The organism is Streptomyces sp. MspMP-M5, from assembly GCF_000373585.1.
In the GTDB taxonomy this organism is placed as follows: Bacteria; Actinomycetota; Actinomycetes; order Streptomycetales; family Streptomycetaceae; genus Streptomyces.
Window position 1 is genome coordinate 1 of record NZ_KB891901.1, and the last position, 57178, is coordinate 57178.

The window sequence follows — 57178 nt, forward strand, 5'->3', positions numbered from 1 at the left end:
CCATCGGTCTGGGGCTGCGGGTCACCCATCAGTCCGGGGCCTGTACTGGCCCACCGGGCATAAGCCCCAACCGGCCTGTAATCCGACCCTCAACGGGAGGGGACGGGGCTGGGGGGCTGGGGGTGTGTCCGGACGTAAAGCGAAGCAGTCCGGACACACCCCCAGCCCCCCAGNCCCGGCACCGCACCCGACAGCCCCGCGCAGCGGACCGGCAATGCCCCCGCGCAGCGGACCCGCCCCGCGCAGCGGACAACGCCCGCCGCCAGGCGCCACGGCGGGGAACCCGACAACGTACGACGAGGCCCGCGCCGCCAGGCGCAAGAAGGCGAACCCCTACGGCGGGGAAGCCGACAACGTGGGGGGAGCCCCAAAGAAGCGGGGCACGCACCCATACGGCATCGTGTGCATGACCGGTCGGCAGGAGGCGTAGGACAGGAGGAGTGGGGACACGTGTCGTCGGATCCATCCCGCGGAAGCGGAAACGGTCTCGCCGAGGAACGCAAACCGTCGGACGAGGCGCACAGCGCCTTCACGCCCCCGCTGGGCGTGCCCTTGCCCCCGCCTCCTGAGGAGGAGCACCCCACCTCCGAGTTCGCGCTGCCGGACGGGCTGCAGGCGGAGGCGCCGGCGGAGCCCGAGGGGTCGGCGTTCGCCCCGCCGGGGGGCACCACCGGGCAGACACCGCTGCCGGCGTTCACGCCGCCGCACGGCATACCCGTGCTCAGCCTGACCAAGGAAGCGCCGTGGCAGGACCGGATGCGCACCATGCTGCGGATGCCGATCCACGAGCGGCCGGTGCCCGAACGCGCGGAGCGCGCCGAGGAGGAGGGCGGCGGCCCCGCCGTGCCCCGCGTCCTGGACCTGACGCTGCGTATCGGCGAGATCCTGCTGGCCGGCGGTGAGGGCGCCGAGGACGTCGAGGCGGCGATGTTCGGCGTCGCGCACGCCTACGGGCTGGAGCGGGTCGAGCCGACCGTCACCTTCACCCTGCTGTCGATCTCGTACCAGCCGTCGCTGGTGGACGACCCGCTCACCGCCAGCCGGACGGTCCGGCGGCGCGGTGTGGACTACAACCGGCTGTCCGCGGTCTTCCGGCTGGTGGACGAGATCACGTCGGAGGGCATCAGTCTCGAGGAGGCGTACCGCGGGCTGGCGGAGATCCGCCGCAACCGGCACCCGTACCCCAGCTGGGCGCTGACGGTGGCCTCCGGGCTGCTCTCCGGCGCGGCGAGCATGCTCGTCGGCGGCGGGACGCTGGTGTTCATCGCGGCGGCCCTCGGCTCGATGCTGGGCGACCGGATCGCCTGGCTGGCGTCGGCGCGCGGACTGCCGGAGTTCTACCAGTTCGTGGTCGCGGCGATGCCGCCCGCCGCGATAGGAGTCGTCTTCGCCCTGGCGCACTCCAACGTGCAGTCCTCCGCGGTGATCACCGGTGGACTGTTCGCCCTGATCCCCGGGCGGGCACTGGTCGCCGCCGTGCAGGACGGGCTGACCGGCTACTACATCACCGCCTCCGCGCGGCTGCTGGAGGTCGGCTACCTCATCGTCGGCATCGTCGTCGGCGTGCTGTCCGTGCTCTACATCGGACTCCAGGCCGACCCCGGCCTCCAGCGGCTCAACCCGGAGCAGGCGCTGCGGCTCTACAACGAGCCGCTGGTGCAGACCGTGGCCTCGATGCTGCTGGCGCTGGCGTTCTGCGTCCTGCTCCAACAGGAGCGCCACACCGTGGCGTTCGCGACCATAAACGGCGGCGTCGCATGGGTGGTGTACGGGGCGCTGACCGCCACCGCCCACTTCAACGCGGTGCCCTCCACGGCCATCGCCGCCGGCCTCGTCGGCCTCTTCGGCCAGCTGCTCTCCCGGTACCGCTACGCTTCCGCGCTGCCCTACGTGACGGCGGCCATCGGCCCGCTGCTCCCCGGTAGCGCGACCTACTTCGGGCTGCTCAACTTCGCCCAGGGGAACCTGCTGGAGGGCTTCTCGTCGCTGATCAAGGCCGCCTCGCTGGCGCTGGCGATCGCCGTCGGGGTCAACCTCGGAGGCGAGGTGGCGCGGCTGTTCCTGCGGGCGCCCGGGCTCACCGAGGCCGGTGCCGGGCGCCGCGCGGCCAAGCGGACCCGCGGCTTCTGAGGACCCCGGGCACCGCACCCGCGACACGGACGACGGGCGGCCCCCAGATGGGTGCCGCCCGTTCGCGTACGAAAATCAGAGCGCGCCGGCGGGCGTGCGGAGCCCCGGAGAACCCCGTCGCCGCCGGACCCGCTCCGTCGGTCGGGTCAGTGCCCGCCCTGCGCCTCGTAGCGCTTGTAGGAGCGCTCGATCTCGGCCTCGGCGTCGGCGCGGCCGACCCAGTCGGCGCCCTCGACGGACTTGCCCGGCTCCAGGTCCTTGTAGACCTCGAAGAAGTGCTGGATCTCCAGGCGGTCGAACTCCGAGACGTGGTGGATGTCGCGGAGGTGCTCCACGCGCGGGTCGGAGGCCGGGACGCACAGCAGCTTGTCGTCGCCGCCGGCCTCGTCGGTCATCCGGAACATGCCGATGGCGCGGCACGTGATCAGGCAGCCGGGGAAGGTCGGCTCGTCCAGGATGACCAGCGCGTCCAGCGGGTCGCCGTCCTCGCCGAGGGTGTTCTCGACGAAGCCGTAGTCGGCCGGGTAGCTGGTCGAGGTGAAGAGTCGACGGTCCAGGCGGATCCGACCGGTCTCGTGGTCCACCTCGTACTTGTTCCGCGAACCCTTCGGGATCTCGATGGTGACGTCGAACTCCACGGGTGGCTCCTCCATGATCAACACATACGTCTGGTGATTAAGTGTCCCCCACGCAGGTGTGTGGTGGCGAAAGGGGCTGGTCCGAGGTGCCCGAGACCCGAATGTGGCAGGTCAGATGGCAGTCGGCGCAGCGTTCCGCGCGGGTGGCGGCACGCCGGGCCGGGCGTTCCGCACGCACCGCGGCACGGGCCGCACGGCGCGCTGCGCATTCGGCATCGGGTGCCGCACAGCAGACGTGGCAGGCCGCACCGCGGCAGACGCGGCAGACCTGGCAGCTGACGGCGGTGTCCGCTGCCACCGGTCTGGCGGTCGCGGTCGCCGCGGTGACGGCGGCCGGGCCGTGGGACTCCGGTCAGCGTACGGCCGAGCGGGCGGCGGCGGTCCCCGCTCCGGCGACAGGTGGCGAGCATCACGATGACGGCCGGGAGCCCGGCCCGGCGCCCAGCGCACCGGCCGTGCTGACCGCGCTCGGCGGGCCCGTACGGGGCGCGGTGGGCCGCGGCGGGGCCGCCCCCGCGCCCACCGACGCCGGACTGGCCGACGCGCTCGCCCCGCTCCTGGCGGACCCGGCGCTGGGCCCGCTGCGGACCGCGTCCGTCGTGGACGTCGCGGCCGGCCGGCAGGTCTTCGGCGAGCAGCCCGACCAGGTGGCCACCCCCGCCTCCACCGTCAAGCTGGCCACCGCCGTGGCCGCGCTCTCCCGGCTCGGCGCCGACCACCGCATCGACACCCGGGTGGTGCTGGCCGGCAAGGACCGGATCGTCCTGGTCGGCGGCGGCGACCCGACCCTGACCGCCCACCCGGCCGCCCCGGGGCCCGGCGAACAGCCGGCCAGTCTGCGCGCCCTCGCCGACGCCACCGCCCGCGCCCTCCACCAGCGCAAGCTCACCACCGTGAGCCTCGGTTACGACGCCTCCGCCTTCACCGGCCCCGCCGAGCACCCCATCGGCCCCAACGAGAACATCGCCCCGGTCAGCGCCCTGATGACCGACGAGGGCCGCCTCGACGACAGCGACCACGGCACCGCACCGCGCTCCACCGACCCCGCGGGCGACACCGCCCGCACCTTCGCGGGTCTCCTCAAGGAACGCGACATCACCGTCACCGGCGACCCCGACGAGGCCCGCGCCCCCGCCGCCCCGGAGCGGATCGCCGTCGTCCACTCCCTGCCGCTCTCCGCCCTCGTCGAGCGGATGCTGACCTACAGCGACAACGACATCGCCGAGGCACTGGCTCGCCAGACCGCCCTCGCCGCCCATCAGCCCGCCGGCTTCGAGGGCGCCGCCAAGGCCGTGCGGGACGCGCTGGCCGCCCAGCACCTCCCGCTGGCCGGTGCCGTCTTCGAGGACGGCAGCGGTCTGGACCGGGACGACAAGGTCTCCGCGAACCTCCTCTCCCACCTCCTGCTGGCCGCCGCCGCACCCGGAAATCCGGAACTCCGCCCGGTCGTCACCGGGCTCCCGGTCGCCGCCTTCACCGGCACCCTCAGCGGCCGCTACGTCGGCGACACCGCCGGCGCCGGCACCGTACGCGCCAAGACCGGCACCCTCACCGGCATCAACACCCTCGCCGGCACCGTCGTCGACGCCGACGGCCGCCTCCTGGCCTTCGCCTTCATGACCACCGGCACCACCGACCCCCAAGCCGCCCAGAAGGCCCTGGACCGCATGGCCTCCACAGTCGCCAACTGCGGCTGCCGCTAACCCAACCACTCACACCAGCCCCCACCTACCGGATCTCCACCCACCCACGGGAGGTGACGGGTCGGAGGGGCAGGGGGTGTCCGGACGTAAAGCGAAGCAGTCCGGACACCCCCTGCCCCGGAGGCCCGGCACCGCGGCCGATAAGCCCCGCGCAGCGGCCCGGCGCCGCCAGGCGCAAAAAGGCGAACCCCTACGGCGGGAAAGCCGACAACGTGGGAAGCCAGCCGAGCGCAGCGCCCCCTTCGGCTACCCCATAGCGGAGCGACCCCCGTACCGTGAACCCATGACGAGCATCGGTGGTGTCGAGATGGTCGACTGGAAGCTCGCGGTCGCGACCGCGACCCGGTTCGTACGGCCCGGTCCGGAGGTGAGCCGGGACGAGGCGCGGGCGATCGTCGCCGAGCTGCGCCGGCACGCCAAGTCCTCAGAGGAGCACGTCCGGGCGTTCACCCGGATGGCGCCGCCCGGCGTGACGGGCGAGGCAGCGCCGCACGACACGCCGGTCCTGGTGGTGGACCGGCCCGGCTGGATCCGGGCCAACGTCGCCGGGTTCCGGGCGGTGCTGAAGCCGCTGCTCGCCAAGATGGAGGACCGGCGGTCGGCGACGCCCGGCGGCGCGGTGCTGGGCGCGGTCGGCGGCAAGGTGACCGGCGTGGAGCTGGGCATGCTGCTGTCGTTCCTGGCCTCGCGGGTGCTGGGCCAGTACGAGACGTTCGCCCCGGCCTCGCGCGACCTGCCGGCCGGGTCGCAGGGCGGCCGCCTGCTGCTGGTGGCGCCGAACATCGTCCACGTGGAGCGCGAACTCGACGTGGCGCCGCACGACTTCCGGCTGTGGGTGTGCCTGCACGAGGAGACCCACCGGACCCAGTTCAGCGCCGTGCCCTGGCTGCGGGACCACATCAAGGGGGAGGTCCAGTCCTTCCTCGCGGAGACCGACATCGACCCGGGGACGCTGCTGGAGCGGCTGCGGGAGGCCGCCCAGTCGCTGGCCGGCGCCAAGCCGGAGGGCGAGGAGGGCGAGGAGAGCCGGTCGCTGGTGGACCTGGTGCAGACGCCGGTGCAGCGGGAGATCCTCGGCCGGCTGACCGCGGTGATGTCGCTGCTGGAGGGGCATGCCGACTTCGTCATGGACGGAGTGGGACCCGAGGTCGTGCCCTCGGTGGCGGAGATCCGGGAGAAGTTCCAGAAGCGGCGGGCCAGCGGCGCGGGCCGGCTGGACCAGGCGCTGCGGAAGCTGCTGGGGCTGGACGCCAAGCTGCGGCAGTACCGTGACGGTGAGCGGTTCGTGCGGTCCGTCGTCGAGGAGGTCGGCATGGACGGTTTCAACCGCGTCTGGACGTCGCCGAACACGCTCCCGACCAAGCAGGAGATCGCCAAACCGGCGGACTGGGTCGCGCGGGTGCACCGGAAGGCCGACGGGGCACCGTAAGCACAAGACGCGAGCCGGGCACGTCACGCGGCAGAAGAGCGCCCCTTCAATCACCCGTCTGAGGGACCGTGACCGGTGGATAGGCGTGCAATGCTCGGGGAACTGCTCGCCTCTGTCACCATCTAGGCACTCTGTGTGACGAAGTGCCGACCTCGGCCCGAGGCTCGTCCCCCAGCTGAACGATTGGAAACGGACATGGGTCCCCATCCAGCGGTCGCCGCGATACGCCTGGCGGTCCGCCGCGTACTCCACGACGTGCTCACCCACCACAGCGCGCAGGACCGGCCCGAGCCACCCCTCGTGCTCGTCGCCTGCTCCGGCGGCGCCGACTCGATGGCGCTCGCCTCCGCCCTCGCCTTCGAAGCCCCCAAACTGGGCGTCCGTGCCGGGGGCGTGACCATCGACCACGGCCTCCAGGAGGGCTCCGACCTGCGCGCCGCCGAGGTGGCCCTGCGGCTGCGGGCCCTCAAGCTCGACCCCGTCGAGATCGTCGGCGTCGAGGTGGGCCGGACCGGCGGCCCCGAGGCGGCCGCACGGGACGCCCGCTACGCCGCTCTGGACGCCACCGCCGACCGCCACGGCGCCAGCGCGGTCCTCCTCGGCCACACCCGCGACGACCAGGCGGAGACCGTCCTCCTGGGGCTGGCCCGCGGCTCCGGGATCCGCTCGCTCTCCGGCATGGCCGCCGCCACCGGGACCAACGGCCGCTACCGCCGCCCCTTCCTGGACCTGGACCGGCAGACCGCCCGTACGGCATGCCTCATCCAGGCGCTGCCCGTCTGGGACGATCCGCACAACACCGATCCCGCCTACACCCGTTCACGACTGCGGCACGAGGGGCTGCCGGCCCTGGAGAAGTGCCTGGGCAAGGGCGTCGTCGAGGCCCTGGCCCGGACCGCCCAGCTCTCCCGCGACGACGCCGACGCACTGGACGCCTGGGCCGCCGACGCCGAGACGGCGATCGTCGACGAGGCCGGCACGCTGGACGTCGCCGGGCTCTTCGCGCTGCCGCCCGCGGTGCGCCGCCGGGTGCTGCGCCGGGCCGTCATCGCGGCCGGTTCGCCGGCCGGTTCGCTCTTCGCCCGCCACATCGAGGAAGTGGACCGGCTGATCACGGCCTGGAGGGGGCAGGGGGCCATCAACCTCCCCGGGCGCGTGGGTGTGCGACGGCAGGGTGGCAGACTGGTCATTCGGCAGGGCTGAGCCGCAGGAGATCACGCCCTGTCTCGTGATCTCACGGCCGGTTCCCGCTTCGTGAGCTCCACGACCGATCTGCACACCGAACCGAACGAGAGTGGCACGGGTGGACGACAAGGACATGGGCGCCGACCTTCAGTCGGTGCTCATCACGAAGGAAGAGATCGACGCCAAGCTGGCCGAGCTGGCTGCGAAGATCGACGCGGAGTACGCGGGCAAGGACCTGCTCATCGTCGGTGTCCTCAAGGGCGCGGTGATGGTGATGGCGGACCTGGCGCGTGCCCTGTCCACTCCCGTCACGATGGACTGGATGGCCGTGTCCTCCTACGGCGCGGGCACCCAGTCCTCCGGTGTGGTCCGCATCCTCAAGGACCTGGACACCGACATCAAGGGCAAGCACGTCCTGATCGTCGAGGACATCATCGACTCGGGTCTGACGCTGTCGTGGCTGCTGTCGAACCTCGGTTCGCGCGAGCCCGCCTCGCTGGAGGTGTGCACGCTGCTGCGCAAGCCGGACGCGGCCAAGGTCGCCATCGACGTGAAGTGGATCGGCTTCGACATTCCCAACGAGTTCGTCGTGGGTTATGGCCTGGACTTTGCGGAGAAGTACCGCAATCTGCCGTTCGTCGGTACCCTCTCGCCCCACGTCTACGGCGGCTGAGAGCCCACCCCGCGCTCGTCCGGCCGCGGCCGGGCGAGTACGGCAGACTCGACGGCCCGTGTCGCAGGCGGGAACCCTACGGGGTTTCCCGCCGTTGGAGCAGGGAGAAGGGGAATCCCGGGCTTCATTGTTCCCCGCCGGCACGGGCGCCGGGTGACAATGCTGGGGTACCGTCCGAAGGCAGTCAGTTTTCGGGCCAGTAATACACACCGTACGCACGACCAGCCCTCCCGGGGGCGTTGTGCCTCACTGTGGCAGGAGGGACGGGGCCTTAGGCGGCTCCGTGTGGATGGACGTGAAGCGATACTTCCGTGGGCCAGTCATGTGGATCGTGCTGGCCGTCCTCGCCGTGGTCGTGTTGATGCAGGTCGTCGGCTCGTCCGGCGGCTATAAGACGGTGGACACCGGTCAGGTCGTCAAGGCGATCGCTGACAACAAGGTGAAGTCCGCCGAGCTCACCACCGGCGACGAGAACAAGATCAAGATCGAGCTGTCCGGCGACAACAAGATCTCCGGCTCCAACAAGATCCAGGCCAGCTACATCGGTGACCAGGGCGTCGACCTGGCGAAGAACCTGCAGGCCAAGTACCAGACCGGCGAGATCAAGGACGGCTACACCGTCTCGCCCTCGAAGCAGAACCCGTTCGTCGGCGTGCTGCTCTCGCTGCTGCCGTTCGTCCTCATCGTGGTCGTCTTCCTGTTTCTGATGAACCAGATGCAGGGCGGCGGCTCCCGGGTGATGAACTTCGGCAAGTCGAAGGCGAAGCTGATCACCAAGGACACCCCCAAGACGACCTTCTCGGACGTCGCCGGCGCCGACGAGGCCGTCGAGGAGCTCCACGAGATCAAGGAGTTCCTGCAGGAGCCGGCGAAGTTCCAGGCCGTCGGCGCCAAGATCCCCAAGGGTGTGCTGCTCTACGGCCCGCCCGGTACGGGCAAGACGCTGCTCGCCCGCGCGGTCGCGGGTGAGGCGGGCGTCCCGTTCTACTCGATCTCCGGCTCCGACTTCGTCGAGATGTTCGTCGGTGTCGGTGCCTCCCGGGTACGCGACCTCTTCGAGCAGGCCAAGGCGAACGCCCCGGCGATCGTCTTCGTCGACGAGATCGACGCCGTCGGCCGGCACCGCGGTGCGGGTCTCGGCGGCGGCCACGACGAGCGCGAGCAGACCCTCAACCAGCTGCTCGTCGAGATGGACGGCTTCGACGTGAAGGGCGGCGTGATCCTGATCGCCGCCACCAACCGCCCGGACATCCTCGACCCGGCGCTGCTGCGCCCCGGCCGCTTCGACCGGCAGATCGCCGTCGACCGCCCGGACCTGCAGGGCCGGCTGGAGATCCTCAAGGTCCACCAGAAGGGCAAGCCGGTCGCGCCGGACGTCGACCTTTCGGCCGTCGCCAAGCGCACCCCCGGCTTCACCGGTGCCGATCTGTCCAACGTCCTGAACGAGGCCGCCCTGCTGACGGCCCGCAGCGACGAGAAGCTGATCGACAACCACTTCCTGGACGAGGCGATCGACCGCGTGGTGGCGGGCCCGCAGAAGCGGACCCGGATCATGTCCGAGAAGGAGAAGAAGATCACCGCGTACCACGAGGGCGGGCACGCCCTGGTCGCGGCGGCTTCGCCGAACTCCGACCCGGTCCACAAGATCACGATCCTGTCCCGCGGCCGGGCCCTGGGCTACACCATGGTCCTGCCCGACGAGGACAAGTACTCCACCACCCGCAACGAGATGCTCGACCAGCTGGCGTACATGCTGGGCGGCCGCGCGGCGGAGGAGCTGGTCTTCCACGACCCGACCACCGGCGCCGCCAACGACATCGAGAAGGCGACCGCCACCGCCCGCGCGATGGTCACGCAGTACGGCATGACCGAGCGGCTCGGCGCGATCAAGTTCGGCACGGACAACTCCGAGCCGTTCCTGGGCCGTGAGATGGCCCACCAGCGCGACTACTCCGAAGAGGTCGCCGCGCTGGTGGACGAGGAGGTCAAGAAGCTCATCGAGACCGCGCACAACGAAGCGTGGGAGATCCTCGTCGAGAACCGCGACGTCCTCGACAACCTCGTGCTGGAGCTTCTGGAGAAGGAGACGCTCAACAAGGAGCAGATCGCCGAGATCTTCAAGCACGTGGTCAAGCGCCCGGCCCGCCCGGCGTGGACCGGCTCCTCGCGCCGTACGCCCTCGACCCGCCCGCCGGTGCTGTCGCCCAAGGAGCTGGCCCCGGCCAACGGCTCCGCGGCGCAGCCGGTCTCCATGGAGAAGGCGGACGCGCCCGAGGAACCGCGTTCGGAGAGCTGAGCCGACGCCCCGCCAGGGCACCCGGAATACCCGCCGCGCCTCCCGAGGTTCTAGCCTTGGGGGCGCGGCTTTCCGCGTTTCGAGCGGGCCCAGGAGGAACGAGGCACCAATGACGGACCCTGTGACGCTGGACGTCGAGGGCGTGATCGGCACGTTTGACGAGAAGCGTGCCGAGAACGCCGTGCGCGAGCTGCTCATCGCGGTGGGCGAGGACCCGGACCGCGAGGGCCTGCTGCAGACGCCGGCGCGGGTGGCCCGCGCGTACAGGGAGCTGTTCGCCGGGCTCTGGCAGAAGCCGGAGGACGTGCTCACCACCACCTTCGACCTCGGTCACGACGAGATGGTGCTGGTCAAGGACATCGAGGTGGTCTCGAACTGCGAGCACCACCTGGTGCCGTTCGTCGGCGTGGCCCACGTCGGCTACATCCCTTCCACCGACGGCAAGATCACCGGGCTGTCCAAGCTGGCCCGGCTGGTCGACGTGTTCGCCCGGCGCCCGCAGGTCCAGGAGCGGCTGACCACCCAGATCGCCGACTCGCTGATGAAGATCCTGGAGCCGCGCGGCGTGATCGTGGTCGTCGAATGCGAGCACATGTGCATGACCATGCGCGGGGTCCGCAAGCCGGGGGCGAAGACGACGACGTCCGCGGTGCGCGGGCAGCTGCGCGATCCCGCGACGCGGGCCGAGGCGATGAGCCTGATACTGGCCCGCTGAGGCCGGGGAGAGACGGAGAGCGGCCCGGGGCCCGCGGCGGAGACCGCCGGGGCCCCGGGCCGCTGCGCCGGGTCGTGCGGGGGGTCACGCCTTGAGGCGGCCGCCCATCCACTCCAGGGCGGCCGGGATCTCCCGGCGCCAGGTGTTGAAGTTGTGGCCGCCGCTGTCGAGGATGATCGACGCGACCTTCGACGGCGACTTGGTGTTCTCGATGAACTTCAGGGTGGGCTTGTAGTTGCCCTCGCCGTGCTTGCTGCTGGTGACCAGCAGGTTCACCGGGGGAGCGGGCAGGTGCTCCTGCCGCCAGTGCAGGTCGTGCTCCCGCTGCAGCTGCTTGTCGCCGCCGAAGAGGGGGCCGGTGGTGGCGTCGATCGGCGCCTTGTAGTCACCGGAGAGGGACACGGCCGTGGAGTAGGCGTGCGGGTTGCGCATGGTCATCATCAGCGCGCAGTAGCCGCCGGTGGAGTCGCCCATGATGCCCCAGCTCTTGGCGTCCTTGCCGACGCGGTACTCGCCGCTGATGTCATGGCGCAGATCGTGGGTGAAGAACGTCTGGGTCTGGGGGCCGTTGGGTATGTCCACGCACTCCGTGTCGCGCGGCGGGGCCACGGTCGGGCGCATCATCACCAGGACGGTCGGCTGGACCCGGTTGGCCTTGAGCAGGTCGTACTGGGTCTGCGGGTAGTGCAGCTTCTTGTAGAGCGCCTCGGCGGTGCCCGGGTAGCCGGTGAGGATCACCGCGGCCGGGAACTTCTTGTGCGCGTACTTCTTCTGGAAGTACTGCGGCGGCAGGTAGACGTACGCCGGGCTGGCGATCTTGGACTTCTGGCCGCGGATCAGGACCTTGTCCAGGCGGCCGGCGGTCGCCGGGACCGAGGCGCCCTGGATGCTCAGGCGCTCGGTGCCCAGCATCTTGAGGCTGGTGCCGTTCGGGCCGGACTTGTAGTTGGTGACCACCCCCGGCTCCTGCTCCTGGCCGAAGAGGTCGGCCCAGGAGGCGTAGAAGCCGAAGGTGTTGTTCGCGAACAGGCCGATGGCCGCGAAGAGCGAGAGCTGCGTGGCGAAGAGCAGGCCGATACGGCCGAGCACCGCGCGCCAGTTGCCCTTCGACAGCCGCGGCCAGAGCCAGATCGTGAGAACGAACAGCGCCACCGCTACGAGTACGGCGAGAAGCAGCACTTTCTTGCTGGTGAGACCCATGTCGTGCTTTCTTCCGGGCGGCCGGGCCATCCGGACCGCAAGTGGAACCCCGAGCCCTGCGACGCCGTCATACAGGGCGCAAAAGTCCAGATGCTGCGACCAAGGCTCGCACGTTCTCTCGACCGGGGCGACGGGAAAGTGATGTCTGACAGGCTAGATGGCGAAAAGTCGGAGAAGGTTGCGTGGTCTGCGCCACGCTGGCTCCGCGGCCCGCGGCCCGCGGCGGTCCCCGGCCTGGTGGGCTCGGCCGGCGTCGTGGTCGGTCTGCTGAATCTGTTCTCCGGAATCTTCCCGCGTTTCCGGCACAGCCGGGTGCACGCGGTGGCCGAGGTGCTGCCGGGCGCGGTGAGCCCGCTGGCGGCCTCCGCCTCGCTCGTCGTCGGCATCCTGCTGCTGCTCCTGGCCCACGGGCTCAAGCGGCGCAAGCGGCGGGCCTGGGTGGCGGCGGTGGCGCTGCTGCCGGTGGGGATCGCCGCCCAGCTGGTCCACCGGCACTCGGTCTTCGGGGCCACGCTGTCGCTGGTGCTGCTGGGGTTCCTGGTGTGGCACCGGAGAGAGTTCGCGGCGCTGCCCGATCCGCGCAGCCGTTGGCGGGCGGTGGCCAACTTCGTCGTCCTCGGAGGGGTGAGTTTCGGCCTCGGGATGGTGATCGTCAGCTCCCATCCGCACAAGACCGTCGGCTCGCCGTCGTTCGGGGCGCGCGCCGAGCACGTCCTGTGGGGGCTCTTCGGCTTCGAGGGACCGGTCGCCTACACCAACGGCGTCGACTACACCGTGGGCTACTCGCTCGGGGCGCTGGGTCTGCTGACCGTGGCCACCACCGCGTACCTCGCCTTCCGCCCGGAGCACCCGGCGGCCCGGCTGACGGACGAGGACGAGCAGCGGCTGCGGGAGCTGCTGGCCCGGCACGGCGCCCGGGACTCGCTGGGCTACTTCGCGCTGCGCCGGGACAAGGGCGCGGTGTTCTCGCCGTCCGGCAAGGCCGCGGTCTGCTACCGCGTGATCTCCGGTGTGATGCTCGCCAGCGGCGACCCGATCGGGGACGTCGAGGCGTGGCCGGGCGCCATCGAGCGCTTCATGGAGGAGGCGCGGGCGCACTCCTGGACCCCGGCGGTGCACGGCTGCAGCGAGACCGGTGGCCAGGTGTGGACGCGGGAGACCGGCATGGACGCGCTGGAGCTGGGTGACGAGGCGATCGTCGACGTCGCCGACTTCTCGCTGTCCGGCCGGGCCATGCGCAACGTACGGCAGATGGTCAAGCGCATCGAGCGCAACGGCTACACCACCCAGGTGCGCCGGGTGCGGGACCTGGAGCCGGCGGAGCTGGAGCGGGTCCAGAAGGCCGTGGACGCCTGGCGCGACACCGACGACGAGCGCGGCTTCTCCATGGCGCTGGGCCGGATCGACGCCGCGGCCGACGGCGACGCGGTGATCGCCACCGCGCATCTGCCGGTCGCCGAGGGGACGGAGCCGGGCCCGTTCGGCGACCTGAAGGCGATGCAGTACTTCGTCCCGTGGGGCCGCGACGGGGTGTCCCTGGACGTGATGCGGCGGGACCGCAGCGCCGACCCGGGGATGAACGAGCTGCTGATCGTCGCCGCGCTGCAGGCCGCGCCGGACCTGAAGATCAAGCAGCTCTCGCTGAACTTCGCGGTCTTCCGCTCCTATCTGCAGCGCGGCGAGCGGCTGGGCGCCGGGCCGGTGATGCGGGTGACGCGCGGAACGCTGCTGTTCCTGTCCCGCTGGTACCAGATCGAGTCGCTGTACAAGTTCAACGACAAGTTCCGGCCACGCTGGGAGCCGCGGTTCGTGGTGTTCCGCACCAGCCGGGACATCCCGCGGATCGGCCTGGCCACGCTCCAGGCCGAGGGGTACCTGGAACTGCCCCGGATGCTGCGCCGCCGCAAGGCCGCCGAACCGCGGCCCTGCGAGCACCAGGAGGAGTCGGTGCTGGCGGCCGGGTCGCTGGAGCGGGTCGCCTAGGGCGGCTGTCCGCGGGTCGGTCCGGTGCCCTTCAACGGGGGTGCGGGCGGCCCGTCGGGAGGTGGGTCCGCGCAGTCGGCGGGGGCAATCCGGCCGGTCGGCACACGGCCTACGCTGGTGCCATGAGTACCTTGCGCGGCCGGGTGGCCGGACTGCCGGACTGGGACCGCTGCGCGGTGATGGGCGTCGTGAACGTGACGCCCGATTCGTTCTCCGACGGCGGCGAGTGGTTCGACACCGAGCTCGCTGTCAAACACGGTCTGGACCTGGTGGCCCAGGGCGCCGACATGGTCGACGTCGGCGGGGAGTCGACGCGGCCCGGTGCGCCCCGGGTGGACGAGGCCGAGGAGCTGCGCCGGGTCGTCCCGGTGGTGCGCGAGCTGGCCTCGGCGGGGGTGGTGGTCTCCGTCGACACCATGCGCGCCGCGGTGGCGGCGCGGGCCGTGGAGGCCGGCGCCCGGCTGGTCAACGACGTCAGCGGGGGTCTGGCCGACCCGGCGATGGTGCCCACCGTCGCCGCCCACCACGTGCCGTTCGTGGTGATGCACTGGCGCGGCCAGTCGATCGACATGAACAACCGGGCGGTCTACGCCGATGTCGTCGGCGAGGTGGTCGACGAGCTGACGGTGAGCCTGGAGCGCGCGGTCGCCGGCGGGGTGGACCCGGAGCGGATCATCGTCGACCCGGGACTGGGCTTCGCCAAGGAGGCACCGCACGACCTGGCACTGATCGCCCAGCTGAACCGGCTGCGGGCGCTTGGCCGACCGCTGCTGGTCGCCGCTTCGAGGAAACGGTTCCTGGGCAGGGTGCTGGCAGGCGGCGAGGGTGCCGCTCCACCGCCGGCCCGGGAGCGGGATGCCGCGACGGCGGCGGTGTCGGCGATCGTGGCGCGAGAGGGGGCCTGGGCGGTGCGGGTGCACGAGGTCAGGGCGAGCGCGGACGCGGTGCGGGTGGCCCGTGCCGTCGAGGACGCGGCGGGGGCGGCCGGGGACGCCGGGACGTTCGGCGTGGACCGGGTGGGCGGTACGGCGACGACGACGGGGACGAAGTGAGCGGCTTGGGCCCACGGACGGACATCGAGCTGGTCGAGCAGGCGAACACCACGCTGTACGAGACCATCGAGCGCGGCGACCACGAGGCGCTGTCCGAGCTGTGGTTGGACGGTCAGGTGAGTGTGGTCCATCCCGGGTGGCCGGTGCTGCGCGGGCGCGGCGAGGTGCTGCGCTCGTACGCCCTGATCATGGCGAACACCGAGTACATCCAGTTCTTCCTGACCGATGTGGAGATCGACGTCATCGGCGACACCGCCCTGGTGACGTGCACCGAGAACATCCTCAGCGGCGGTCCGGCCGAGGACGACGGCTCGGTGGGGCCGCTGATCGGCCAGCTGGTCGTGGCCACCAACGTCTTCAAGCGGACCGAGGACGGCTGGCGGGTCTGGTCGCACCACGGCTCGCCGGTGCTCGCGGACCGTGAGGACGAGGACGGGGACGACGCCGACGAGGACGAGGAGAACGGGCCCGCCGGGCGGCTGTGAGTGCCGGCCCGGCGGGGCGTCCCATTCCGCGGACATGTGAGTGGCTTCACAAGCATCACCCGCCGGGGGTGTGCGCCGGCGCGCCGGGCGTCAGCGCCCTGGGCGGGGCGCACCCGTTCGAGCCAAGTGCGGCATGGGTAGGGGTGGGACGGGTGGACGCGGGTAAGAGGCCGCGCGGATGATCTCCCGCGCTCTGCCCGGCTGCCCGTGCGCCCCGGCCTAGCAGCAGAACGGGGCCTTGTCCATAGCCCCCATGGGCGAGCGCTGTCGGTGCTCGCAGGTAGATTCGAGTGGGGCAGCGTCGCCGGACGGCTCTGGCTGCTGCCCGAATCCGACGAACAGTGGCGCCAGAGGTGCCGCCGGACCAGTGGGAGTGATTCGCGTGGATCGTGTCGCGCTGCGTGGGCTGAAGGCCAGAGGACACCACGGGGTGTTCCCCCGGGAACGCGAGGAAGGCCAGACCTTCATCGTCGACCTGGTCCTCGGCCTGGACACCCGCCCGGCGGCGGCCTCCGACGACCTCGCGAAGACCGTCCACTACGGCGTCGTCGCCGAGGAGGTGGTGGCCGTCGTCGAGGGCGAGCCCGTCGACCTCATCGAGACCCTGGCGGAGCGCATCGCCGATCAGTGCCTGAAGCACGAGGGGGTGCAGGAGGTGGAAGTGGTGGTCCACAAGCCGGACGCACCGATCACCGTCCCCTTCGATGACGTGACCATCACCATCACTCGGAGCCGAGTATGAAAACCACCCACCAGCCGGCCCCCGCCACCTCCCGCGCCTCCCACACCGACCCCGTCAACGACCCGACCGTCCAGCCCGTGCCCGCCTCGGTGGTGGAGCAGGTGGACGCCGCGGACGTCACGCTCTCCAACCCCAAGCGCGCGGTGATCTCGCTGGGCAGCAACCTCGGCAACCGCCTGGAGACCCTCCAGGGCGCGGTCGACGCGCTGGAGGACACCCCGGGCGTCCGCGTCAAGGCGGTCTCCCCGGTGTACGAGACCGAGCCGTGGGGCGTCGACCCCGGCTCCCAGCCCTCGTACTTCAACGCCGTGGTGCTGATCAAGACGACGCTGCCGCCGGAGTCCCTCCTGGAGCGCGGGCACGCCATCGAGGAAGCCTTCGAGCGGGTGCGGGACGAGCGCTGGGGCCCGCGCACCATCGACGTCGACATCCTCGCCTATCAGGACGTGCGGTCCGACGATCCGCGGCTGACGCTGCCGCACCCGCGCGCCCACGAGCGGGCGTTCGTCCTGGTGCCGTGGCACGACATCGACCCGGAGGCGGAGGTTCCGGGCCGTGGTGCGGTGGCCGCGCTGCTGGCCGCGGTCGGCAGCGAGGGTGTGAACCTCCGGGCGGACCTGGAACTGCGGCTGCCGGAGTAGTCGTTAGGGTTGCGGGCCGGCTGCGTACGGCGGCGATGCGTCCGGGACGCCGGAAGCGCTGATGTACTGGCGCGAGGACGTCGGCGGCGGCGCGGGCACGCGTGCGCGGGCGGCCGGACGGACACGACGGATACGGCGGCCGCACCGGTGCGTGCGGCCATGAGAGCAGACTCGGTCATCGCGGCACGGATGACCGGGACGGTGCGAGGGGCGATCGCTCGGTGAAGCAACTACGGATCAAGATCCTGGTCGGGCTGTTCGTGGTGGCCGGGATCCTGGCCTGGGCGGGCGCCCGGTTGTGGGACTCCTTCGGGACGCTGCCCGGCGTGCCGGTGGCGGCGCCCATCGTGCTGGCGCTGATCGCCGCGGTGCTGGCCGCCACCGCCCTGTCGCTGCGGGGCCGGCTGCGGGCGCAGCGCGAGCGGCGGCCCGGTGCGAAGGGCGTCGATCCGCTGGTGGCCGCCCGGGCGGTGGTCTTCGGCCAGGCGAGCGCCCTGGTGGCCGCGCTGGTCGCGGGCCTGTACGGCGGCGTCGGGGTCTTCCTGGTGACGTCGGGGGTGGACGGCGCGCGGCGCACCCAGGCGGTGTACGCCGGCTTCTCGGTGCTGGCCGGGGCGGCCGTGGTCGCCGCGGCGATCTTCCTGGAGCGGGTCTGCAAGCTGCCGGAGGGCGACGACGACGGCGAGGGCCCCGGGGCGGCGCGGACGTGACGGGTGCCCCGGCCGGGCCGTGCGGGCCCGGCCGGGGCCCGGGCGCGGTTCTTCAGGTCCGCTTTCAGGTTCGCGGGACGGTGTCCAGGGCGACCTCGTCGCGGGCGAGGTCGGCGGCGTCCGCGGTGGTGGCGCGGCGCAGCGCGCCGTGCAGTGCGGCCGGCGTGAGGACGCCGCGGTAGCGGTCGCCGTCGAGGACCGCGAGCCAGCCCGCGTCGTGCTGGAGCAGCGTGCTCAGCGCCTGCCGGAGCGGGGTGCCGAGCTGCACCGCCTCGGCCATCGGGCGGGCCCGGCCGCGGACGGTGGCGGGGCCGTTCCCGGCTTCGGTGAGCGCCTCGGCCGCCACCCAGCCGTAGGGCGTTCCGTCGGCGTCCAGGACGACGGCCCAGGGGGCGCCGGCGGCGGCGAGCGCCTCGGCGGCCCGCGCGGCCGGGTCGTCCAGGCGGACCACCGGCGGCTCTTCGAGGTCGGCGGCCTCGACGGGGGTGACCGCGAGCCGCTTCAGACCGCGGTCGGCGCCCACGAACTCCGCGGTGTACGGGGTCGCCGGGGCGCCCAGGACCGTCGCCGGGGTGTCCAACTGCTCGATCCGGCCGGAGCCGTAGACGGCGATGCGGTCGCCGAGCCGGACCGCCTCCTCGATGTCGTGGGTGACGAAGAGCACCGTCTTGTGGAGCGTGGACTGCAGGCGCAGGAACTCGTTCTGGAGGTGCTCGCGGACGACCGGGTCGACCGCGCCGAACGGCTCGTCCATCAGCAGCACGGGCGGGTCGGCGGCCAGTGCGCGGGCGACGCCGACGCGCTGCCGCTGGCCACCGGAGAGCTGGTCGGGGTAGCGGTCGCCGTAGACGGACGGGTCCAGGCCGACCAGGTCGAGGAGTTCGGCGGCGCGGGCCCGGGCGGCCTTGCGCGGGCGGCCGAGGAGGTGCGGGACGGTGGCGGTGTTGTCCAGCACGGTCTTGTGGGGGAATAGGCCGACCTGCTGGATGACATAGCCGATGCGGCGGCGGAGTTCGACGGGGTCGGCGTCGGCGACGGCCTCGCCGTCGAGGAGGATCCGGCCTTCGGTGGGCTCGATGAGCCGGTTCACCATCTTCATCGTGGTCGTCTTGCCGCAGCCCGACGGGCCGACGAGGGTGATGAGTTCGCCCTTGGCGACCTCGAAGGAGAGGTCGTCGACGGCGGTGGTGCCGTCGGCGTAGCGCTTGGTGACGTGCTCGAAGCGGATCATGCTTTCCCCCTGTGTGGACGGGCCCATTGTGTACGTGTCGTGCGCACGTGCCGTGAACGCGGTGTTGCGAGTGGAGACCGGGCCGCGGCGATTGTCAGTGGTGGGGGTTAGGGTCGCAGACAGTCACCACGGTATCGGCGAGCGGGGGAGGTGACGGCGGTGGAGGCACCGGTGCGTGCGGCCGAAGTGCTGACGGGCCATCAGGTCTTGGCGCAGGGCGGTCCGGGCTGCCTGGAGCGGAACGACTGGATCTGCGGCGACTATCTCCGTACCCGGAGCCAGGAATTGATCGACGCCACCCTTCAGCACGTCGGCATCACGGTGGTGTCGGTGCTGCTCGGGCTGCTGGTCGCCTTTCCGCTGGCACTGCTGGCGCGGCACCGGCGGGGCGTCGCGGGGCCGGTCCTGGGGCTGACGACGGTGCTGTACACCGTGCCGTCGCTGGCGATGTTCGCGCTGCTGACGCCCGTCTTCGGGGTGTCACCGTCGGTCGTCGTCACGGGCCTGGTGCTGTATTCGCTGACGATCCTGGTACGCAACGTCCTCGCCGGCCTGGACGCGGTCCCCACCGAGGTGCGGGAGGCCGCCCGCGGGATGGGATACGGGCCGGCCCGGCTGCTGTTCGAGGTGGAACTCCCCCTGGCGCTCCCGGCGTTGGTGGCCGGTGTGCGGATCGCCACGGTGTCGACGGTGGCGATGACGACCATCGGCTCGGTGGTGGGCTACGGCGGCCTGGGCAATCTCATAGCCAGCGGCCTGGAGGGCTTCTTCAAGGCCGAGGTGCTGACCGCTTCGGTGCTGTGCGTGCTGCTGGCCCTGGTGGCGGATCTGCTCCTGCTCGGCGTGCAGCGGCTGCTGACGCCGTGGACGCGGGCGCGGTCCGGGGGCCGCCGGGTGCGGCGCGGTGCGGCCGTGGCGAAGGCGGTGGGGTGAGCGTGGACGCGATCACGGGTGCCTGGCAGTGGCTGGCCACGGTCGCCAACTGGTCCGGGGAGAAGGGCGTATGGCACCGCCTGGGCGAGCACCTCTGGCTGAGCGGGTTCTGCCTGCTGCTGTCCTGCCTGATGGCCCTGCCGGTGGCGCTGTGGCTCGGGCACATCGGCAAGGGCGGTGCGCTGGCGGTCAACCTCTCCAATGTGGGGCGCGCGGTGCCGACCTTCGCGGTCCTGGTGCTGCTGACGCTCAGTCCGCTGGGGACGCACGGCGACTGGCCGACGATCATCGCGCTGGTGCTGTTCGCGGTGCCGCCGCTACTGACCAACGTCCATCTGGGCATACGAGAGGCGGACCGCGATGTGGTCGAGGCCGCCCGGGGGATGGGCATGTCCGGGCCGCAGCTGCTGCTGCGGGTCGAGATACCGCTCGCCTACCCGCTGATCATGACGGGACTGCGTTCGGCGGCGGTCCAGGTGGTGGCCACGGCGACGCTGGCCGCACTGGCCGGCGGCGGGGGCCTGGGCCGCATCATCACCGCCGGCTTCGGCAACTACGACACCGCGCAGGTGGTGGCCGGCGCGGTCCTGGTGGCGCTGCTGGCACTGCTGGTGGAGGGCGTGCTGGTGCTGGTGGACCGGGCCTTCGACCCGATGCGGGGGCGGCGGCGCGCGCAGCGCGGAGGCGCGCCGGCGTCGGGCCCGGGCCTGGCCTCGGCTGTCGGCGCTGCGGCCGCGGCCGAGGGCCCGGTCGTCAATTCCCAGGCGGTGTCCGGCACTTCCCCGGCCGAGGCCGGGCGGCACCCCCGGGCGGGCACGCTCGCCGCGGCGGGCGACGATGCCGGTACGGCCGGTACGGCGGATAGCGCCAGTACGGCGGGTAAGGCCAGTACGGGCGCGGCCGTCCGGCCCGCCGAGGGTGCGCACCGGACGCCGCCCGGCCCGCCTCCTGGCCTGCCCCCTGGCTCGCCTTCCGGGCGGACGACGGAAGTGTGACGACAGAGCTCGCCCGGCCGCGACCCGAGACGTCTCGACCGACCTGACCCCGAACGGACGGAGTGGATTTCCATGAGCAGCACAGCACGTACGGCCCGCACGGCGCGTACCGCGCTCGCCGCGGGGACGGTGGCGGCGCTGGCCGCAGGTCTGGCCGCGTGCGGCGGACAGAGCCTGGAGCAGAAGGGCGGCAAGGACGGAGGGAAGGGCGAGATCGTCATAGGCTCGGCGGGCTTCACCGAGTCGAAGGTGCTCGCCGAGATCTATTCACGGGTCCTGGCCGATGCCGGTTACCACCCACGGGTTCAGACGCTGGCCAATCGGGAGCTGTATGAACCGGCCCTGGAGAAGGGCCAGATCGATGTAGTTCCGGAATACGCCTCCACCCTCGCGGAATTCCTCAACGCGAAGAAGAACGGCGCCAAGGCGAAGCCCGTGGCCTCCAGCGACATCGACAAGACGGTCGCGGAGCTGAAGAAGCTGGCCGAGCCGCGCGGACTGAAGGTGCTCCCGGCAGGCGCGGCCACCGACCAGAACGCCTTCGCGGTGACCAAGGAATTCGCTGCCAAGAACAAGCTCCGGACACTCTCCGACCTGGGCCGTTCTCGACAGAAGGTCAAACTCGCCGCGGGGGAGGAGTGCGAGACGCGGGTGTTCTGCAAGCCGGGTCTGCAGAAGACCTACGGCATCGCCGTCGCGGGCATCGACCCCAAGGGCGTGGGGACCCCGCAGGCCAAGCAGGCGGTCAAGGACGGCACCGACCAGCTCGTGCTGACCACGACCACGGACGCCACTCTCGACAACTTCGGTCTGGTGCTTCTCCAGGACGACAAGAAGCTGCAGAACGCCGACAATGTGCTGCCGGTGCTGAATGCCAAGAGCGCCGGCGACAAGGAGGTCGAGGCCGCACTCAACAAGATCACGAAGGTGCTCACCACCGAGGACTTGATCAACTTGAACCGCAAGGTCGATGCCGAGCGCTTGAAGCCCGCCGATGTGGCGCAGGCATATTTGGAGTCCAAGGGGTTGGTCAAGAAGTAACCAGCGGGGAACGGATCCGTAGGCGAGGCCCCATAGGTCTCGCACGCACGGTAAGTTTCTGGCCATGCCACGAGGACGCCACCGCCATTCCCCACCCCTCCACCGGCTGCTTCCTCCATCGACGGTCGCCGGTGCGTCAATTGCCTGTGCCACGGGCGCGTGGTTCGTCGGCGACGACCTCGTGCAACGGGTGCTCGCCGCCGGTGCCGCGGCCGCCGCGGTCACCGGCGCCGTCCTGCTGCGGACCTGGGACCGCAAGGCCGGCAAACGCGTCGCCGAGCTGACCCGGGCCCGGGCGCGCGACGAGTGGCGCACCGAGGAGCGGATCGCCGAACTGGAGACGGACGTCGAGGAGTCGCGCGAGATCCGCGCCGCCCTGGACACCAAGCTCCGCGCCAAGCGCGCCGAACTCGCCCGGCTGCGCAGCGAGCACGCCGCTCTGCTGCGCCGCTACGCCAACGCCGAGACCGAGCGGGCCAGCGCCCTGGAGGGCCGCCGGCTGCTCGCCATCGAGGCCGGGCAGCCGGGCGCCGACGGCGGGCTCGTACCGGCCCGCCGCGAGCCGGCACCCGGCGGCGGGCGCCCGGTGCCGGATGCCGGGAAGGCGGACGCCAGGACGACGGACGGCGCGGCCGGGGCCCGTCCCACCGCCACGTTCGCGGAGGCGGACCGCGCGCTGCGCGAGCTGGCCCGCAACGCCGCCCGGCAGCGCGCCGCCGCACAGGCCGCCGGCCGGCCCGACACCGGCGCTCAGGAGGAACCCGGGGCGACCGGCCCGGGGAAGCCCGGGGCGGCCGCCGCGCAGGGGGTGGGCGGATCCGCGCTCCGCCCGGTGCCGGCCGCCGCAGCGATCGCCCCGGCCCGCCCGTCCGTGCCCCGCACGCTGGGCGGCTTCGACTTCTTCGGCAACGCCACCGTCCCCCGCAACGAGCTGCCCGCCCCGATGGAGGAGGACCTGGCGGACGTCGTCGGTGACGAGGCGGTCGCCGAGCAGTCGGCGCGCGCCAAGGCCCGTACGGAGGCCCGCATCGAGGCTCGTACGGACGCCCGCGCGGCGCGTACGGAGAGCGCGGGCGCTGAGGGCTCCGACTCCCGGGACTCCGGGGGCTCCGGGGGCTCCGAGGACGCCGAGCACGGCGGCATACACGGGCGCGAGGCATCCGGTGAGGAGACCTCCGGCGATGACGAGGCGCCCGGCGGCGCGGTCGTCGCCGACGGGGAGACGACGCACGGCGCCGGCGAGGTCATCGACCTGACCGCGCACGACGAGACCGAGCAGCTCGACCTCGCCGAACTGCGCAGCGCCATCTCCTGAACGCCGGGAGGCGGCAGAACGTAGCGAGCGGCGGGGAGGCGCCCGTCCGTCCACAGCCTGTGGACGGACGGGCGCCTCCCCGCCTACTTGTCGATGTCGCCGACCACGAAGAACATCGAGCCCAGGATGGCGACCATGTCGGCGACCAGGGTCCCCGGCAGCAGCTCCGTCAGCACCTGGATGTTGTTGTACGACGCGGAGCGCAACTTCAGGCGGTACGGGGTCTTCTCGCCCTTGGAGACCAGGTAGTAGCCGTTGATGCCGAGCGGGTTCTCGGTCCAGGCGTAGGTCGTGCCCTCGGGGGCCTTGAGGACCTTCGGCAGCCGCTGGTTGATCGGGCCGGGCGGCAGCTCCGCGATCCGGTCCAGGCAGGCGTCCGCGAGGTCGAGGGAGTTGTGCGTCTGCTCCAGCAGGCACTCGAAGCGGGCCAGGCAGTCGCCCTCCTCCCTGGTGACGACCTTGAGCGTGGACTCCAGCTCGCCGTACGCGAGATACGGCTCGTCGCGCCGCAGGTCGAAGTCGACGCCGGACGCGCGGGCGATCGGCCCGGAGACGCCGTAGGCGTGCACCGCTTCACGGGTCAGCACACCGACGCCCCGGGTGCGGCCGCGGAAGATCTCGTTCCCCAGGACGAGATTGTCGAAGACGTCCATACGGGAGCGGACGTCGGCGACGGCCTGCCGGGCCCGGCCGAGCCAGCCGGCGGGCAGGTCCTCCTTGAGGCCGCCGACCCGGTTGAACATGTAGTGCATCCGGCCGCCGGAGATCTCCTCCATGACGGTCTGGAGCTCCTCGCGCTCCCGGAACGCGTGGAAGACCGGGGTGATCCCGCCGAGCTCCAGCGGGTACGAGCCGAGGAACATCAGGTGGTTCAGGACGCGGTTCAGCTCGGCGAGCAGCGTGCGCATCCACACCGCGCGCTCGGGCACCTCCATGCCCAGCATCCGCTCGACGCCGATCACCACACCCAGCTCGTTGGAGAACGCCGACAGCCAGTCGTGGCGGTTGGCGAGCATGATGATCTGGCGGTAGTCGCGGGCCTCGAAGAGCTTCTCCGCGCCGCGGTGCATATAGCCGATCACCGGCTCGGCCTGCCGGATGCGCTCGCCGTCCAGGACGAGGCGCAGCCGCAGCACGCCGTGCGTGGAGGGATGCTGCGGGCCGATGTTCAGCACCATGTCGGTGCTCTCCGCCGCGCCGCCGATGCCGACCGTCGTCTCCGTCATGGGGACAGTGTCGCAGGACGGGACGCTACGGAGCGGTGCGGTCCGTGGTGTGGAACGGGGGCGGCCGTGGTGTGAAACGGGGGCCGGGCCCGAGGGGCGGGCCGTGCCGGTGGGCTGTGGTGGCGGTCCCAGCGTGGGCCGGGCCACCGGGCCACCGGGGCGTGGTGGCGTCGCGTTCGGGGGCGTCAGTCGGCGGCGCTGCCGGAGCTGCTGCCGGTGGCGCTCTCGGCGCCGGCGGCGAGCAGTTCGGCGCAGGCGGTGCCGCCGACCGGCTCCAGCAGCCAGCCGAAGGCGCCCAGGCCCGCCGGATCGGTCAGTTCCGCCGCGTCACCGGCCGCGCCGAGCGCGCGTACGTAGCCGGCCGGGTCGGTCGTGGCCAGGGAGAGCGGCGGGCGGCGGCCGGTCACCCCGAGGGCGTGCAGCGCGGCGCGCTGGGTCAGCTGCTCGGCGCCCGGACCGGCACAGGCGTCCAGCGCGACGTGCGCGGTGAGGTCGCAGCTGCCGTCCGGGACGGGCGGGACCTCGCGGCCCGCGCGGAAGCCGGTGAGGGTGCCGAAGGGCGGCCGGTCGGCGCGCCGGTGGGCGTAGTCGACGGCGACCGCGAGCCCGGCGCGCAGGGTGCGGCGGGCACGCGCCCAGGCGGCGTCCCGGGGGCGGCCGATCTCGGCGCGCAGCCCGGGTACGGGGTCGCCGGCGGCGTCCGGCGCGGCGCGCGGCCACCAGCGGGCGAGCCACGCCGCGTCCGGGCCGTCGACCGGCGGACCGAGCCGTTCCGTGCCGTCGGCCCGCACTAGGACCCGGCGCGGTACCCCGTCGGCGTCCGTCTCGACGATGTCCAGCGGGACGTTGTCGAGCCATTCGTTGGCGAAGAGCAGGCCGGTGAGCGAGCCCGGCGCGGGCAGATCGGCGCGCCAGGCGATGCGGGGGTCGAGTCCCTCGGGGCGCTCGGCGCGTTCGACGGCATACGGGCGCAGGCGTCCGGCAACCTCCTCGGGGAGGGCCGCCAGCACTCCGGTCAACAGCTCGCCGCGGCCCGCGCCGACGTCCACCAGGGCCAGCTCGTCCGGGTGCCCGAGGGCGGCGTCGACCCGGCGGAGGAGGGTGGCGACGGCGCCGGCGTACAGCGGGGAGACGTGGACGGAGGTGCGGAAGTGGCCGGCGGGGCCGGGGCCGCCGGGGCGGGTGTAGAAGCCGTCCGGGCCGTAGAGCGCCTGCTCGGCCGCCTCCTGCCAGCCGCGCCAGGGGGAGTGGCGGGCGGCGGGGGTGGAGGCGCTGGGGGGAGCCGGTTGGGCGGGTGTGGTGGGCGCGGTGGGCTTGGCGGGCGTGGTGCCGGCGGCTGGGTCGGCCGGGCGGTGGGCGTCGGCCGGCTCGCGTCGGGCCTGCTGGTGCTCGTTCGCCGCTGAACCGCGTCCCTGCCCCTGTCCCGGCCCCTGTCCCTCTGTCGTCACGGGCACCACGGTACGGGGGCCGGCGCGGAGCGTATGCGGACGCAGGCACCTCCCGTACGGGGCGGCCGGCGGCTCCGGGCGTCGACCCGTGGTGCGGCGGTCGGCCTGCGGTATGAGCCGAGTCAGGGAGGAAACCCCTGGTCGGGGGCGTATCCCGGCGGGACGGCACGGGCCCGCCGGGGCCGCGTGACCACGGATCGACCCCAGGGTCGACACAATCGGCGCAGACCGCCTCCACCTAGCGGAGTAGGCCCTGTTGAAGAGGATCGCCCCTCCGGTTGACTCTTCTGCCTCCTCGCGCTCCCTACGCTGGGTTACGTGCAGCGCCTCTATGACTTCCTCCGCCGGCACCCGACGGGAGTGGACAGCTTCTGGGCTTTCCTCCTCTTCGGGATCACCGGGTTGTGGGTCATCTCCCGGCCGGGCCTCGAGGGCAAGGTCGTCGGCCTGCTCTTCGGCATCGGCCTGTGCCTGGTCATCGCCCTGCGCCGGAAGTACCCGGTCAAGATGCTGCTGCTGACCATCGCCCTCGGCGTGGGCCAGCTGATCATGAACGTCCCGCCCAACCCCGGCGACTTCTCGATGATGGTGATCGTCTACACCGTCGCCTCCGAGACCTCGGCCCGCCGCTGGGCCTCACGCCTCGCGCTGGCCAGCGCGCTGATCGGCCCCGGTCTGTCCCAACTCCGCTTCCGGGACAGCCCCGTCCACATGCCGCTCTGGGCCGTGATCTTCTTCATGGTGCTGCTCACCGTGCCGTTCGTACTGGCCTGGGTGCTCGGCGACTCGATCCGCACCCGCCGGGCCTACTGGGCACAGCTGGAGGAGAAGGCCACCCGCCTGGAGAAGGAGCGCGAGGCCCAGTCCCGGATCGCGGTCGCGGCCGAGCGCGCCCGGATCGCCCGCGAGCTGCACGACGTCGTCGCGCACAACGTCTCGGTGATGGTCGTCCAGGCCGACGGCGCCGCGTATGTCCTCGACGCCGCGCCCGACCAGGCCCGGCAGGCGCTGGAGACGATCTCCGGCACGGGCCGGCAGGCGCTCGCCGAGATGCGCCGGCTGCTGGGCGTGCTGCGCACCGGCGAGCAGGCCGAGGGCGAGGATTACGTGCCCCAGCCCGGCGTCGAGCAGCTCGCCGACCTCATAGACCAGGTCCGGGGCGCGGGACTGCCGGTCGACTTCCGGGTCGTCGGCGAGCCGCGCCCGCTGCCCAGCAGCGTCGAGCTGACCGCGTACCGCATCGTCCAGGAGGCGCTGACCAACACCCGCAAGCACGGCGGCCCCGGCGTCAGCGCCACCGTCCGCCTGACCTACCGGGACGACGACCTCGATCTGCTCGTCGAGGACGACGGCCGGGGCGCGCAGCACGAGCTCTACGAGGCGGGCGGCGCCGACGGGCTCGGCCACGGCCTGATCGGCATGCGCGAGCGGGTGGGCATGGTCGGCGGAATCCTCGACGCCGGCCCCCGCCCGGGCGGCGGATTCCGGGTCAACGCCGTACTGCCGCTCAAGGCGGAGCGGTGAGCGGCCGGCCCTCGCCGAGGGCCGGTGGCGTCGGGTGCACGGAGTCTCGGGCGGGCGGGGCCGGGGCCAGGGTGGTGCCTGGGGCGGGGGCCGGCTGTTCTGGCCGTGTCGCGTCTCGGTTCGCTCGGGGCACGGGCCGTCGCGGCCGGCCGCCCCGGACCCGCCCGCTCTGGCATTGTTCGCCCCAGACGCGTTCGCCCCAACCGCTCCAACGGCTCCAACCGGTCCAACTGTCCCAATGGCGCCAGCTGCCTCTACGGCACCAGCTGCTCCAACTGTTCCCACCGTCCCAGCCGACCCCGTCGGCCCCGCCGTCCCCGCCGACCCGTGAAGGGATCCCCCTGCCATGACCATCCGCGTGATGCTCGTCGACGACCAGGTGCTGCTGCGCACCGGCTTCCGGATGGTGCTGGCCGCACAACCCGACATGGAGGTCGTCGCCGAGGCCGGTAACGGAGCGGAGGCCCTGGAGGTGCTGCGTTCCACCGAGGTGGACGTGATCCTCATGGACGTCCGGATGCCACAGCTCGACGGCGTCGAGGCGACCCGCCGGATCTGCGGGGGCGGTCAACCGGAGGGCGCCCCGAAGGTGCTCATCCTGACCACCTTCGACCTGGACGAGTACGCCTTCTCCGCGCTCAAGGCCGGGGCCAGCGGCTTCATGCTCAAGGACGTCCCGCCGAACGAACTCCTCGCCGCGATCCGGGCGGTGCACAGCGGGGACGCGGTGGTCGCCCCGTCCACCACCCGCCGCCTCCTGGACCGCTTCACGCCCATGCTGCCCACCACCGGCGGCGAGCCCGGGCGGCCCGAGCTGGAGCGGCTGACCGAGCGCGAGCGCGAGGTGCTGCTGCTCGTCGCGCAGGGGCTGTCGAACGGTGAGATCGCGGCGCGGCTGGTGCTGTCCGAGGCCACGGTCAAGACCCATGTGGGCCGGATCCTCACGAAGTTGAGCCTGCGGGACCGGGTCCAGGCGGTGGTGCTCGCCTATGAGACGGGGCTGGTCCGGGCCGGGGGCGCCGGGGCGTAGCGCGTCGCATCAGGCCGGGGGAGGCAGTCGACGGGTGGGCGCGGCGGCCGCGGCGGCCAGCGGCAGGCCGTCCAGCGGTGACAGGCCGCCGGACGGCCGTCCGGTGCGCCCGCTCTTCCTGTGCTCCTACAGGCTCCGCCTTGCGCCGCTTACGCTCCTGCGGCCTCTACGGCTCCCGCTAGGTCTCCCGGCCTGTTGGCCTGTTGGCCTGTTGGCCTGACGGGCTGCCGGTCTGTCCGCCCGGCCCCACCCCTCAGCGCAGCACGCCCTCCAGGAAGTCGCTGCCCAGCCGGGCCACCACCTGGAGATCCAGCTGGTGGAGGACGTAACGCCCGCGCCGCCGGGTCTGCAGCAGTCCCGCCTTCTTCAGCACCGCGATATGCCGCGACACCTCCGGTGCCGTGATGCCGAACGTGGTCGCCAACTCGCCCGTCGTGTGCGGCCCGCGCGAGAGAGTGCGGCACAGCCGCATCCGCATCGGGTGGCCGAGCGCCTCCAGCCGCTGCTGGACGAGTTCCAGCGTGGCGTGCGCGGGCAACTCCGGGCTGGCGACCGGGTATTGGAACACCGGACGCCAGCCGGGGGCGTGGCTGAACAGCAGGTGCGGCCAGCCGAACGACGTCGGCAGGAAGGTGACCCCGGGGTCGGCGGGGTCGGCGAAGGCCGTCGTGCGCCCGCCGGCCAGCTTGTCGACCAGGATCCGGGTGGTGCCGCTGCCGTCCTGCGCCTCGTCCAGCGTCAACGCCCGCGAGGTCGCGGTCAGCGTCTCGGCCAGGCCCTTGCGGCGCAGCAGTTCGGTCTTGTGACGGGCGTCGGCGGCCAGTTGGATGCCCACCCGCCGCCAGATGTCCCCGAAGAAGGCGTCCTCGCAGTCCTGGAACAGACGGCGCAGCCACACCCGCAGGCCGTCGGGGTCGGTCAACATCCGGTCCGTGAAGGCTGCTTGGCGCGGGCCGCGGGCCGCCGCCATCTCCCGTACGCGCGCCCGTTCACCGGCGTCGACGAGGGGCGACGGCGTGGGGCGGGTGTACCGGGGCGAGCAGCTGATCTCGAAGAAGGCGGCCACGAACCGCTCGTCGTCGATCTGGTCCAGCTGGTCCAGCTCCTCTGCCAGCGACGCCCCGGGGCGGGCGGGCAGCAGGATGTCGGAGCGGGCGGACCGCCACAGGAAGTCCGCCTCGCACAGCCGGTCGGCGAGGTCGGTCTTCAGTCCGGAGTTGGTCGCGGTGACCCAGCCGTGCAGGCCCGGGTGGTGGCCCGGCTCGGACAGCGCGTGCAGCGCCGCACTCAGCTCGGCCAGCGGCGAGGGCGCGAAGACGAGGCGCTCCGGCGGCAGCCCGGTGATGTCGATGACGTTGGCCATGTCCCCATCATGCGCGAGGCCGTGACCTGCGGTGTCGTCGATTGACGGCTCTCGTCAATCGACGCGCCAGAGGCGGCCCGGCCGCCCCAGAGTGAGAGCCATGAACGCCATGCAGCAGCACCTCCTCGACAGCTACCGCGCCGCCCAGCGAGGCGAGGTCGCTCCGCCCATCCCGGACGCGGCCATCGTCCGCACCGCCCGCGAGATCCGGCAGTGGCGCCGCTTCCAGGCGGTGGTCACCGACCCCGCGGAACGCTGGTGGGGACGTAAGGGACGGCTCGCCCGCAGGGGGGCGGCATGGTTCGGCCGCGGCTTCGGAATCTCGAACGCCGGCCCTGCCGCCCCCTCCCGCCCCGCCCCCGCCCCCTCCCACCCCGCCCCTGCCCACCCCACCCCCGAAACGCCCCACGTCGCGCCCAAGAACAAGCACCACGCAGGAACGCCCTGCACCTGAGCCCCGCCCGCCCCAGACACCGGCCGCACTCGAACGCCCCACAGCGCATCTCCGGCAGGGCCCCGCTACGCCGGGCCCGTCCGGCTGGACGGATGGCGGCGGCGCGTGCCGGCACGGGCAGGCGCCCTCACCCCTCGATTCACCTCACCCCTCGATTCAGATCACTCCTCGATGCGCCGGACGAAGTCGCCCACTGCCGTGCGTATGTCCTCCGCGGTCCATTCGAGTGCCAGGGAGGTGATCGTCACCTCCGTCATCGCCACACTCGGCGGGCCGCCCGGGGTCGGCTCGTACCACTTGCGGAAGAGCGTCGTCCGGGTCTCTTCGGCCTGACGGGTGCCGGCCTCGTTCAGAACCTCCGGCGGGTGGGGCAGCCATACCTGGAACTCGTGGGTGTGCGGCTCCTCGGGGTGCACGCGGAACCACGGCACGCCCGCCTGCGCCAGTCCCTCCCGCAATGCCCGGGCGACGACCTTGGCGTGGGCCGCATACGCCGGCAACCGGGGCAGCTCGCGGTCCAGCCCGACCAGGGCGGCGAGCGCGATCGGCCACTGCTGGAACAGCTGGCCGCCGTAGCGGTGGCGCCAGGCCCGGGCCTCCGCGACGAACTCCTCGGTGCCCGCCAGCGCGGCGCCCGCCATGCCGTTCAGCGATTTGTAGAAGGAGACATAGACGCTGTCCGCGAGGGCGGCGATCTCCGGGAGCGACCTGCCGAAGTGCGGGCCGGTTTCCCAGAGTCGGGCGCCGTCGAAGTGCACCACCGCGTCCAGTTCCCGCGCCGCGGCCACCGTCGACTCCAGCTCCTCCCAGCTGGGGAGGACGTATCCGGCGTCGCGCAGCGGGAGTTCGAGGGCGAGGGTGCCGAACGGCTCCTGGAGGTCGTAGATCTCGGCGGCCGTCGGCAGACGCGGGGCGCTCGTCGGATGCACCATGCGCAATCCGCTGACGACCGCGTAGGCGTCGCGCTCGTGCACCTCCAGATGGGACAGCGGATGGCCGGCGACCGTCGCGTTGCCCGTGCGGCCCGCCCAGCAGCGCAGGGCCACCTGCTGCGCCATCGTGCCCGTCGGGAAGAACACCGCGGCGGCGGTGCCCAGGGCCTCGGCCGTCCGGCGCTCCAGTTCGCCGACGATGCCGTTGTCGTTGCCGTAGAAGTCCGTCCAGTCGTCGAGGTCGTACACGCCGGGGGCGTCGGCGGTCAGACGGGACAGTTGCTCGGCGATGGTCTCCGGTGGGCGGCCGCACAGCGTCCGCAGCGACCCCCGGTAGGCGGCGAACCGCCGCGCCCGGTCGTCCGTCCCGTCCGCCTCGTCCTTCTTGTCCGCCTGGTCGCCGTCCGTCGTGTCGGCGGCGTCGGCGGTGTCCGCGGTGTTCGCGGCGTCGGCCCTTTCCTCGGACCCCGACCCCGACCCCGACCCCGCCCGGGCCCCGGCTCTGGCTCCGGCCACGGTCCCGACCCCGTTGCCGCCCCCGGACCCCGTCCGCTCGCTGCCCGCGCCCGGCAGCTTCCCGTCCTCGGCCAGCTGCTTTCCGGCCTCTGCTGTGTGCTTCCCGGCCTCGGTCATGATCCCCCGCCTCAGCGTCGCCCCGCGCCGTCCGCGCGGGCTGTGGCATCGATCATCACCCCGCCGCGGCCGCCGCCGCGAGCCCTGTGGATAACTCTCCGAATCGAGCCGGAGCGGGGTGTTCCGGCGTTCCGGTTCGGCTCCGAGACCCTCGTCTCACCCTCCGCACAGCTCTCAGGGCGGCGGGGCCTCCTCGCGTAGCATGGCGACGAATCGTCCGGTACCCCTCGCGGACTGGAACGGAAGGCCGTCGCCGCGTGAACCAACATTCCTCCATCGAGGCCCAGGACCGGCCCGCCCGGCTCACCGTCGGAGTCGTCGGGGCAGGCCGCGTCGGCCCCGCGCTCGCCGCGTCGCTGCAGCTCGCCGGCCACCGCCCGGTGGCCGTCTCGGGGGTCTCCGACGCCTCCCGCCGGCGGGCAGGCGAGCTGCTGCCCGGTGTCCCGCTGGTCCCCCCGGCCGAGGTGCTCGCCCGTGCGGACCTCGTGCTGCTGACCGTCCCCGACGACGCCCTGGCCGACCTGGTGAGCGGACTCGCCGAGACCGGTGCCGTACGGCCGGGCCAGCTGCTGGTGCACACCTCCGGCCGTTTCGGGACGGCGGTGCTGGAGCCGGCCACCCGGGCCGGTGCGCTGCCGCTGGCCCTGCACCCGGCGATGACGTTCACCGGTACGTCCGTGGACGTGCAGCGGCTGGCTGGCTGCCCGTTCGGGGTGACCGCGCCCGAGGAGCTGCGGATGGCCGCGGAGGCACTGGTCATCGAGATGGGCGGGGAGCCCGAGTGGATCGCGGAATCCGATCGTCCGCTGTATCACGCGGCGCTCGCGATCGGCGCGAACTACCTGGTCACCCTGGTGGCGCAGGCCAAGGAACTGCTGGCGAAGGCCGGTGTGCGGGCCCCGGACCGGATGCTCGGCCCGCTGCTCGGCGCGGCCCTGGACAACGCGCTGCGGTCCGGTGACGCCGCCCTGACGGGCCCGGTCGCCCGGGGCGACGCGGGCACCGTCGCGGTCCACGTGGCGGAGCTGCGCAAGCACGCCCCTCAGGCCGTCGCCGGCTATCTCGCCATGGCTCGTATGACGGCCGACCGGGCACTGTCACACGGCCTCCTGAAGCCGGAGCCGGCCGCGGAGTTGCTGGACGTGCTCGCCGGGCCGGCTCCCGACGGCGCCGACGCCGGACGATCCGCTGCCGGCCAGGCCACGACCGCCGGAGAGCGGCCGTCCTCCGCCACGTCCTCCGCCACGCCCTCCACCGAGGACGAGCGTGAGCACGACGCCCCCCACGACGTCGACACCCCCGACGACATCGATGCCCCTGACACACCGGCCACCCCAGGCACCGAAGACACCCCGGGCACCGAAGACACCTCAGGCACGCCCAACCCCCCAACATCCCCGGACACTCCGGACAACGACCCCGGCACCCCCGGCCCCTCCGGCTCCCCCAACCCCGGCCCCCACGGAGGCGACTCATGACCTCCTCCCCCGTCAATCCGGCCCCGGACGCCTCCCGAGCCGCGTCCGGGCCCCGGCTCGTGCGCACCGCCACCGACCTGCGGGCGCTGCCGCGCGGCGGCGGTGCACGGGCCGTCGTCATGACCATGGGTGCGTTGCACGAGGGGCACGCCGCCCTGGTCAGGGCCGCCCGGGAGCGGGTGGGGCCGCAGGGCCAGGTCGTGGTCACGGTGTTCGTCAACCCGCTGCAGTTCGGGGCGGGCGAGGATCTCGACCGGTACCCGCGGACCCTGGACGAGGACGTGGTGCTGGCCGACCGAGCGGGCGCGGACGCCGTCTTCGCGCCGTCGGCCGACGAGGTCTATCCGGGCGGGGAGCCGCAGGTCCGTATTTCCGCGGGCCCCATGGGCACCGTCCTGGAAGGCGCCAGCCGCCCCGGCCACTTCGACGGGGTGCTCACCGTCGTCGCCAAGCTGCTCCATCTGACGGCGCCGGACCTGGCGTTCTTCGGGGAGAAGGACGCCCAGCAGCTCGCCGTGATCAGGCGGATGGCCGCCGACCTGAATTTCCCGGTCGAGATCGTCGGCGTCCCCACGGTCCGGGAGGCCGACGGACTGGCCCTCTCCAGCCGCAACCGCTATCTGTCCGGCCCGGAGCGGCGCACCGCGCTCGCCCTGTCCGCGGCGCTCTTCGCGGCCCGCGACCGGCTCACCGCCGAAGAGGCGCTGCGCGCCCGCGCCGCCTCCACCGGGCACCCCGTACAGGACCGCTCCGCGGCGCTGGCCGCCCTCGGGGAGGACCGGGCGGCCGCCGACGCGCACGCCGTCGCCTACGCCGCCGCGGGCCCGCCGCACGGCCCGTCCGTGGCCAGAGCCGCGGCCGGCGCCGTCCTGGAGGACGCCGCCCACCTGGAACCACCGCTGCACCTGGACTACCTGGCCCTGATCGACCCCCGGGACTTCACCGAGGTCCCGGACGGGTTCGAGGGCGAGGCGATCCTCGCGGTGGCCGCCAAGGTCGGCACCACCCGGCTCATCGACAACATCCGGCTCGTGTTCACCGCGAGCCCGGCCCCGCACCCGGACACCGCCCAGGGACGGCACACCGGTCCGCAGGGCCGGCCCGCCACCGGGCCCGCCTCCGGCGCCACACGGAAGACCAGGAAGTCCACCCCACCCCCAGGCCCCCTCGGAGCGACCCGATGACCGCTACCGGAACCGCCGCCGGCCCCGCCGGCATACGTCTCAGCGCCCCCGCCCCCGGATGGTCCATCACGGCCGACGTCGTCGTGGTGGGCTCCGGCGTCGCCGGGCTGACCGCCGCGCTGCGCTGCGCCGCCGCCGGCCGCCGGACCGTCGTCGTCACCAAGGCCCGGCTCGACGACGGCTCCACCCGTTGGGCACAGGGGGGGATAGCCGCGGCCCTGGGGGACGGCGACAGCCCCGAGCAGCACCTGGCCGACACCCTCGTCGCGGGCGCCGGACTGTGCGACGAGGAGGCCGTGCGGACCCTGGTCACCGAGGGCCCGGCCGCCGTCCATCGGCTGATCGCGGCCGGCGCCCGCTTCGACACCGCCCCCGGGGGCGAGGAGATTGCACTCACTAGGGAGGGCGGCCACCACCGCCGCCGGATCGCGCACGCCGGCGGCGACGCCACCGGGGCGGAGATCTCCCGTGCACTGGTCGCCGCGGTCCGCGCCGCCGGACTCCGCACCATCGAGAACGCCCTGGTCCTCGACCTCCTCACGGACGCCGAGGGCCGCACCGCCGGCGTCACCCTGCACGTCATGGGGGAGGGCCAGCACGACGGCGTCGGTGCCGTCCACGCACCGGCGGTGGTGCTCGCCACCGGGGGCATGGGCCAGGTGTTCTCCGCGACCACCAACCCGGCCGTCTCCACCGGCGACGGGGTGGCCCTGGCGCTGCGCGCCGGCGCCGAGATCTCGGACCTTGAATTCGTCCAGTTCCACCCGACGGTGCTCTACCTGGGGCCGGACGCCGAGGGCCAACAGCCGCTGATCTCCGAGGCGGTGCGCGGCGAGGGCGCCCACCTGGTCGACGCGGACGGCACCCGTTTCATGGTCGGACAGCACGAACTCGCCGAGCTGGCCCCGCGCGACATCGTGGCCAAGGCGATCATGCGCCGCGCCCAGGAGCAGGGCACCGAGCACATGTACCTGGACGCCCGCCACTTCGGCGCCGAGATGTGGGAGCACCGCTTCCCGACCATCCTGGCCGCCTGCCGGGCGCACGGCATCGACCCGGTCACCGAGCCGATCCCGGTCGCCCCGGCGGCCCACTACGCCTCCGGCGGCGTCCGCACCGACCTGTACGGGCGGACCACCGTCCCCGGCCTGTACGCGTGCGGCGAGGTGGCCTGCACCGGTGTGCACGGCGCCAACCGGCTGGCCTCCAACTCCCTGCTGGAGGGCCTGGTGTTCGCGGAGCGGATCGCCGAGGACATCGCCTCCACCGGGGCGCCGGCCCCGGCCGCCGCCCCGGTGGAGGCCCGCGCCCCGCTGCCCCTCCTGGTGCCCGAGGCCCGCACCGCCGTCCAGCGGATCATGACCGCCGGCGCCGGTGTGCTGCGCAGCGCGGCCAGCCTCGCCCGGGCCGCCGACGACCTCGACCGGCTCCACCGGGAGGCCGTCGAGGCCGCCTCGGACCCCGCTCCCGCATCTGTCAAGGCCCCCGAGCCGGGTGTGGAAGCCTGGGAGGCCACCAACCTGCTGTGCGTCGCCCGGGTCCTGGTCGCCGCCGCGCGGCGCCGCGAGGAGACCCGCGGCTGCCATTGGCGCGAGGACCACCCCGACCGCGACGATGCCTCCTGGCGACGGCACTTCCGCATCACCCTCGGTGCCGACCGCACCCTGGGTGTCCGCACCACCGAGACCGCCGGCTTCCCGCCGACCGCCGGCCCCGCCCCTCAGTCCGCCCCCCTTCCCGATACGGAGCGCACCCCGTGAGCAGCACCCCCGACCTCCCCCTCCTCCAGATCGGCCGGCCCGGCGCTCTCTCCGAAGGCGGCGGCTGCGGCGACGCCTGCGGGTGCGCCGCCGGCGACGGCGACGCCTACGAGCTGGACCCGATGACCTGCGGCCTCGACCCGGACCTGGCCGCGCTCCTGGTGGCCGCCGGCCTGGACCCCGTCCAGGTGGAGGACATCGCGCACATGGCCATCGAGGAGGACCTCGATCAGGGCGTGGACGTCACCACCGTGGCGACCGTCCCCGAAGACGCCGTCGCCACCGGGGACTTCACCGCCCGTGAGGACGGCACGATCGCCGGGCTGCGGATCGCCGAGGCGGTGCTGTCGGTGGTGTGCACCGACGAGTTCGCGGTCGAGCGGCACGTGGAGGACGGCGAGCGGGTCGTGGCCGGCCAGAAGCTGCTGTCCGTCACCACCCGGACCCGTGACCTGCTCACCGCCGAGCGCAGTGCGCTGAACCTCCTGGGCCGGCTGTCCGGGATCGCCACTCTGACCCGCGCCTGGGCCGACGTCCTCGAAGGCACCAAGGCCAACGTCCGCGACACCCGTAAGACGACGCCGGGCCTGCGCGCCCTGGAGAAGTACGCGGTGCGCTGCGGCGGCGGCGTCAACCACCGGATGTCGCTGTGCGACGCGGCGCTCATCAAGGACAACCACGTCGTGGCGGCGGGCGGCGTCGCCGAGGCGTTCACGGCCGTACGCGACGAGTTCCCCGGCGTGCCCATCGAGGTGGAGGTCGACCGGCTCGACCAGATCCCGCCGATCCTCGCCGAGGGCGCCGACCTGATCCTGCTGGACAACTTCACGCCCGAGCAGACCCGGGAGGCCGTGGAACTGGTCGCCGGCCGCGCGATGCTGGAGTCCTCGGGCCGGCTCACCCTCGACAACGCCCGCGCGTACGCGGAGACCGGCATCGACTACCTCGCGGTGGGCGCGCTCACCCACTCCGCCCGGGTCCTCGACATCGGCCTGGACCTGCGCGAGAGCGACGAGCCGGCCGGCCCCCGGGCCGCCGCCCACGACGACGAGAGCCGCTGACCCCCATGCTGCCGACCATCCTCGGAGGCCCACCCGTCTCCCCGCCCACCACCCCGGGCGAGCCCTTCGTGCGCGACGTGAACCGGAGGCGGCGCGGACCATGCTGCTGACCATCGACGTAGGCAACACCCATACCGTCCTCGGCCTGTTCGACGGCGAGGAGATCGTCGAGCACTGGCGGATCTCCACCGACGCCCGGCGCACCGCCGACGAACTGGCGGTGCTCCTCCAGGGCCTGATGGGCATGCACCCGCTGCTCGGGGAGGACCTGGGCGACAACATCGAGGGCATCTCCATCTGCTCCACCGTCCCCTCGGTGCTCCACGAGCTGCGCGAGGTCACCCGCCGCTACTACGGGGACGTGCCGGCCGTCCTGGTGGAACCGGGCGTCAAGACGGGCGTGCCGATCCTCATGGACAACCCCAAGGAGGTCGGCGCCGACCGGATCATCAACGCCCTGGCGGCCGTCGAGCTGTACGGCGGCCCGGCCGTCGTCGTCGACTTCGGCACAGCGACCACGTTCGACGCGGTCAGCGCCCGCGGCGAGTACGTGGGCGGGGTGATCGCCCCCGGTATCGAGATCTCCGTCGACGCCCTGGGGGTCAAGGGCGCCCAGCTCCGCAAGATCGAGCTGGCCCGGCCGCGCAGCGTCATCGGGAAGAACACCGTCGAGGCGATGCAGTCCGGCATCCTCTACGGCTTCGCCGGCCAGGTGGACGGCGTGGTGCAGCGGATGGCCCGGGAACTGGCCGACGACCCGGACGACGTGACGGTGATCGCCACGGGCGGGCTGGCCCCGATGGTGCTCGGCGAGTCCTCGGTGATCGACGAGCACGAGCCCTGGCTGACCCTGATCGGCCTGCGGCTGGTGTACGAGCGGAACGTCGGGCGCCTGTGACGGGGCGGCGGTGGACGGGCGCGGCGGTTGCGTACTGGCGCGCCCGTGTGACAGGCGGCCCGCTGCCGCGCCATTGCGTGGCGAATTAAGCGGCTTTTGTCCGAATAGGTCGTAAAGTCGCCCCATGCCAATGCCATACGGATCCCGCGGCGGCATGGCCTTCGGCGCCGATGAGTTGCGTGTGCTCCGTCGCGCCCTCGCCCATGCCCTCCAGACGACCTCCTCCGCCGCGCCCCAGGGCGACTCCGGCGCGGACGCGTCGCAGGACGTCCAGGAATACCTCCGGCTGGCCGAGGCGGTGGACGAGGCGGTCCGCGAAGGCGCCCGCCTGCGCGCCTTCCTGCTCGCCGACCTCGCCCGCTACCGCGACGCCCTGCCCGGTGCCGCCGCCGGCTATCTCACCCGGCTCAAGGAGGCGCTGGCGGCCGGCCACGTCCCCGCCCCCGACGACCTCGCCGCACTGCGCTCGCTGCTCGCCCGGCCCGCCGCCGAGACCGAGCGCAAACGCCGCAGCGCCCTGCTGCGGCACTGCGAGCGAGTGGCCGACAAGTCCGTACGGGCCCGCCTGCGCGCGCTGCCAGGCGGCCGCTCAGGCGCCTCCCCGGACGCCCCGGCGGGCGGCCGCACCGGCAGCCGGCCGCGGCCGTCCGCCACCGCCTCGCGCGGCGGGGTGGACTCCGGGGCGGAGTCGGGCGCGGAACCCGGCGCGGAACCCAAGCGCGATCCCCGGAGGGAGCCCCGCCGGGAGCCGCCCAAGCCCGCGCCGCGCCCCAAGGCGCCACGGCCCGACCGCCCCATCCCTACGCCCGGTGAGGTCTTCCCGCCCCGCCGGAAGCCCGCCCCGCCCCCGGAGACCCGGACCGCCTGAGCGCTGCGTACTCTGGCTGGGTATCGTCGCGGGCACACGCCTTGAAGGAGGCCCATGCCATGGATTACGTCGCCGCGCTGCTCCCGCCCGTAGTGATGGCCGTTGCCTTCACCTGCCTGATCGTCACGATGGTCAAGAGCCAGGGCGGCCAGAACAAGTCGAAGGAGGACGCGGCCGTCGACGAGGCGTTCGCCCGCGCCGAGGCCGCCGGACGGGACCCCAAGCCCTTCGGCGCCTGAACCTCCGCCATTTCCGGCGGACCACCCGCACAGTACGGCCCGGGATTGCCCGTCCCGGGCCGTACTTCCTTTTTCCGGACCAAACGCAACGAGATCAACCGGCATTCGCGACATCTCCCACTATTCTTCTTGTGTGCCGAGACGCTTGGGTGATCTGGAAGACGCGGTGATGACGCGGGTGTGGGAGTGGAACCGCCCGGTCACCGTTCGAGAAGTTCTGGAGGATCTCCAGAAGGAACGGTCGATCGCCTACACCACCGTCATGACCGTATTGGACAACCTCCATCAGAAGGGCTGGGTGCGCCGCGAAGCCGAAGGCCGCGCCTATCGATATGAGGCGGTCTCCACTCGCGCCGCCTACTCGGCCGCACTGATGAACGAAGCGTGGTCCGCCAGTGACAACCCCGCGGCCGCGCTGGTGGCCTTCTTCGGCATGATGTCGCCGGAACAGCGGCATGCGCTCCGCGATGCCGTGCGGATGGTGCAGGTCGACGATCCCGCCGACGCAGAGGAAGAACAGCCGGCGGCCCGGGAAGGCGCCCGGGAAGAACAGCCGGAAGCCGCCGAGGAAGCGCCGGCCGGCGAAGGAGATGAACCCGGAGCGGGGGCCGGCGGCAAGGGGCGATAGCGTCCGGGCATGCCAGCGCATTCAAAAGGGCTCACCGTCCGCCGGGCCCGGACCAGCGATGTACCGGCCGTACGTCGCCTCATCGACGCCTACGTGCGCGACGGGATCCTGCTCGACAAAGCGACCGTCACGCTTTACGAGGACATCCAGGAGTTCTGGGTGGCCGAGCGGGACGCCGACGCCGAGGTCGTCGGCTGCGGAGCACTGCACGTCATGTGGGAGGACCTGGCCGAGGTCCGTACCCTGGCGGTGGACCGGAGGGTGCTGGGCACCGGGGTCGGCCACCAGGTCCTGGACAAGCTGGTCGCCACCGCGCGGTGGCTGGGAGTGCGGCGAATTTTCTGCCTCACCTTCGAAGTCGACTTCTTCGCCAAGCACGGCTTCGTGGAGATCGGCGAGACTCCCGTAGACGGGGATGTCTACAGCGAACTGCTGCGTTCCTATGACGAGGGCGTTGCGGAGTTCCTGGGCCTCGAACGAGTGAAGCCCAACACCCTGGGCAACAGCCGCATGCTTCTGCACCTGTGATCAGCGTTCTATGTCCGAATCGCTCCCCTATCTCATGGCTGCGGAAGCATGCGTTCCCCGCTCTGTGGGCAAGTGAACCCTACCCAAGGGTTTGTGTTTTTCCCGGAAAAGCGGTTTGCTTTCCGTCGTAATCCACATTCGATGAAAGGGAATCCTGGTGGCACAGAAGGTTCAGGTTCTTCTTGTCGACGACCTCGACGGTGGCGAGGCCCACGAGACCGTCACGTTCGCTCTCGACGGTAAGTCCTACGAGATCGACCTCTCCGACGCCAACGCGGACAAGCTGCGCGAGTCGCTGGCCGACTTCGTGAAGGCCGGCCGCAAGACCGGTGGCCGTTCCGCCGGCCGCGGCAAGGCCCGTGCGGCGTCCGCCGGCTCCCCGGACACCGCGAAGATCCGTGCCTGGGCGAAGGAGAACGGCTACAACGTGAATGACCGTGGCCGCGTCCCCGCCGACATTCGCGAGGCATTCGAGAAGGCCAACGGCTGATCGCCGTACGCGCGATCCGATTGGCGATTACGAGCACGCACCAACCGGGCCCGGAGGCACTCAGTGGCCGCCGCGCTCACGAGCCGTACGAGGTCGGGGGCGCCCCCACCGTCCCCGATTCCTGTCCCGAACCCCGTGGTGGGCAGGCGATTTTCCGCCTCGTACCCAGGCCGGGGAGGCCGCACCCATCCCGCGGCCTCCCGCGCGCCGCAGCCGCCGGCCGCCGGGCCCCCTGAGGGCGGCGCCGGTGCAGGCATCCGGCCCCCGGCCCCGCGGGCCGTGAGATCCCCCGCGAGCGTGCCCCACTCCAGCCATTCCAGGATTTCCGGCAGCTCCTCCGCGCCACCGGCCGCGATCAGCAGGAGCAGTTTCGGCCGATCCGCCGCCCGTTTCCCGCCCGGTGCGGACCGCAGCAGCGCGACCGGGCCGGTGCACGGCATCCGCCGCAGCACCGCACGCCCCGCGTCCGCGGGCATCTCCAGGACGTCGAAGCGCAGCCCCGTGAGCAGCTCCACCGGCTCCGTGCCGGTGGTCGGCCAGCCGAGCTCGTCCTCGTACCACCGGCGGACGGCGGAGAAGGGGGAGCGGGGTCGCGGGAGTGCGCGGGCCATGTCCGGTGCAACTGCCGCCCCCATGGAAGGTTACGGAGGGTGGGCAGAGAGTTGCGTTCCGTATATAGCGGAGGGTGTGTGGAGGCATTCCGCGAGGTGCGGGTGTTCGCCCGTAGCGGAGGGAAAAGGGCCGCGCCGCATGGAGTGTCAGTGGCGGCGGGTAAGACAGTCTCAGTGGGAAGAGACGCTGTGACCGGCGCCCTCGGCAGTTCGCCGCCGCCTTCGGCCGGCGGCGGGCGGTGTGTCGGCAAGGCTCGCGTTCGCCACGGGCGTAGTGGCGGCATGCGTATATGCCTGGCCTGCGGGAACATCGTCTCGCACCATCGAGTTGGAGCAGATGTCAGCTGTTCGGCAGTAAATTTCCCCGTCGGAGCGGGGTGATCCGGACGGGTGTCGGCAGTTGGAATGAGCTGTCCCGCCCTGCGGGACTAGCATGCGGAAGGACAGGGAGGGGACCGACCCCTTACTGCCTGACCGCTCTGAGGAGCGATTAACGATGTTCGAGAGGTTCACCGACCGTGCGCGGCGGGTTGTCGTCCTGGCTCAGGAAGAAGCCCGGATGCTCAACCACAACTACATCGGCACCGAACACATCCTCCTGGGTCTGATCCACGAGGGTGAGGGTGTCGCCGCTAAGGCCCTGGAGAGCCTCGGCATTTCGCTCGAGGCGGTCCGCCAGCAGGTGGAGGAGATCATCGGCCAGGGCCAGCAGGCCCCGTCCGGCCACATCCCCTTCACGCCCCGTGCCAAGAAGGTCCTGGAGCTGTCGCTCCGCGAGGCCCTCCAGCTCGGCCACAACTACATCGGCACCGAGCACATCCTGCTCGGCCTGATCCGCGAGGGCGAGGGCGTCGCCGCCCAGGTCCTCGTGAAGCTGGGCGCCGATCTGAACCGAGTGCGGCAGCAGGTCATCCAGCTGCTCTCCGGCTACCAGGGCAAGGAGGCCGCCACCGCCGGCGGCCCCGCCGAGGGCACGCCCTCGACCTCCCTCGTCCTGGACCAGTTCGGCCGCAACCTCACGCAGGCCGCCCGGGAGACCAAGCTCGACCCGGTCATCGGGCGCGAGAAGGAAATCGAGCGGGTCATGCAGGTGCTGTCCCGCCGCACCAAGAACAACCCGGTCCTCATCGGCGAGCCCGGCGTCGGCAAGACGGCGGTCGTCGAGGGCCTGGCCCAGGCCATCGTCAAGGGCGAGGTGCCCGAGACCCTCAAGGACAAGCACCTCTACACCCTCGACCTGGGTGCGCTGGTCGCCGGCTCCCGCTACCGCGGTGACTTCGAGGAGCGCCTGAAGAAGGTCCTCAAGGAGATCCGCACCCGCGGCGACATCATCCTGTTCATCGACGAGCTGCACACCCTGGTCGGCGCGGGCGCCGCCGAGGGCGCCATCGACGCGGCCAGCATCCTCAAGCCCATGCTGGCCCGCGGCGAGCTGCAGACCATCGGTGCCACGACGCTCGACGAGTACCGCAAGCACCTGGAGAAGGACGCGGCCCTGGAGCGCCGCTTCCAGCCGATCCAGGTCGCCGAGCCGTCGCTGCCGCACACCATCGAGATCCTCAAGGGCCTGCGGGACCGCTACGAGGCGCACCACCGGGTGTCCATCACGGACGCCGCGCTGGTCGCCGCGGCCACCCTGGCCGACCGCTACATCTCCGACCGCTTCCTGCCGGACAAGGCGATCGACCTGATCGACGAGGCCGGTTCCCGGATGCGGATCCGCCGGATGACCGCGCCGCCGGACCTGCGCGAGTTCGACGAGAAGATCGCCGACGTCCGCCGCGAGAAGGAGTCCGCGATCGACTCGCAGGACTTCGAGATGGCCGCCGGCCTGCGCGACAAGGAGAAGCAGCTCCTGGCCGCGAAGGCGAAGCGGGAGAAGGAGTGGAAGGCCGGCGACATGGACGTCGTCGCCGAGGTCGACGAGGAGCTGATCGCCGAGGTCCTGGCCACGGCCACCGGCATCCCGGTCTTCAAGCTCACCGAGGAGGAGTCCAGCCGGCTCCTGCGGATGGAAGACGAGCTGCACAAGCGCGTCATCGGCCAGAAGGACGCCATCAAGGCGCTCTCGCAGGCCATCCGCCGCACCCGCGCGGGTCTGAAGGACCCCAAGCGTCCCGGTGGCTCGTTCATCTTCGCCGGCCCGTCCGGTGTCGGTAAGACCGAGCTGTCCAAGACCCTCGCCGAGTTCCTCTTCGGCGACGAGGACGCGCTGATCTCCCTCGACATGTCGGAGTTCAGCGAGAAGCACACGGTGTCGCGGCTCTTCGGTTCGCCCCCTGGCTACGTGGGCTACGAAGAGGGCGGCCAGCTGACCGAGAAGGTCCGCCGCAAGCCGTTCTCCGTCGTCCTCTTCGACGAGGTCGAGAAGGCCCACCCGGACATCTTCAACTCGCTGCTGCAGATCCTGGAGGACGGTCGCCTGACCGATTCCCAGGGCCGGGTCGTGGACTTCAAGAACACGGTCATCATCATGACCACCAACCTCGGCACCCGGGACATCTCCAAGGGCTTCAACCTGGGCTTCGCCGCCCAGGGCGACGTCAAGACCGGCTACGAGCGGATGAAGGCCAAGGTCAACGAAGAGCTCAAGCAGCACTTCCGGCCCGAGTTCCTCAACCGTGTCGACGACACCGTGGTCTTCCACCAGCTGTCGGAGGAAGACATCATCCAGATCGTCGACCTGATGATCGCCAAGGTGGACGAGCGGCTCAAGGACCGCGACATGGGCATCGAGCTCAGCAGCGAGGCCAAGTCGCTGCTGGCCAAGCGCGGGTACGACCCGGTGCTCGGCGCCCGTCCGCTGCGCCGCACGATCCAGCGCGAGATCGAGGACGCCCTCTCGGAGAAGATCCTCTTCAACGAGCTGCGTCCGGGCCACATCGTCGTCGTCGACGTGGAGGGCGAGGGCGAGTCCGCCAAGTTCACCTTCCGCGGCGAGGAGAAGTCGGCGGTGCCGAGCGCCCCGCCGGTGGAGTCCGCGACGGGCGGGTCGGGTCCCAACCTGAGCAAGGACGCGTAGTCCGTATCTGAGACACGCAGCCGCCCCGGAACCGTTCGATCGACGGTTCCGGGGCGGTTTTGTGTGCGTCCTGCGCCCTCTTATGCGCGGGGGCGGGGGAAGAGGGTGGTGTTGAGGTGGGGCGGGAGGGGGTGGTCGGGGGACGGGGCCAGGTTGGAGAGAAAGAGGCTCTGGAGGGCAGGGAGGGTCTCCACGGGGGAGAGGTCGATCTGGCCGCCGATCAGGCCGTAGAGCTGGAGCTTGCGGATGCTGGGGAAAGCCGGGAGAGCGGTGCGCAGCAGTGCGCCGAATTCCGTGGCGGGGCGGCGTCCCGTGTTGACGAGACTAAGGGTTTCCACCTGGGGAAGCTCCTGGCCAGGGGCAATGCGCAGGGCGGCCTCCCCCTCTGCCAGGCCGAAGGAGAAGAACTTCAGGCCGGGGAGGCCGGCGAGGGTGCGCCATTTCTCCTCGGCGGATTCGTTCGTGAGGCGTTGTAGTTGCAGGCTGCGCAGTGGCCAGGACGCGAGGCGAGCGAAGTCCGGGCGAATGCGTTGCCCCAGGGTGAGGAGCTGCAGCGGGGCATGCAGGGGGAAAGCGTCCAAGCCCTCCGGTGGGAGCGGCGCGAGGAGGGACAGGGAATGCAGGTGAGTGAGGCCGTCGAGTCCGCGTGGGGTGCGTACGACGTTGACGTCCCCGCTGATGCCCAGCGAGTCCAGGCGTAGGTCCCTGAGCGGGGCGAGGCTTTCTACGGCAGGGCAGTCTTGGAGGGTGAGTGATTTCAGCGCGGGGAAGTCCTTGAGGAACGCGAGATCGCTGATCTCCGGGTTGTTGGTGAGCGCAAGATGGGTGAGCTGTGCCGGGTGCAGGCCGTCGCGAAGTTCCCGGGCAGTGAAAGAGCCGTTCATGGTCGTGCGGGGACGGCCACCGAGGGCCTTCAGGGCACGTAGTTCGGCAGTGCTGTTGACGGTGACGATCACGTCGGTACCGATGTGCTGGATGATCTCCTCGGCATAGCGGCTGGCTTCGAATGCCGACCAGTGAGTGCCCAGACGATTCCGGACATTGAAGTCGGGGTGGCTGCGAAAGCGCTTGATGCATTCCAGTGCCGCGTCGGAACCGATGGCGGCGGCGGTGGCCACCACTTCTTGTGCCTCGTCGTTCTCCAGGCCGTCCGGGCCGGGGAGGAGTTCCAGGACGATCGGCCCCACCTGTGCGAGCAGTGTCGACTCGCCACGGGTGCGAGGCGGCAAGACCTCTCGTACGCGGACGTTGACCTCCTCACGCACGCCGGGGTCCAGCTCCGTCGCATGCTCCAGGCACGCCATGGCGAGCACGTGGACGCGGAGGCGCACACCTGGTTCTTTGATTCCGTCACCCTTAGCAACCAACTCCCGTAGGAATTCCGCCCGTTCACGCGGCCTGGCATGGGCCACGGCCATGCGGATCACGTCCTCCCACTGGGACTCGCCGGCGTGCTGGACCAGCAGGCCGAAGTCGCCCTCCTCCACGGCGGCCTTGGCGCCCAGGTAGTCCTGGAAGGTGCGGTGGATGAAGTCCACGGTGCCGGGGGCCGGTTCGCGCAGGAGGCCGCTGCGGTGGAGGAGGTGGCGGAAGACGGCCGGGGCGGGGCCCTGGGAGGCCGCGGCGGGGACGGCCGGGAGGATGTCGGCCAGGATGCGTTCGGCGCGGTCGCGGTCGAGTTCGGTGCGGCCGTTGCGGATCAGCCAGTAGGCGAGGCGCTGCAGGAGCTGGATCTGCGGTTCGTCGGCCAGCTCGATGCCGTCCGGGCCGCGCATGTCGCGTTCCCGGTCGCGGCGGGAGAGCAGCATGCTCAGGGCGGCGTCGTAGAGCTCCTTGCGGCCGTGCGGGAGGTAGCCGCGGCGGTCGCGGTGCAGGGCGCAGATCAGGCCGCACATCAGGGGGTTGGTGGCGAGGCGGCCGAGGTCGGGCTTGGTGCGGACGGCGGTCAGCAGGGACTGCTCGTAGGCGTCCAGACGGTCGGGGTCGTCGGCGTCGTGGCGGGCGGCGCGGTGCCAGCGGGCGATGAACGCGGCGACCTCGTCGCGGCTCATGGGGGAGAGGGTCAGTTCGTCGAAGCCTTCGGGGGCGAGCCAGTCGTCGCGGACCGCGGAGGGGCGGGTGGTGGCCAGCCAGAGGTTGCCGGGGAAGGCGTCGAGGAGGTCGCGCAGCCAGCGGCGGGTGGCCTCGCGCTCGCGTTCCGGGATCTCGTCCAGGCCGTCGACGAGGAGGAGCGCGCGGCCGGCGGTCAGGACGCGGTCGGCCCAGCCGGTGGGCTGGGTGCCGGAGACCGGGCAGCCGGTGGCCGCGAGGAAGCGGTCCGGGGTGGGCAGGGCGGCGCCGGCGCGGGTGAGGGTGCGCAGCGGGAGGACGAAGGGGATGCGGCCGTAGAGGTGGGGGAGGGCGGTGGTGCCGAGGGGTTTGGTGCAGGAGACGGCGAGCCACTGGACGAGGGTGCTCTTGCCGGAGCCGGCGACGCCGCGGAGCAGGACGTGGTCGCGTCCGGCGAGGGCCTGGTCGGCCGGGACGGGCGCACGCGGCGGCAGGTCCTCGAACGGGTCCTCGGCGCGGCCCGGGCCGGCCGCCTGGAGGCTCATGTAGGCGGCGTCGAGGGGCCAGCGGTCCGGGGAGTTGTGCAGGTCGATGCCGTAGATCGTCAACCGGCCGTGCTTGCGGGCGAGATGGGCGAGATAGGTGTGCTCGAAGGCGAGGTCGGCGGCGCGGGGGGAGGGGTGGTCCGCGAGGAAGGTGTCGATCTTCGTGACCAGGGTGTCCAGGGTGCGGCTCTGCTGGACGAGGGTGCGCGCGACGAAGGTGGAGCGCTGGGTGAAGAAGTGGATGACGTGCAGGCAGGCGGTGGTGAGAAGGGTGTGGTGGAGGAGTTCGGCGTCCCGGGAGAGCTCGCGGGTCGACTGAGGGGCGGCCGCGCGGAGTTGGTCGGCGAGGGCGGCGGGGCCCAGGTGGACGGCCTGGATGTCCGCCATCGCGAGGGTGCCGAGGGCGGCGAGGGTGGTGGCCAGGGCGGCGGCCACCGCGGGCTCCTCGTCCTCGGAGACCGGGCGCTCGCCGGGCGCCGCCGCCCGCACGGCCCGGCGGACCAGCTCGGCGGCGAGCTTGTGGAGATCCTGCTCGCTGAGGGTGCGCCGCTCGCCTCTGAAGGAGACGAGGGCGGAGATCCGGACCGGGGCGTCGACGAGGCCGGCGCCCGGGCCCTCCTGCACGAAGAGTTTCCTGACGAGCGGTGCGACGACGCTGGACGCGAGCCGCGCACCCAGTGCTGACGGGTCCATCTGCGGTCCGTTCCCCCCTGGCCCCGGCAACCCTGGCGGGGGCTGCCTGCGCTCTGCTGTCTGTGGTGCGGTCCGGATCAGGCTAGAGGGATGGGCGGGGCCCGGTCAGGCGTTTTCGGAATTCGCGTCCGTCCGGCCATTTCGAATTACGTAACGCAGGTCACAGCTTTTCTCGTAACGCGGGTCACATCGCCCTGCGGGAATTGTGTAACACGGGTCACTTGAGGGGCTTGAATAATGGTGACATGGCGCACAGGTATTTGCGTCCTACTAGCGGGAGTAGGGGAATTCCCTCGGGTGGCCGGAAGTGCCCCGGAGAGGCTGAACCAGCAGGTCAGAGCCTTCATGGCGGGCCCTAGCGAGCGACGCGACGAGCACGTGCACCCCTGCTCTCCTTACGCGCCCCGGTAGTAGAAAGCGGCCCTTGGCGGCGCGGCGGAGGCGGGTTACCAAGGAATGGCTCTCCCGGACCGCAGCCGGGAAACCCCTTTCACTTCTCTCCGGAGGAAAAGCCCGCATGTCGAAGTTCGCCGCGATACGCAATTCCAAGAATTCCGCGAAGTCCGCCAAGGCCGGTAAGTACGCGCTGCGTCATCGGGTGGCCGTCGTGGCCGCCGGTGCGGGTGTCACCGCCGCGCTGGGCGCCGGTGTCGCCACCGCCGCCGACGGCGGGCTGCTGCACCTGACCGCGGGTGCGAGCAAGGCCGTGGCCGCGCAGGCCGACGCGCAGGCCAAGGCCGCCGCCGATGCCAAGGCGGCCGCGGCGAAGGCCAAGGCCGACGCGGCGAAGAAGGCCGACGCCTGGGTGAAGCCGGTCGAGAAGTACGTCCTCGGCGAGCCCTTCGGCATCGCCGGCAGCCACTGGGCGCACAAGCACAGCGGCCAGGACTTCGTCGTGCCGACCGGCACCCAGGTCCACGCCGTCCACGAGGGCACCGTCGTCAAGGCCGGTCCGAACGGCGGCGGCGACGGTCCGGCCTACGGCAACGCGATCGTGATCAAGCACGCGAACGGGATCTACACCCAGTACGCGCACCTGTCACAGATACAGGTCCAGGTGGGTCAGCAGGTCTCCACCGGCCAGCAGATCGGCCTGTCCGGCAGCACTGGCAACTCCACCGGCCCGCACCTGCACTTCGAGGTCCGCACCGGCCCCGACTACGGGTCGGGCATCGAGCCGACCGGATTCCTGCGGGCTCACGACGACGCCGTCTGAGTCGAATCCGGCCGCGCTGGCCGGCGGCCCGGCGGGTTGGCCGCCGTGACCAGCTCTGTGGCGACCCTGAGGATGGCCTCGCGCTTCTCCTCGGGGTCGCCCTCCATGTCCTGCATCGCGAACATCCCCGCGTGCATGGAGAACAGCGCCGTGAGGCAGCGCACCTGGTCCACCAGCTCCGCGTCGTTCTCCTTGAGCAGGCCGTAGAGGGTCAGCATCCGCTCCTTGAAGCGCAGGCCGATGGTCAGCTCCCGTACGGTGGCCTGGTTTTCCTGCATGAAGCGGAAAAGGGGCTCGGCGGACCGCAGCGACTCGTGGTACCGCCGGATGATCTCCTGCTTGGTCTCCAGGGTGCGCGGCTGCTCCTGCGCCCAGGCGATCAGCTCGTCGATGGGTCGTCCCAGGTCCTCGAAGAGGCTGATGACGATGTCTTCTTTGGTCTTGAAGTGGTAGTAGAGCGCGGCCTTGGTGACGTCGAGCCGCTCGGCGATCTCGCGGAGCGAGGTCTTCTCATAGCCGTGTTCGGAGAACAGTTCCAGGGCGACGTCCTGGATGCGCTGGCGGGTGTTCCCCCGGCGCGGCTGTGGTGCGCTGCTCATGCTGTTCTCCTGCGTGACGACGGCGTCGGTGCGGGGCGCGGTGTGAGGTCGGCCGGCCCGTTTCCCCGGCAATCATCTGCTGCCCCGCTGGTCACGGACCTATCCACCCCCGGCCAAGAAACTTACTTGACGCCCGGCTAGTAGCTAGCTTACCTTCTGCACTGTACAGAACTAGCCGGGCGGCAAGTAAGTAAGAAACGATGGGGAAGTGATAGGGGATGTCGCGGAAAGCGGCCCCGACGGGGGACATAACGGAGCCGGCGCAGAGCGCGGGCAGAGGCTCCGCCAGCGTGCGGATGGTGGTCTTCGCGCTCATGATCGCGATGCTCCTCGCGATGCTGGACAACATGATCGTCGGCACCGCGATGCCGACGATCGTCGGTGAACTGGGCGGGCTGGAGCACCTGTCCTGGGTCGTCACCGCCTACACGCTCGCCACCGCGGCATCCACGCCGATCTGGGGCAAGCTCGGCGACATGTACGGCCGCAAGGGCGTCTTCCTGACGTCCATCGTGCTCTTCCTGATCGGCTCCGCACTGTCCGGAATGGCCCAGGACATGGGCCAGTTGATCGGCTTCCGCGCCGTGCAGGGCCTGGGCGCGGGCGGTCTGATGGTGGGCGTCATGGCCATCATCGGCGACCTCGTCCCGCCGCGGGAGCGCGGCAAGTACCAGGGCATGATGGCCGGCGTCATGGCCATTGCGATGATCGGCGGACCGCTGGTCGGCGGCACCATCACCGACCACCTCGGCTGGCGCTGGAGCTTCTACATCAACCTCCCGCTCGGCGCGATCGCCCTGGTCATGGTCACCGCCGTGCTGCACCTGCCGAAGAAGCGGTCCCAGACCCGGATCGACTACGCCGGCGCGGCCCTGCTGACCATCGGCATCACCTCGCTGGTGCTGCTCACCACCTGGGGCGGCACCGAGTACGACTGGCTGTCGAAGCAGATCGTGGGCCTGGGCGTGCTCGCCCTCGTCGCGCTGGTCGCCTTCGTCCTCGTCGAGCGCAAGGTCAGCGACCCGGTCCTGCCGCTGCGGATCTTCCGGAACGGCAACTTCTCGCTCGTCACGGTGATCGGCTTCCTGGTCGGCTTCGTGATGTTCGGCTCGATGACCTTCCTGCCGCTGTTCCAGCAGACCGTCCAGGGCGCCTCGGCCACCAACTCCGGCCTGCTGCTCCTGCCGATGCTGCTGTCGATGATGGCGGTGTCGCTGGTCGCCGGCCGGGTCACCACCCAGTCCGGCAAGTACAAGATCTTCGTCACCGGCGGCGGCGCGCTGATCACCCTCGGCCTGGCCCTGCTGTCCCTGATGGACGTCGGCACCACGCGCCTCACCTCCGGCCTCTACATGGCCGTACTCGGCGCCGGTATGGGCTTCCTGATGCAGACCACGATGCTGATCGCGCAGAACAGCGTCGAGATGAAGGACATGGGCGTCGGCTCCTCTTCGGCGACCCTGTTCCGGACGATCGGCGGCTCGTTCGGCGTCGCGATCCTGGGTGCGCTCTTCACCAACGAGGTGACGTCGACGATGACCGCCCGCCTGGGCGCCGCCGCCGGCAAGATGAGCGCCGGCGCGCAGATGGACCCGAAGAAGCTGCCGTCCCTCCCGCCGGTCGTGAAGGACGCGTACGCCCACGCGGTGGCGTCCGGCGCGCACCAGGTGTTCCTGTGGGGCGCGATCATCAGCGTCGTCGGCTTCGTCGCGGCGTGGTTCCTCAAGGAGGTCCCGCTGCGGGGGAGCGGCCCGGCGGCCGCCAAGCCGGGTGAGGCCGACGCCTCGGCCGAGCGGCCGATGGTCGTGGAGGCCGTCTGACGGCCTGCTGGCCCGCGACGGCGAACGGCCCCTGGTGCACGTGCGATACGTGCACCAGGGGCCGTTTCCCGTTCAGGCGCTGGGCAGTTGGCCGTTCTTGACGGCGCTCACGAACGCCGACCAGTTGGTGGCGGGGAATACGAGCGCCGGCCCGTGGGGGGCCTTGCTGTCGCGGACCGGGACGACGTCGGGGAGGGAGTCCACGACCTCGATGCAGTTCGCGCCGTCACCGTTGCTGTAGCTGCTCTTGCGCCAAGTGGCAGTGCTCAGGTCAATCCTGTTGCTGCGCGTCATCTCTGTAGCCCCTTGCCGCTTCCTCGATCATGGCCAGGGACGCCTCAGGCGGCAGTGCGGCGGCCCTGAGCAGATCGTACGACCTCCGATAGTCCGTCACGAGCGGTGGAAAGTCGATGGATTGACCGCTGAACTCGCTCTCGACCCAGACGAAAGGCGGTGCATCGGCGAAGTTCATGATGCTGGCCATGCCGCCGTGCATGAGAGGGTGAGCGGCAGTCGACGCGGGGATGATCTGCAGAACGCTCTGTGTCGAGCGGATCAGGTCGAGGATGTGGTCCAACTGCTCGGCCATCTCCGAGGGTGGGAGCACCAGACTGCGGATCAGGTCTTCGCGGAGGATCGCCCAGCAGTAGGGGCGTTCCTTGTGCTTCCAGATTTCTGCGCGCTTCACTCGTGCGCGGACCTTTTCCTCGACTTCTTGGGGGTCGCCCCAAGGTTTGGCCGTCGTGAAGAGCTTCTTCATGTACGCCTTGGTCTGGAGCAGACCGGGGATGACGAACGGTGACCACTCCTCGATCGTCGTCGCCTGCTTCTCCAGATCAGGGATGTCCGCGAAGTACGAGGGATGGCCGCACCGCCGGGCCTTGGCCGCGTCTTCACAACGGCGTTGGAAGAAACCGTCCGTGTTGAGCTTCTTGTCGACGTGGATGGCCAGATCCATCGGCATGCCGCGCTCGCCGCGTTCGATCTGGCTGAGCAGGGAGATGCCGCGGAAGGCGCCTTCCGCCAGCTGCTCCAGAGTGAGACCGGCTTTCTCTCTGCGGTAGCGCAACTCAGCACCGTAGAAGCTCTGAACGCTCGCCGAGGGGTCAGGGTCCTTACGAGGGGGCATAACTCACCGCCACTACTTGCTGGTTGCCCTAGTGCAACGCGATTCCCTTCCGAAGGTACGCCGGATCACGTCACGCTGTGAGCGTTTCGTCACGATGCGCCACTGGAAGGTGAAGGACCATGAACGACGTGCACGAATGCGCCGAGGAACTCAGGGACGCGCTGAAGGTCCACGGCATCACGCTCCCTTCCCTCGGCATCGAACTCCCTTCGTTCGCAGGGGTGTATCCACCACCCCTCGTCGCGCTCGGCAACTGCAACATGGCCACCGCCCGCAAGCTGGCCGAGGTGCTGTGGAAGGCGGCGGCGCGGTGATGACCGTACGGCTGCTCGCCGTACCGAAGGAGGTCCCGCTGCTGCGGCGGGCCCTGCGCGCGCATCTCGGCACCGCGGCGACCTGCGAGGTCGAACTGTGCGTCAGCGAACTCGTCGGCAACGTGATCCGGCACGTGGGCGAGGGCACGCCCGTCACCGTCCACGTCGGCCGGACCGGGGACGGGCGGATGCGGATCGAGGTCATCGACCCCGACCCGCGGGCCATGCCCGTACTGCTCAGGGCCGCCGCGGACGACGAGGGCGGGCGCGGGATAGCGCTGTTGGACGCCGTCGCGCTGAGGTGGGGCGTACGGCAGGAGGAGGCCAGCAAGACGGTCTGGTGCGAAGTGGCGGGAGAGTCGGCGACGGCGCAGGCCACGCCCGCCCCCACCGGACGGAACCCGTGACGAGGCCCGTCAGCAGCCCTCAGCAGCCTCAGCGATCCGGCAGCTGAATGACCGGAAAGCTCCCGGTCGACGTCGGCGCGTTCTCCGGGAGCCACAGCACGGAGACCGCGCCCGTCGACCCGTCCGTCAGCTCGTCGGCGTTGCGGAACGTCAACCGTGCGCCCAGCACCCGCGCCTGGCCGACGGCGATCGTCAGCCCCAGGCCGTGCCCGACGCCGGCCCGGTCGCTGCTGCCGGTGCGGAAGCGGCTCGGGCCCTCGCGCAGCAGGGCCTCAGGGAAGCCGGTGCCGTGGTCGCGGACCCGGATGACGCGGCCCTCCACCGTGACCTCGATGGGCGGCTTGCCGTGCCGGGAGGCGTTCGCGATGAGGTTGCCGAGGATGCGTTCCAGGCGGCGCGGATCGGTGGAGACCTCGGCGTCCCGGATGACCTCGACGGTGACGCCGGCATCGAGGGCGCGGACCCGGCGCGTGACGAACTCGCCGAGGGCAACGTCCTGGAGCTCGGCGCGCTCGGCGTGGCCGTCCAGCCGCGCCACCTCCAGCACGTCCTCGACGAGGGTCCGCATCGCCTGGGCCCGGTCGCGGACCAGCTCGGACGGCCGGCCGGGGGGCAGGAGTTCGGCGGCCGTCAGCAGCCCGGTCACGGGCGTACGCAACTCGTGCGCGATGTCCGCCGTGACCCGCCGCTCGGCCTCGATGCGCTGCTGGAGGGCGTCGGACATGGCGTCCACCGCCCACGCCAGATCGTCCGTCTCGTCATGGACCCGGCCGCCGCCGACCTCGTCGCGGATCCGGACGGAGGTGTCGCCGTCGGCCAGCTTCCCGGCCGCCGCGGCCGCCTTCCGCAGCCGCTTGGAGAGCCGCCCGCCCACCAGGACGCCCAGCGCGCAGCCGCCGACGACCACGGCCGTCGAGCCGATCAGCAGCGCCTGGTCGAGGTCGTCGAGGACGGCGAAACGGTCCGGGAAGCGGTCGTGGAGGGACAGCACCCGGCCGTTGCCGAGCGGCGAAGCGGCCCACACGTCGGGTGCGGTCTGCCCGGTGTCCTCCAGGTACGTGGCCTTCTCGCCCTCGGCGACCTCCTTGCGGAGATCCTTCGGCAGCCTCGGATCGTCGATCTTCGCGCCGAACTGGAGGCGGTTGGTCGACTCGAAGATCTTCTGCGTGAAGTTGAGCCGCTCTATCTGGACGTCGCGGCTGTTGTCGAGCATGGAGACCCGCGCGGCGTTGTGCACGACAAGGCTCAACGCCACCGCGACCAGCGCCCCGACGAGCGCGATCGCGGCGCTGAGTTTCCATCTCAGGCCCGTTCGCAGGGCCAGTCTGACCACCGGAGGTGTCAGCCTCTCAGCTTGTAACCGAAGCCGCGGACCGTCTCGATCCGGTCCTGGCCGATCTTGCCGCGCAGCCGCTGGACGTGGACGTCCACGACCCGGGTGTCACCGCCCCAGCCGTAGTCCCAGACCCGCTCCAGCAGCCGGTCGCGGGAGAGGACGGTGTTCGGCGCGGTGGAGAACTCCAGCAGCAGCCGCATCTCGGTCGGCGTCAGCGCGACGTTCTCGCCGCCCTTGCGGACCTCCATGCCCTCGGTGTCGACCTCCAGGTCGCCGAAGCGCAGCACGGCCTCCGCCAGGTCGTCGGCGTCCGCCGCACCGGCGCCGGCGCGGTCCGGGCCGCTGGCGTGGCCGAAGCGGCGCAGCACGGCGCGGATCCGGGCGACCAGCACCGCACCGTCGAACGGCTTGGTGACGTAGTCGTCGGCGCCGGCCTCCAGCCCGAGCACCACGTCGATCGAGTCGGCGCGGGCGGAGAGCATGATCACGGGGACGGTGGACTCGTCGCGGATGCGGCGGCAGAGGCTGACGCCGTCCAGCCCGGGGACCATCACGTCGAGCAGCGCGATGTCGGGGCGGTTGGCGCGGAACGCCTCCAGGCCCGCGAGTCCGTCGGGCATGGCGGTGACCACGAAGCCGTCCCGCTCCAGTGCGAGCTGGGTGGCCTCGCGGATGACGTCGTCGTCCTCGACGAAGAGCACGTGGGTGTCGGCCATGTGGTTCTCTCAGCCCTCCGGTGCCGTGGTTCCGTCGGCGGTCTCGGTGGTCGGGTCGGCGGGGGTGCCGGTGGTCGTGTCCGGGTCGGCGCCGGTCGTGGCGTCGGCGTCCGGCGTGCCGCCGACGGCGGTCCTGCTGTAGTCGGTGTGGTAGCGGTCGTACTCGGTGAAGTGGTCGTTCGCCCAGTGGTACGTCATGACATCTTCCCCCGAGGGGCAGCACACCTTGTCGCCCGCCGCGTAGGTCTGCTTGGAGACCTCCAGCTCGCCCTTGCTCACTCCGGCGTAGACCGACGGCTGCTCGTTCGCATACACGTTGTCATACCCGCTCCCGGAGCCGGGCCGCTCGCGGTAGACGTACGCGCCGAGACCGACGGAATCCGCGCAGGTCATGACGTTGACGATCACGTCGGGGGCCTTGCTGCCGGTCAGTGAGGCGTAGGTCACCTCGATCGGGTACTGGTCGGCCGCGCACGGCTTGGCGATGGCCCGCTTCACGTCCGCGCCCACCTTCGGGTCGGAGGAGAGCAGCTTGACCGCGTCGACCTTCTTGTAGTGCGCGCTGGGCGCGGGCGCCGGCGCGGACGTCACCGCGCCCCGGGGCGCGGGGGTGTGGCTCGCGGAGCCCTCCTTGCGTATGCCCTCGCCACCGGGATTGCAGCCGGCAAGCAAAAGGCCGACGGCGGCCACACCCGCGGTGGCCGCGCCGCCCCTGCTCAACCCGCTTCTGGCCAGGCTTCTGGTCAGCCTGTATCTGGACAATCCGCTCCCGCTCACCGTGCCGCTCGCACAGCCGCCGTTCCCGCTGCCGCCGTGGGCCCGGGCGCTGCTCCTGAGGAGATTGTCGCGCGCCGAGCTGTGAGCCGGGCTGTGGGCTTGGTTACGTCGCCGGCCGTGCCGGCGGAAGTGCTCCGTGTCGCGCCGCCGGTCAGGCCGCGCACCGCTCCCGCTCCTGCTCCCCGCGCTCCAGGATGCGGGCGTCTATGTCGCGGTTCTCCAGCTCCTGGCGGAGGCGGGCGAGGGCCCGGTGCAGGGTGCTTTTGACGGTGCCGGTGGACATGCCGAGCGCGGCCGCGGTCTCCTCGGTGCTCATCTGCTCCCAGTGGCGCAGCACGACGACGCTGCGCTGCTTGGGGGCGAGCACGCCGAGGATGTCCATCAGCAGGGCCCGGTCGGCGCGCTGCTCGGTGCCGTCGTCGACGCTGGCGTCCGGGAGCTGCTCGGTGGGCACCTCCTCCAGCTTGCGGGCGCGCCACCACTCGGTGCGGGTGTTGATCATGACGCGGCGGAGGTAGGCGTCGGCCAGCGACTTGTCCGCGATGCCGTCCCAGCGGCCGTAGGTGCGGACGAGGGCCGTCTGCAGCAGGTCCTGGGCGTCGACCGGGTCCGGCACCAGGCGCCGCGCGCTGCGCAGCAGGGCATCCTGCCGGGTCCGCACGTACTCTTCAAAGTCCAGTACCTTGCCGCCGCTGGTCGCCATCCCGACGCCTCCGATCCGCTTTCGTTTCCCCGCGTTGTCCGTGCCGGCAGTCATCTCCAGCACGGGAATGACGCTACGGAGGGGGTGTTGCGGCGTAATGTGCGTCGGCCCCTCAACGAGTGCACGGAAAACCGTCGGTTGTGTAACAGCCCGCCGGGCGTCATACCTCGGACGGACAGGGGCCGGAGCGGCGTCATACTCGCGGCGGACGAGCGGCCCCGGCGAGAGGGACGAAGGTCCCCCGGGAACCGGGTGGGGCTCCCGCGGCCGCCGAAGTGGCGCGGAACGCGCCGTATGGGGGCGCTTTCCGGCCATCTCTGCGGGCGCTCGGTTTGGGGCGGCGCGGCAGTTCCGGGCGGTCCCGACGGCCGTCCTGGTGCGTACCCGGGGGCGTCCGGTG

At 71.7% G+C, this 57178-nt stretch carries 50 protein-coding genes and 1 pseudogene; 35 read left to right on the plus strand and 16 right to left on the minus strand.

All coding sequences use genetic code 11. The features are described from left to right. The first annotated feature begins 450 nt into the window (after positions 1–450). A complete protein-coding gene (locus B073_RS0122755) occupies positions 451–2130 on the plus strand; it encodes a threonine/serine ThrE exporter family protein (protein ID WP_018540385.1) in 1680 nt (559 codons plus the stop codon). Between the two features lie 146 nt (positions 2131–2276). Here B073_RS0122755 and B073_RS0122760 read toward each other — a convergent pair whose 3' ends face one another. Then, entirely contained in the window at positions 2277–2768 is a 492-nt protein-coding gene (locus B073_RS0122760; protein ID WP_018540386.1) for an inorganic diphosphatase, read from the minus strand. 101 nt (positions 2769–2869) lie between these two features. On the opposite strand from B073_RS0122760, the gene dacB reads away from it, so the two are divergent. From dacB to folE, 6 genes are all read left to right on the plus strand, one after another. Next, the gene (gene dacB / locus B073_RS0122765; protein ID WP_018540387.1) at positions 2870–4471 is read left to right on the plus strand and encodes a D-alanyl-D-alanine carboxypeptidase/D-alanyl-D-alanine-endopeptidase; all 1602 of its coding nucleotides are present in this window, start codon (positions 2870–2872) and stop codon (positions 4469–4471) included. Between the two features lie 283 nt (positions 4472–4754). Next, entirely contained in the window at positions 4755–5900 is a 1146-nt protein-coding gene (locus B073_RS0122770) for a zinc-dependent metalloprotease (RefSeq protein WP_018540388.1), read from the plus strand. Between the two features lie 195 nt (positions 5901–6095). Beyond that, a complete protein-coding gene (gene tilS / locus B073_RS0122775) occupies positions 6096–7103 on the plus strand; it encodes a tRNA lysidine(34) synthetase TilS (protein WP_018540389.1) in 1008 nt (335 codons plus the stop codon). Positions 7104–7218: 115 nt separating this feature from the next. Further along, positions 7219–7758 (plus strand): hypoxanthine phosphoribosyltransferase, encoded by a 540-nt coding sequence (hpt, locus tag B073_RS0122780; RefSeq protein ID WP_037812418.1) that lies wholly within the window; start codon positions 7219–7221, stop codon positions 7756–7758. 289 nt (positions 7759–8047) lie between these two features. Next, positions 8048–10054, plus strand: a complete 2007-nt coding sequence (gene ftsH / locus B073_RS0122785) for an ATP-dependent zinc metalloprotease FtsH (RefSeq protein WP_026247628.1) — start codon at positions 8048–8050, stop codon at positions 10052–10054. 109 nt (positions 10055–10163) lie between these two features. Then, positions 10164–10769 (plus strand): GTP cyclohydrolase I FolE, encoded by a 606-nt coding sequence (gene folE, locus B073_RS0122790; RefSeq protein WP_018540392.1) that lies wholly within the window; start codon positions 10164–10166, stop codon positions 10767–10769. A gap of 84 nt (positions 10770–10853) precedes the next feature. Here folE and B073_RS0122795 read toward each other — a convergent pair whose 3' ends face one another. Further along, positions 10854–11969: an alpha/beta hydrolase gene (locus tag B073_RS0122795; protein WP_018540393.1), complete on the minus strand. Its 1116-nt coding sequence runs from the start codon at positions 11967–11969 to the stop codon at positions 10854–10856. 141 nt (positions 11970–12110) lie between these two features. Here B073_RS0122795 and B073_RS0122800 point away from each other — a divergent pair, with 141 nt between their 5' ends. From B073_RS0122800 to B073_RS0122825, 6 genes are all read left to right on the plus strand, one after another. Continuing rightward, positions 12111–13952, plus strand: coding sequence for a phosphatidylglycerol lysyltransferase domain-containing protein (locus B073_RS0122800; protein ID WP_026247629.1), 1842 nt, complete (start codon positions 12111–12113; stop codon positions 13950–13952). Positions 13953–14074: 122 nt separating this feature from the next. Continuing rightward, positions 14075–15004 carry a dihydropteroate synthase gene (gene folP, locus B073_RS0122805; protein ID WP_051094147.1) on the plus strand — a complete coding sequence of 310 codons (930 nt, stop codon included), beginning with the start codon at positions 14075–14077 and terminating at the stop codon, positions 15002–15004. A gap of 5 nt (positions 15005–15009) precedes the next feature. Next, complete coding sequence (locus B073_RS40750) at positions 15010–15489, plus strand: nuclear transport factor 2 family protein (protein ID WP_018540396.1); 480 nt, start codon at positions 15010–15012, stop codon at positions 15487–15489. 382 nt (positions 15490–15871) lie between these two features. Beyond that, a complete protein-coding gene (gene folB, locus B073_RS0122815) occupies positions 15872–16231 on the plus strand; it encodes a dihydroneopterin aldolase (RefSeq protein ID WP_026247630.1) in 360 nt (119 codons plus the stop codon). Continuing rightward, positions 16228–16872 (plus strand): 2-amino-4-hydroxy-6-hydroxymethyldihydropteridine diphosphokinase, encoded by a 645-nt coding sequence (gene folK, locus B073_RS0122820; protein WP_018540398.1) that lies wholly within the window; start codon positions 16228–16230, stop codon positions 16870–16872. The genes folB and folK overlap by 4 nt, the downstream gene beginning before the upstream one ends. 221 nt (positions 16873–17093) lie before the next feature. Further along, a complete protein-coding gene (locus B073_RS0122825; protein WP_018540399.1) occupies positions 17094–17582 on the plus strand; it encodes a DUF3180 domain-containing protein in 489 nt (162 codons plus the stop codon). Between the two features lie 64 nt (positions 17583–17646). Here the strand turns inward: B073_RS0122825 and B073_RS0122830 are convergent, their stop codons facing one another. Then, complete coding sequence (locus tag B073_RS0122830; RefSeq protein ID WP_018540400.1) at positions 17647–18813, minus strand: ABC transporter ATP-binding protein; 1167 nt, start codon at positions 18811–18813, stop codon at positions 17647–17649. Positions 18814–18984: 171 nt separating this feature from the next. Here B073_RS0122830 and B073_RS0122835 point away from each other — a divergent pair, with 171 nt between their 5' ends. The 4 genes and pseudogenes from B073_RS0122835 to B073_RS0122850 all read left to right on the plus strand — a co-directional run bounded on the left by B073_RS0122835 (position 18985) and on the right by B073_RS0122850 (position 23097). Beyond that, positions 18985–19746: an ABC transporter permease gene (locus tag B073_RS0122835; protein ID WP_420706451.1), complete on the plus strand. Its 762-nt coding sequence runs from the start codon at positions 18985–18987 to the stop codon at positions 19744–19746. Between the two features lie 2 nt (positions 19747–19748). Then, positions 19749–20471 (plus strand): annotated as a pseudogene (locus B073_RS40755) (ABC transporter permease); the annotation flags it as partial. A 342-nt stretch (positions 20472–20813) separates the two neighbouring features. Continuing rightward, a complete protein-coding gene (locus B073_RS0122845; protein WP_018540403.1) occupies positions 20814–21782 on the plus strand; it encodes an ABC transporter substrate-binding protein in 969 nt (322 codons plus the stop codon). Positions 21783–21846: 64 nt separating this feature from the next. Beyond that, positions 21847–23097, plus strand: coding sequence for a hypothetical protein (locus B073_RS0122850; RefSeq protein WP_026247632.1), 1251 nt, complete (start codon positions 21847–21849; stop codon positions 23095–23097). 83 nt (positions 23098–23180) lie between these two features. Here the strand turns inward: B073_RS0122850 and B073_RS0122855 are convergent, their stop codons facing one another. Both B073_RS0122855 and B073_RS0122860 read right to left on the minus strand, forming a co-directional pair. Next, positions 23181–24323, minus strand: coding sequence for an NADH-quinone oxidoreductase subunit D (locus B073_RS0122855; RefSeq protein WP_018540405.1), 1143 nt, complete (start codon positions 24321–24323; stop codon positions 23181–23183). 185 nt (positions 24324–24508) lie between these two features. Further along, positions 24509–25771 carry an SAM-dependent methyltransferase gene (locus B073_RS0122860; RefSeq protein ID WP_018540406.1) on the minus strand — a complete coding sequence of 421 codons (1263 nt, stop codon included), beginning with the start codon at positions 25769–25771 and terminating at the stop codon, positions 24509–24511. Between the two features lie 318 nt (positions 25772–26089). On the opposite strand from B073_RS0122860, the gene B073_RS0122865 reads away from it, so the two are divergent. Together B073_RS0122865 and B073_RS0122870 are read left to right on the plus strand one after the other, a co-directional pair. Continuing rightward, positions 26090–27295 carry a sensor histidine kinase gene (locus tag B073_RS0122865; protein ID WP_078508129.1) on the plus strand — a complete coding sequence of 402 codons (1206 nt, stop codon included), beginning with the start codon at positions 26090–26092 and terminating at the stop codon, positions 27293–27295. 346 nt (positions 27296–27641) lie between these two features. After that, entirely contained in the window at positions 27642–28325 is a 684-nt protein-coding gene (locus B073_RS0122870; protein WP_018540408.1) for a response regulator, read from the plus strand. Between the two features lie 253 nt (positions 28326–28578). On the opposite strand, the gene B073_RS0122875 is transcribed toward B073_RS0122870, so the two are convergent. Then, positions 28579–29688: a DUF5937 family protein gene (locus tag B073_RS0122875; protein WP_018540409.1), complete on the minus strand. Its 1110-nt coding sequence runs from the start codon at positions 29686–29688 to the stop codon at positions 28579–28581. A 100-nt stretch (positions 29689–29788) separates the two neighbouring features. On the opposite strand from B073_RS0122875, the gene B073_RS48045 reads away from it, so the two are divergent. Further along, positions 29789–30142 (plus strand): hypothetical protein, encoded by a 354-nt coding sequence (locus B073_RS48045; RefSeq protein ID WP_018540410.1) that lies wholly within the window; start codon positions 29789–29791, stop codon positions 30140–30142. A gap of 161 nt (positions 30143–30303) precedes the next feature. Here B073_RS48045 and B073_RS40760 read toward each other — a convergent pair whose 3' ends face one another. Then, positions 30304–31707, minus strand: coding sequence for a threonine aldolase family protein (locus B073_RS40760; RefSeq protein ID WP_018540411.1), 1404 nt, complete (start codon positions 31705–31707; stop codon positions 30304–30306). Between the two features lie 257 nt (positions 31708–31964). Between B073_RS40760 and B073_RS0122890 the strand changes: the two genes are divergently transcribed. From B073_RS0122890 to B073_RS0122935, 10 genes are all read left to right on the plus strand, one after another. Then, positions 31965–33185, plus strand: coding sequence for a DUF2520 domain-containing protein (locus tag B073_RS0122890; protein WP_018540412.1), 1221 nt, complete (start codon positions 31965–31967; stop codon positions 33183–33185). Further along, positions 33182–34369, plus strand: coding sequence for a pantoate--beta-alanine ligase (gene panC, locus B073_RS40765; protein WP_018540413.1), 1188 nt, complete (start codon positions 33182–33184; stop codon positions 34367–34369). Before B073_RS0122890 ends, panC begins: the two co-directional genes overlap by 4 nt. Further along, on the plus strand, positions 34366–36129 hold the full coding sequence (locus B073_RS40770; RefSeq protein ID WP_018540414.1) for an L-aspartate oxidase: 1764 nt from the start codon (positions 34366–34368) through the stop codon (positions 36127–36129). Before panC ends, B073_RS40770 begins: the two co-directional genes overlap by 4 nt. After that, positions 36126–37190 carry a carboxylating nicotinate-nucleotide diphosphorylase gene (gene nadC, locus B073_RS0122905; RefSeq protein WP_018540415.1) on the plus strand — a complete coding sequence of 355 codons (1065 nt, stop codon included), beginning with the start codon at positions 36126–36128 and terminating at the stop codon, positions 37188–37190. Before B073_RS40770 ends, nadC begins: the two co-directional genes overlap by 4 nt. 100 nt (positions 37191–37290) lie before the next feature. Next, on the plus strand, positions 37291–38088 hold the full coding sequence (locus tag B073_RS0122910; RefSeq protein WP_018540416.1) for a type III pantothenate kinase: 798 nt from the start codon (positions 37291–37293) through the stop codon (positions 38086–38088). A gap of 154 nt (positions 38089–38242) precedes the next feature. Further along, the gene (locus B073_RS0122915) at positions 38243–38956 is read left to right on the plus strand and encodes a hypothetical protein (protein ID WP_018540417.1); all 714 of its coding nucleotides are present in this window, start codon (positions 38243–38245) and stop codon (positions 38954–38956) included. Positions 38957–39015: 59 nt separating this feature from the next. Further along, positions 39016–39195 (plus strand): hypothetical protein, encoded by a 180-nt coding sequence (locus B073_RS0122920; protein WP_018540418.1) that lies wholly within the window; start codon positions 39016–39018, stop codon positions 39193–39195. Positions 39196–39364: 169 nt separating this feature from the next. Then, positions 39365–39823 carry a BlaI/MecI/CopY family transcriptional regulator gene (locus B073_RS0122925; protein ID WP_018540419.1) on the plus strand — a complete coding sequence of 153 codons (459 nt, stop codon included), beginning with the start codon at positions 39365–39367 and terminating at the stop codon, positions 39821–39823. Positions 39824–39832: 9 nt separating this feature from the next. After that, the gene (locus B073_RS0122930) at positions 39833–40351 is read left to right on the plus strand and encodes an amino-acid N-acetyltransferase (RefSeq protein ID WP_037812412.1); all 519 of its coding nucleotides are present in this window, start codon (positions 39833–39835) and stop codon (positions 40349–40351) included. A gap of 157 nt (positions 40352–40508) precedes the next feature. Further along, the gene (locus B073_RS0122935; protein WP_018540421.1) at positions 40509–40841 is read left to right on the plus strand and encodes a histone-like nucleoid-structuring protein Lsr2; all 333 of its coding nucleotides are present in this window, start codon (positions 40509–40511) and stop codon (positions 40839–40841) included. On the opposite strand, the gene B073_RS48050 is transcribed toward B073_RS0122935, so the two are convergent. Beyond that, entirely contained in the window at positions 40772–41452 is a 681-nt protein-coding gene (locus B073_RS48050) for an SCO3374 family protein (protein ID WP_078508132.1), read from the minus strand. The two genes, B073_RS0122935 and B073_RS48050, sit on opposite strands and share 70 nt — an antisense overlap. A gap of 496 nt (positions 41453–41948) precedes the next feature. Between B073_RS48050 and B073_RS0122940 the strand changes: the two genes are divergently transcribed. Further along, positions 41949–44474 carry an ATP-dependent Clp protease ATP-binding subunit gene (locus B073_RS0122940; protein WP_018540422.1) on the plus strand — a complete coding sequence of 842 codons (2526 nt, stop codon included), beginning with the start codon at positions 41949–41951 and terminating at the stop codon, positions 44472–44474. 80 nt (positions 44475–44554) lie between these two features. On the opposite strand, the gene B073_RS0122945 is transcribed toward B073_RS0122940, so the two are convergent. Further along, complete coding sequence (locus tag B073_RS0122945; RefSeq protein ID WP_018540423.1) at positions 44555–47761, minus strand: NACHT domain-containing protein; 3207 nt, start codon at positions 47759–47761, stop codon at positions 44555–44557. Between the two features lie 517 nt (positions 47762–48278). Here B073_RS0122945 and B073_RS0122950 point away from each other — a divergent pair. Then, entirely contained in the window at positions 48279–48977 is a 699-nt protein-coding gene (locus tag B073_RS0122950; protein WP_018540424.1) for a M23 family metallopeptidase, read from the plus strand. On the opposite strand, the gene B073_RS0122955 is transcribed toward B073_RS0122950, so the two are convergent. Next, entirely contained in the window at positions 48959–49576 is a 618-nt protein-coding gene (locus tag B073_RS0122955) for a TetR/AcrR family transcriptional regulator (protein WP_018540425.1), read from the minus strand. The genes B073_RS0122950 and B073_RS0122955 overlap by 19 nt on opposite strands. Positions 49577–49872: 296 nt before the next feature. On the opposite strand from B073_RS0122955, the gene B073_RS0122960 reads away from it, so the two are divergent. After that, positions 49873–51396, plus strand: a complete 1524-nt coding sequence (locus B073_RS0122960) for an MDR family MFS transporter (protein ID WP_037812430.1) — start codon at positions 49873–49875, stop codon at positions 51394–51396. A 72-nt stretch (positions 51397–51468) separates the two neighbouring features. On the opposite strand, the gene B073_RS0122965 is transcribed toward B073_RS0122960, so the two are convergent. Then, positions 51469–51690, minus strand: a complete 222-nt coding sequence (locus tag B073_RS0122965) for a DUF397 domain-containing protein (RefSeq protein WP_018540427.1) — start codon at positions 51688–51690, stop codon at positions 51469–51471. Next, positions 51668–52525 carry a helix-turn-helix domain-containing protein gene (locus B073_RS0122970; protein WP_018540428.1) on the minus strand — a complete coding sequence of 286 codons (858 nt, stop codon included), beginning with the start codon at positions 52523–52525 and terminating at the stop codon, positions 51668–51670. Before B073_RS0122970 ends, B073_RS0122965 begins: the two co-directional genes overlap by 23 nt. A 119-nt stretch (positions 52526–52644) precedes the next feature. On the opposite strand from B073_RS0122970, the gene B073_RS0122975 reads away from it, so the two are divergent. Further along, the gene (locus B073_RS0122975) at positions 52645–52839 is read left to right on the plus strand and encodes a hypothetical protein (protein ID WP_018540429.1); all 195 of its coding nucleotides are present in this window, start codon (positions 52645–52647) and stop codon (positions 52837–52839) included. Next, positions 52839–53246: an ATP-binding protein gene (locus B073_RS0122980; RefSeq protein WP_037812434.1), complete on the plus strand. Its 408-nt coding sequence runs from the start codon at positions 52839–52841 to the stop codon at positions 53244–53246. Before B073_RS0122975 ends, B073_RS0122980 begins: the two co-directional genes overlap by 1 nt. Before the next feature lie 28 nt (positions 53247–53274). Here the strand turns inward: B073_RS0122980 and cseC are convergent, their stop codons facing one another. From cseC to B073_RS0123005, 4 genes are all read right to left on the minus strand, one after another. Further along, entirely contained in the window at positions 53275–54579 is a 1305-nt protein-coding gene (cseC, locus tag B073_RS0122985) for a two-component system sensor histidine kinase CseC (protein ID WP_018540431.1), read from the minus strand. Between the two features lie 8 nt (positions 54580–54587). Beyond that, positions 54588–55298 (minus strand): two-component system response regulator CseB, encoded by a 711-nt coding sequence (gene cseB, locus B073_RS0122990; RefSeq protein ID WP_018540432.1) that lies wholly within the window; start codon positions 55296–55298, stop codon positions 54588–54590. Positions 55299–55307: 9 nt separating this feature from the next. Next, positions 55308–56018: a hypothetical protein gene (locus B073_RS0122995; protein ID WP_018540433.1), complete on the minus strand. Its 711-nt coding sequence runs from the start codon at positions 56016–56018 to the stop codon at positions 55308–55310. 208 nt (positions 56019–56226) lie between these two features. Then, a complete protein-coding gene (locus tag B073_RS0123005; RefSeq protein ID WP_018540435.1) occupies positions 56227–56778 on the minus strand; it encodes a SigE family RNA polymerase sigma factor in 552 nt (183 codons plus the stop codon). Between the last annotated feature and the right edge of the window lie 400 nt (positions 56779–57178).

What these genes read in the sequence shown, in the direction of transcription:
- dacB (WP_018540387.1), top strand. Translation starts at nt 2,870, where the DNA reads ATGTGGCAGGTCAGATGGCAGTCGGCGCAGCGTTCCGCGCGGGTGGCG.
- B073_RS0122770 (WP_018540388.1), top strand. Translation starts at nt 4,755, where the DNA reads ATGACGAGCATCGGTGGTGTCGAGATGGTCGACTGGAAGCTCGCGGTC.
- tilS (WP_018540389.1), top strand. Translation starts at nt 6,096, where the DNA reads ATGGGTCCCCATCCAGCGGTCGCCGCGATACGCCTGGCGGTCCGCCGC.
- hpt (WP_037812418.1), top strand. Translation starts at nt 7,219, where the DNA reads ATGGGCGCCGACCTTCAGTCGGTGCTCATCACGAAGGAAGAGATCGAC.
- ftsH (WP_026247628.1), top strand. Translation starts at nt 8,048, where the DNA reads ATGGACGTGAAGCGATACTTCCGTGGGCCAGTCATGTGGATCGTGCTG.
- folE (WP_018540392.1), top strand. Translation starts at nt 10,164, where the DNA reads ATGACGGACCCTGTGACGCTGGACGTCGAGGGCGTGATCGGCACGTTT.
- B073_RS0122795 (WP_018540393.1), bottom strand. Translation starts at nt 11,969, where the DNA reads ATGGGTCTCACCAGCAAGAAAGTGCTGCTTCTCGCCGTACTCGTAGCG.
- B073_RS0122800 (WP_026247629.1), top strand. Translation starts at nt 12,111, where the DNA reads ATGTCTGACAGGCTAGATGGCGAAAAGTCGGAGAAGGTTGCGTGGTCT.
- folP (WP_051094147.1), top strand. Translation starts at nt 14,075, where the DNA reads ATGAGTACCTTGCGCGGCCGGGTGGCCGGACTGCCGGACTGGGACCGC.
- folK (WP_018540398.1), top strand. Translation starts at nt 16,228, where the DNA reads ATGAAAACCACCCACCAGCCGGCCCCCGCCACCTCCCGCGCCTCCCAC.
- B073_RS0122830 (WP_018540400.1), bottom strand. Translation starts at nt 18,813, where the DNA reads ATGATCCGCTTCGAGCACGTCACCAAGCGCTACGCCGACGGCACCACC.
- B073_RS0122845 (WP_018540403.1), top strand. Translation starts at nt 20,814, where the DNA reads ATGAGCAGCACAGCACGTACGGCCCGCACGGCGCGTACCGCGCTCGCC.
- B073_RS0122850 (WP_026247632.1), top strand. Translation starts at nt 21,847, where the DNA reads ATGCCACGAGGACGCCACCGCCATTCCCCACCCCTCCACCGGCTGCTT.
- B073_RS0122855 (WP_018540405.1), bottom strand. Translation starts at nt 24,323, where the DNA reads ATGACGGAGACGACGGTCGGCATCGGCGGCGCGGCGGAGAGCACCGAC.
- B073_RS0122870 (WP_018540408.1), top strand. Translation starts at nt 27,642, where the DNA reads ATGACCATCCGCGTGATGCTCGTCGACGACCAGGTGCTGCTGCGCACC.
- B073_RS0122875 (WP_018540409.1), bottom strand. Translation starts at nt 29,688, where the DNA reads ATGGCCAACGTCATCGACATCACCGGGCTGCCGCCGGAGCGCCTCGTC.
- B073_RS48045 (WP_018540410.1), top strand. Translation starts at nt 29,789, where the DNA reads ATGAACGCCATGCAGCAGCACCTCCTCGACAGCTACCGCGCCGCCCAG.
- B073_RS40760 (WP_018540411.1), bottom strand. Translation starts at nt 31,707, where the DNA reads ATGACCGAGGCCGGGAAGCACACAGCAGAGGCCGGAAAGCAGCTGGCC.
- panC (WP_018540413.1), top strand. Translation starts at nt 33,182, where the DNA reads ATGACCTCCTCCCCCGTCAATCCGGCCCCGGACGCCTCCCGAGCCGCG.
- B073_RS40770 (WP_018540414.1), top strand. Translation starts at nt 34,366, where the DNA reads ATGACCGCTACCGGAACCGCCGCCGGCCCCGCCGGCATACGTCTCAGC.
- B073_RS0122910 (WP_018540416.1), top strand. Translation starts at nt 37,291, where the DNA reads ATGCTGCTGACCATCGACGTAGGCAACACCCATACCGTCCTCGGCCTG.
- B073_RS0122915 (WP_018540417.1), top strand. Translation starts at nt 38,243, where the DNA reads ATGGCCTTCGGCGCCGATGAGTTGCGTGTGCTCCGTCGCGCCCTCGCC.
- B073_RS0122920 (WP_018540418.1), top strand. Translation starts at nt 39,016, where the DNA reads ATGGATTACGTCGCCGCGCTGCTCCCGCCCGTAGTGATGGCCGTTGCC.
- B073_RS0122925 (WP_018540419.1), top strand. Translation starts at nt 39,365, where the DNA reads ATGACGCGGGTGTGGGAGTGGAACCGCCCGGTCACCGTTCGAGAAGTT.
- B073_RS0122930 (WP_037812412.1), top strand. Translation starts at nt 39,833, where the DNA reads ATGCCAGCGCATTCAAAAGGGCTCACCGTCCGCCGGGCCCGGACCAGC.
- B073_RS48050 (WP_078508132.1), bottom strand. Translation starts at nt 41,452, where the DNA reads ATGGCCCGCGCACTCCCGCGACCCCGCTCCCCCTTCTCCGCCGTCCGC.
- B073_RS0122940 (WP_018540422.1), top strand. Translation starts at nt 41,949, where the DNA reads ATGTTCGAGAGGTTCACCGACCGTGCGCGGCGGGTTGTCGTCCTGGCT.
- B073_RS0122945 (WP_018540423.1), bottom strand. Translation starts at nt 47,761, where the DNA reads ATGGACCCGTCAGCACTGGGTGCGCGGCTCGCGTCCAGCGTCGTCGCA.
- B073_RS0122950 (WP_018540424.1), top strand. Translation starts at nt 48,279, where the DNA reads ATGTCGAAGTTCGCCGCGATACGCAATTCCAAGAATTCCGCGAAGTCC.
- B073_RS0122955 (WP_018540425.1), bottom strand. Translation starts at nt 49,576, where the DNA reads ATGAGCAGCGCACCACAGCCGCGCCGGGGGAACACCCGCCAGCGCATC.
- B073_RS0122960 (WP_037812430.1), top strand. Translation starts at nt 49,873, where the DNA reads ATGGTGGTCTTCGCGCTCATGATCGCGATGCTCCTCGCGATGCTGGAC.
- B073_RS0122965 (WP_018540427.1), bottom strand. Translation starts at nt 51,690, where the DNA reads ATGACGCGCAGCAACAGGATTGACCTGAGCACTGCCACTTGGCGCAAG.
- B073_RS0122970 (WP_018540428.1), bottom strand. Translation starts at nt 52,525, where the DNA reads ATGCCCCCTCGTAAGGACCCTGACCCCTCGGCGAGCGTTCAGAGCTTC.
- B073_RS0122975 (WP_018540429.1), top strand. Translation starts at nt 52,645, where the DNA reads ATGAACGACGTGCACGAATGCGCCGAGGAACTCAGGGACGCGCTGAAG.
- B073_RS0122980 (WP_037812434.1), top strand. Translation starts at nt 52,839, where the DNA reads ATGACCGTACGGCTGCTCGCCGTACCGAAGGAGGTCCCGCTGCTGCGG.
- cseB (WP_018540432.1), bottom strand. Translation starts at nt 55,298, where the DNA reads ATGGCCGACACCCACGTGCTCTTCGTCGAGGACGACGACGTCATCCGC.
- B073_RS0123005 (WP_018540435.1), bottom strand. Translation starts at nt 56,778, where the DNA reads ATGGCGACCAGCGGCGGCAAGGTACTGGACTTTGAAGAGTACGTGCGG.